This is a genomic window from Flavobacterium sp. F52, from assembly GCF_000278705.1.
GTDB classification, from domain to species: Bacteria; Bacteroidota; Bacteroidia; order Flavobacteriales; family Flavobacteriaceae; genus Flavobacterium; species Flavobacterium anhuiense.
Genome location: NZ_AKZQ01000002.1, coordinates 57,672 through 115,342, shown reverse-complemented (window position 1 = coordinate 115,342; position 57,671 = coordinate 57,672). Strand labels below are relative to the sequence as shown.

The 57,671-nt window shown below is 33.9% G+C and carries 62 protein-coding genes (2 of these 62 cut by a window edge); 46 read left to right on the top strand and 16 right to left on the bottom strand.

Annotation, left to right across the window (positions count from 1 at the left end; genetic code table 11):
• The 4 genes from FF52_RS00940 to FF52_RS00925 form a co-directional block, all read left to right on the top strand.
• Positions 1-124, top strand: partial view of a DUF6515 family protein gene (locus FF52_RS00940; protein ID WP_008462191.1) — the end only. It extends 860 nt beyond the left edge of the window; the window shows 124 of its 984 coding nt (coding positions 861-984); the start codon falls outside the window, past its left edge; its stop codon occupies positions 122-124.
• A 96-nt stretch (positions 125-220) separates the two neighbouring features.
• Positions 221-1,351 (top strand): formylglycine-generating enzyme family protein, encoded by a 1,131-nt coding sequence (locus FF52_RS00935; RefSeq protein ID WP_008462190.1) that lies wholly within the window; start codon positions 221-223, stop codon positions 1,349-1,351.
• Positions 1,352-1,470: 119 nt separating this feature from the next.
• Positions 1,471-2,748, top strand: coding sequence for a peptidase T (pepT, locus tag FF52_RS00930; RefSeq protein ID WP_008462189.1), 1,278 nt, complete (start codon positions 1,471-1,473; stop codon positions 2,746-2,748).
• Complete coding sequence (locus tag FF52_RS00925) at positions 2,748-3,335, top strand: YdeI/OmpD-associated family protein (protein WP_008462188.1); 588 nt, start codon at positions 2,748-2,750, stop codon at positions 3,333-3,335. Before pepT ends, FF52_RS00925 begins: the two co-directional genes overlap by 1 nt.
• Before the next feature lie 260 nt (positions 3,336-3,595).
• Here the strand turns inward: FF52_RS00925 and yajC are convergent, their stop codons facing one another.
• From yajC to FF52_RS00910, 3 genes are all read right to left on the bottom strand, one after another.
• Entirely contained in the window at positions 3,596-3,871 is a 276-nt protein-coding gene (yajC, locus tag FF52_RS00920) for a preprotein translocase subunit YajC (protein WP_008462186.1), read from the bottom strand.
• Positions 3,872-3,983: 112 nt separating this feature from the next.
• Entirely contained in the window at positions 3,984-4,895 is a 912-nt protein-coding gene (gene nusB / locus FF52_RS00915) for a transcription antitermination factor NusB (protein WP_008462184.1), read from the bottom strand.
• A gap of 272 nt (positions 4,896-5,167) precedes the next feature.
• Positions 5,168-6,274 carry a Glu/Leu/Phe/Val family dehydrogenase gene (locus FF52_RS00910; protein ID WP_008462182.1) on the bottom strand — a complete coding sequence of 369 codons (1,107 nt, stop codon included), beginning with the start codon at positions 6,272-6,274 and terminating at the stop codon, positions 5,168-5,170.
• 204 nt (positions 6,275-6,478) lie between these two features.
• Between FF52_RS00910 and FF52_RS00905 the strand changes: the two genes are divergently transcribed.
• The 4 genes from FF52_RS00905 (at position 6,479) to FF52_RS00890 (ending at position 10,242) form a co-directional block, all read left to right on the top strand.
• Positions 6,479-8,257 (top strand): ABC transporter ATP-binding protein, encoded by a 1,779-nt coding sequence (locus FF52_RS00905; protein ID WP_008462180.1) that lies wholly within the window; start codon positions 6,479-6,481, stop codon positions 8,255-8,257.
• Positions 8,258-8,325: 68 nt separating this feature from the next.
• Complete coding sequence (locus tag FF52_RS00900; protein ID WP_008462177.1) at positions 8,326-8,694, top strand: PUR family DNA/RNA-binding protein; 369 nt, start codon at positions 8,326-8,328, stop codon at positions 8,692-8,694.
• Positions 8,695-8,847: 153 nt separating this feature from the next.
• Positions 8,848-9,672 carry an alpha/beta hydrolase gene (locus tag FF52_RS00895; protein ID WP_008462176.1) on the top strand — a complete coding sequence of 275 codons (825 nt, stop codon included), beginning with the start codon at positions 8,848-8,850 and terminating at the stop codon, positions 9,670-9,672.
• 24 nt (positions 9,673-9,696) lie between these two features.
• The gene (locus FF52_RS00890; protein ID WP_008462175.1) at positions 9,697-10,242 is read left to right on the top strand and encodes an RBBP9/YdeN family alpha/beta hydrolase; all 546 of its coding nucleotides are present in this window, start codon (positions 9,697-9,699) and stop codon (positions 10,240-10,242) included.
• Between the two features lie 70 nt (positions 10,243-10,312).
• On the opposite strand, the gene FF52_RS00885 is transcribed toward FF52_RS00890, so the two are convergent.
• A complete protein-coding gene (locus tag FF52_RS00885) occupies positions 10,313-10,648 on the bottom strand; it encodes a tRNA-binding protein (protein ID WP_008462174.1) in 336 nt (111 codons plus the stop codon).
• Positions 10,649-10,777: 129 nt separating this feature from the next.
• On the opposite strand from FF52_RS00885, the gene FF52_RS00880 reads away from it, so the two are divergent.
• From FF52_RS00880 to FF52_RS00870, 3 genes are all read left to right on the top strand, one after another.
• Positions 10,778-11,671 carry an alpha/beta fold hydrolase gene (locus tag FF52_RS00880; protein WP_008462173.1) on the top strand — a complete coding sequence of 298 codons (894 nt, stop codon included), beginning with the start codon at positions 10,778-10,780 and terminating at the stop codon, positions 11,669-11,671.
• Positions 11,672-11,799: 128 nt separating this feature from the next.
• A complete protein-coding gene (locus FF52_RS00875) occupies positions 11,800-12,354 on the top strand; it encodes a thioredoxin family protein (RefSeq protein WP_008462172.1) in 555 nt (184 codons plus the stop codon).
• Positions 12,355-12,738: 384 nt separating this feature from the next.
• Positions 12,739-13,131: a GreA/GreB family elongation factor gene (locus FF52_RS00870; RefSeq protein WP_008462169.1), complete on the top strand. Its 393-nt coding sequence runs from the start codon at positions 12,739-12,741 to the stop codon at positions 13,129-13,131.
• A 105-nt stretch (positions 13,132-13,236) separates the two neighbouring features.
• Here the strand turns inward: FF52_RS00870 and FF52_RS00865 are convergent, their stop codons facing one another.
• From FF52_RS00865 to FF52_RS00835, 7 genes are all read right to left on the bottom strand, one after another.
• A complete protein-coding gene (locus FF52_RS00865) occupies positions 13,237-13,536 on the bottom strand; it encodes a cytochrome c (protein WP_008462167.1) in 300 nt (99 codons plus the stop codon).
• A gap of 93 nt (positions 13,537-13,629) precedes the next feature.
• A complete protein-coding gene (locus FF52_RS00860) occupies positions 13,630-14,562 on the bottom strand; it encodes a peptidylprolyl isomerase (protein ID WP_008462165.1) in 933 nt (310 codons plus the stop codon).
• 42 nt (positions 14,563-14,604) lie between these two features.
• The gene (locus tag FF52_RS00855; RefSeq protein ID WP_008462163.1) at positions 14,605-15,759 is read right to left on the bottom strand and encodes an MFS transporter; all 1,155 of its coding nucleotides are present in this window, start codon (positions 15,757-15,759) and stop codon (positions 14,605-14,607) included.
• Positions 15,760-15,924: 165 nt separating this feature from the next.
• A complete protein-coding gene (locus FF52_RS00850) occupies positions 15,925-16,266 on the bottom strand; it encodes a cupin domain-containing protein (RefSeq protein ID WP_008462162.1) in 342 nt (113 codons plus the stop codon).
• 2 nt (positions 16,267-16,268) lie between these two features.
• Positions 16,269-17,093 carry an archaemetzincin family Zn-dependent metalloprotease gene (locus FF52_RS00845; protein ID WP_237718509.1) on the bottom strand — a complete coding sequence of 275 codons (825 nt, stop codon included), beginning with the start codon at positions 17,091-17,093 and terminating at the stop codon, positions 16,269-16,271.
• Positions 17,094-17,189: 96 nt separating this feature from the next.
• Positions 17,190-18,062, bottom strand: coding sequence for a sugar phosphate isomerase/epimerase family protein (locus tag FF52_RS00840; protein ID WP_008462160.1), 873 nt, complete (start codon positions 18,060-18,062; stop codon positions 17,190-17,192).
• 204 nt (positions 18,063-18,266) lie between these two features.
• The gene (locus tag FF52_RS00835) at positions 18,267-18,617 is read right to left on the bottom strand and encodes a hypothetical protein (RefSeq protein WP_008462159.1); all 351 of its coding nucleotides are present in this window, start codon (positions 18,615-18,617) and stop codon (positions 18,267-18,269) included.
• Positions 18,618-18,798: 181 nt separating this feature from the next.
• On the opposite strand from FF52_RS00835, the gene trmD reads away from it, so the two are divergent.
• The 9 genes from trmD (at position 18,799) to FF52_RS00790 (ending at position 28,119) form a co-directional block, all read left to right on the top strand.
• Positions 18,799-19,479 (top strand): tRNA (guanosine(37)-N1)-methyltransferase TrmD, encoded by a 681-nt coding sequence (gene trmD, locus FF52_RS00830; RefSeq protein WP_008462158.1) that lies wholly within the window; start codon positions 18,799-18,801, stop codon positions 19,477-19,479.
• Between the two features lie 215 nt (positions 19,480-19,694).
• Positions 19,695-20,045 (top strand): 50S ribosomal protein L19, encoded by a 351-nt coding sequence (rplS, locus tag FF52_RS00825; RefSeq protein WP_008462155.1) that lies wholly within the window; start codon positions 19,695-19,697, stop codon positions 20,043-20,045.
• A gap of 283 nt (positions 20,046-20,328) precedes the next feature.
• The gene (locus FF52_RS00820; RefSeq protein ID WP_008462153.1) at positions 20,329-22,548 is read left to right on the top strand and encodes an NADP-dependent isocitrate dehydrogenase; all 2,220 of its coding nucleotides are present in this window, start codon (positions 20,329-20,331) and stop codon (positions 22,546-22,548) included.
• 141 nt (positions 22,549-22,689) lie between these two features.
• Entirely contained in the window at positions 22,690-25,074 is a 2,385-nt protein-coding gene (locus tag FF52_RS00815; RefSeq protein ID WP_008462151.1) for a TonB-dependent receptor, read from the top strand.
• A gap of 30 nt (positions 25,075-25,104) precedes the next feature.
• The gene (locus tag FF52_RS00810) at positions 25,105-25,926 is read left to right on the top strand and encodes a DUF4249 domain-containing protein (RefSeq protein WP_008462150.1); all 822 of its coding nucleotides are present in this window, start codon (positions 25,105-25,107) and stop codon (positions 25,924-25,926) included.
• A 2-nt stretch (positions 25,927-25,928) separates the two neighbouring features.
• On the top strand, positions 25,929-26,411 hold the full coding sequence (locus FF52_RS00805; RefSeq protein ID WP_008462149.1) for a GyrI-like domain-containing protein: 483 nt from the start codon (positions 25,929-25,931) through the stop codon (positions 26,409-26,411).
• 2 nt (positions 26,412-26,413) lie between these two features.
• Positions 26,414-26,857 (top strand): DinB family protein, encoded by a 444-nt coding sequence (locus FF52_RS00800; protein WP_008462148.1) that lies wholly within the window; start codon positions 26,414-26,416, stop codon positions 26,855-26,857.
• Between the two features lie 81 nt (positions 26,858-26,938).
• A complete protein-coding gene (locus FF52_RS00795) occupies positions 26,939-27,394 on the top strand; it encodes a RidA family protein (RefSeq protein ID WP_008462147.1) in 456 nt (151 codons plus the stop codon).
• Positions 27,395-27,459: 65 nt separating this feature from the next.
• Entirely contained in the window at positions 27,460-28,119 is a 660-nt protein-coding gene (locus tag FF52_RS00790; RefSeq protein WP_008462146.1) for a thiamine diphosphokinase, read from the top strand.
• A 2-nt stretch (positions 28,120-28,121) separates the two neighbouring features.
• On the opposite strand, the gene FF52_RS00785 is transcribed toward FF52_RS00790, so the two are convergent.
• Positions 28,122-28,862: a hypothetical protein gene (locus FF52_RS00785; RefSeq protein ID WP_008462145.1), complete on the bottom strand. Its 741-nt coding sequence runs from the start codon at positions 28,860-28,862 to the stop codon at positions 28,122-28,124.
• A gap of 208 nt (positions 28,863-29,070) precedes the next feature.
• Here FF52_RS00785 and rlmF point away from each other — a divergent pair, with 208 nt between their 5' ends.
• The 4 genes from rlmF (at position 29,071) to uvrB (ending at position 33,497) form a co-directional block, all read left to right on the top strand.
• Positions 29,071-30,021, top strand: a complete 951-nt coding sequence (rlmF, locus tag FF52_RS00780; protein WP_035690540.1) for a 23S rRNA (adenine(1618)-N(6))-methyltransferase RlmF — start codon at positions 29,071-29,073, stop codon at positions 30,019-30,021.
• Between the two features lie 81 nt (positions 30,022-30,102).
• Positions 30,103-30,339: a hypothetical protein gene (locus FF52_RS00775; RefSeq protein ID WP_008462143.1), complete on the top strand. Its 237-nt coding sequence runs from the start codon at positions 30,103-30,105 to the stop codon at positions 30,337-30,339.
• 85 nt (positions 30,340-30,424) lie between these two features.
• Complete coding sequence (locus tag FF52_RS00770) at positions 30,425-31,363, top strand: alpha/beta fold hydrolase (RefSeq protein WP_008462142.1); 939 nt, start codon at positions 30,425-30,427, stop codon at positions 31,361-31,363.
• A 142-nt stretch (positions 31,364-31,505) separates the two neighbouring features.
• Positions 31,506-33,497: an excinuclease ABC subunit UvrB gene (gene uvrB, locus FF52_RS00765; protein ID WP_008462141.1), complete on the top strand. Its 1,992-nt coding sequence runs from the start codon at positions 31,506-31,508 to the stop codon at positions 33,495-33,497.
• Here uvrB and FF52_RS00760 read toward each other — a convergent pair.
• Entirely contained in the window at positions 33,494-33,895 is a 402-nt protein-coding gene (locus tag FF52_RS00760; RefSeq protein ID WP_008462140.1) for a TerB family tellurite resistance protein, read from the bottom strand. The two genes, uvrB and FF52_RS00760, sit on opposite strands and share 4 nt — an antisense overlap.
• A 57-nt stretch (positions 33,896-33,952) precedes the next feature.
• On the opposite strand from FF52_RS00760, the gene FF52_RS00755 reads away from it, so the two are divergent.
• From FF52_RS00755 to FF52_RS00740, 4 genes are all read left to right on the top strand, one after another.
• On the top strand, positions 33,953-34,750 hold the full coding sequence (locus FF52_RS00755) for an alpha/beta hydrolase (RefSeq protein ID WP_008462138.1): 798 nt from the start codon (positions 33,953-33,955) through the stop codon (positions 34,748-34,750).
• Positions 34,751-34,780: 30 nt separating this feature from the next.
• Positions 34,781-35,791 carry a dipeptide epimerase gene (locus FF52_RS00750; RefSeq protein ID WP_008462136.1) on the top strand — a complete coding sequence of 337 codons (1,011 nt, stop codon included), beginning with the start codon at positions 34,781-34,783 and terminating at the stop codon, positions 35,789-35,791.
• A gap of 2 nt (positions 35,792-35,793) precedes the next feature.
• Positions 35,794-36,828, top strand: coding sequence for an aminotransferase class I/II-fold pyridoxal phosphate-dependent enzyme (locus FF52_RS00745; RefSeq protein ID WP_008462134.1), 1,035 nt, complete (start codon positions 35,794-35,796; stop codon positions 36,826-36,828).
• A 98-nt stretch (positions 36,829-36,926) separates the two neighbouring features.
• Positions 36,927-37,391, top strand: coding sequence for a DUF1456 family protein (locus FF52_RS00740; protein WP_008462132.1), 465 nt, complete (start codon positions 36,927-36,929; stop codon positions 37,389-37,391).
• A 91-nt stretch (positions 37,392-37,482) separates the two neighbouring features.
• On the opposite strand, the gene FF52_RS00735 is transcribed toward FF52_RS00740, so the two are convergent.
• Both FF52_RS00735 and FF52_RS00730 read right to left on the bottom strand, forming a co-directional pair.
• Entirely contained in the window at positions 37,483-38,190 is a 708-nt protein-coding gene (locus FF52_RS00735; protein WP_008462130.1) for a LytR/AlgR family response regulator transcription factor, read from the bottom strand.
• A gap of 3 nt (positions 38,191-38,193) precedes the next feature.
• Positions 38,194-39,234, bottom strand: a complete 1,041-nt coding sequence (locus tag FF52_RS00730) for a sensor histidine kinase (protein WP_008462128.1) — start codon at positions 39,232-39,234, stop codon at positions 38,194-38,196.
• Positions 39,235-39,265: 31 nt separating this feature from the next.
• On the opposite strand from FF52_RS00730, the gene FF52_RS23960 reads away from it, so the two are divergent.
• Both FF52_RS23960 and FF52_RS00725 read left to right on the top strand, forming a co-directional pair.
• Entirely contained in the window at positions 39,266-39,400 is a 135-nt protein-coding gene (locus FF52_RS23960; protein ID WP_262486370.1) for a hypothetical protein, read from the top strand.
• A 54-nt stretch (positions 39,401-39,454) separates the two neighbouring features.
• A complete protein-coding gene (locus FF52_RS00725; protein ID WP_008462125.1) occupies positions 39,455-40,252 on the top strand; it encodes a DUF5694 domain-containing protein in 798 nt (265 codons plus the stop codon).
• A gap of 208 nt (positions 40,253-40,460) precedes the next feature.
• Here FF52_RS00725 and sucC read toward each other — a convergent pair whose 3' ends face one another.
• Positions 40,461-41,654, bottom strand: a complete 1,194-nt coding sequence (gene sucC, locus FF52_RS00720; RefSeq protein ID WP_008462123.1) for an ADP-forming succinate--CoA ligase subunit beta — start codon at positions 41,652-41,654, stop codon at positions 40,461-40,463.
• 416 nt (positions 41,655-42,070) lie between these two features.
• Between sucC and gltB the strand changes: the two genes are divergently transcribed.
• From gltB to FF52_RS00640, 16 genes are all read left to right on the top strand, one after another.
• A complete protein-coding gene (gene gltB / locus FF52_RS00715; RefSeq protein ID WP_008462119.1) occupies positions 42,071-46,588 on the top strand; it encodes a glutamate synthase large subunit in 4,518 nt (1,505 codons plus the stop codon).
• 172 nt (positions 46,589-46,760) lie between these two features.
• Positions 46,761-48,215 (top strand): glutamate synthase subunit beta, encoded by a 1,455-nt coding sequence (locus FF52_RS00710; RefSeq protein ID WP_008462117.1) that lies wholly within the window; start codon positions 46,761-46,763, stop codon positions 48,213-48,215.
• A 480-nt stretch (positions 48,216-48,695) separates the two neighbouring features.
• Positions 48,696-49,988: a diaminopimelate decarboxylase gene (gene lysA / locus FF52_RS00705; RefSeq protein ID WP_255459917.1), complete on the top strand. Its 1,293-nt coding sequence runs from the start codon at positions 48,696-48,698 to the stop codon at positions 49,986-49,988.
• Between the two features lie 345 nt (positions 49,989-50,333).
• Complete coding sequence (locus tag FF52_RS00700; protein WP_008462115.1) at positions 50,334-50,648, top strand: GIY-YIG nuclease family protein; 315 nt, start codon at positions 50,334-50,336, stop codon at positions 50,646-50,648.
• A gap of 112 nt (positions 50,649-50,760) precedes the next feature.
• On the top strand, positions 50,761-51,294 hold the full coding sequence (locus tag FF52_RS00695; protein WP_008462114.1) for a hypothetical protein: 534 nt from the start codon (positions 50,761-50,763) through the stop codon (positions 51,292-51,294).
• Between the two features lie 87 nt (positions 51,295-51,381).
• Positions 51,382-51,786, top strand: coding sequence for a helix-turn-helix domain-containing protein (locus FF52_RS00690; RefSeq protein WP_008462113.1), 405 nt, complete (start codon positions 51,382-51,384; stop codon positions 51,784-51,786).
• A gap of 123 nt (positions 51,787-51,909) precedes the next feature.
• The gene (locus FF52_RS00685) at positions 51,910-52,389 is read left to right on the top strand and encodes a hypothetical protein (protein ID WP_008462112.1); all 480 of its coding nucleotides are present in this window, start codon (positions 51,910-51,912) and stop codon (positions 52,387-52,389) included.
• A 77-nt stretch (positions 52,390-52,466) separates the two neighbouring features.
• Positions 52,467-52,919, top strand: a complete 453-nt coding sequence (locus FF52_RS00680) for a hypothetical protein (protein WP_008462111.1) — start codon at positions 52,467-52,469, stop codon at positions 52,917-52,919.
• 60 nt (positions 52,920-52,979) lie between these two features.
• Entirely contained in the window at positions 52,980-53,345 is a 366-nt protein-coding gene (locus FF52_RS00675) for a hypothetical protein (RefSeq protein ID WP_008462110.1), read from the top strand.
• Positions 53,346-53,579: 234 nt separating this feature from the next.
• The gene (locus FF52_RS00670) at positions 53,580-54,137 is read left to right on the top strand and encodes a hypothetical protein (protein WP_008462108.1); all 558 of its coding nucleotides are present in this window, start codon (positions 53,580-53,582) and stop codon (positions 54,135-54,137) included.
• Positions 54,138-54,169: 32 nt separating this feature from the next.
• On the top strand, positions 54,170-54,634 hold the full coding sequence (locus FF52_RS00665; RefSeq protein WP_008462107.1) for a DUF1572 family protein: 465 nt from the start codon (positions 54,170-54,172) through the stop codon (positions 54,632-54,634).
• Between the two features lie 18 nt (positions 54,635-54,652).
• Entirely contained in the window at positions 54,653-55,363 is a 711-nt protein-coding gene (locus FF52_RS00660) for a M949_RS01915 family surface polysaccharide biosynthesis protein (RefSeq protein WP_008462104.1), read from the top strand.
• Between the two features lie 107 nt (positions 55,364-55,470).
• Entirely contained in the window at positions 55,471-56,658 is a 1,188-nt protein-coding gene (locus tag FF52_RS00655; RefSeq protein ID WP_008462103.1) for a hypothetical protein, read from the top strand.
• 152 nt (positions 56,659-56,810) lie between these two features.
• Complete coding sequence (locus FF52_RS00650) at positions 56,811-57,137, top strand: ArsR/SmtB family transcription factor (protein WP_008462100.1); 327 nt, start codon at positions 56,811-56,813, stop codon at positions 57,135-57,137.
• Positions 57,127-57,624 carry an SRPBCC family protein gene (locus FF52_RS00645; RefSeq protein WP_008462098.1) on the top strand — a complete coding sequence of 166 codons (498 nt, stop codon included), beginning with the start codon at positions 57,127-57,129 and terminating at the stop codon, positions 57,622-57,624. The genes FF52_RS00650 and FF52_RS00645 overlap by 11 nt, the downstream gene beginning before the upstream one ends.
• A 46-nt stretch (positions 57,625-57,670) precedes the next feature.
• On the top strand, position 57,671 holds a 1-nt sliver of the coding sequence (locus FF52_RS00640; RefSeq protein ID WP_008462096.1) for an SRPBCC family protein. The gene runs 503 nt beyond the window's last position; only 1 of the gene's 504 nt is visible here; only part of the start codon is in view: it crosses the right edge, with 1 base visible at position 57,671; the stop codon falls past the right edge of the window.

Sequence of the window (57,671 nt, the reverse complement as noted above, 5' to 3'; positions counted from 1 at the left end):
AGGCGGAGAAGAAGTGACAATAGGCGATGCTAAATATGTAAAATTTGGCGAAACGTATTACCAGCCTGTAAAAATTGACGGAAAAGATAAGTATGAAGTTGTGTCAGTTGAGAAAGATAATTAATTTTATTAATTCTATAAAATTAATATAACTTAAAAGTTATTTTGCCTAATTTTATACCCACTATTGATAACCATATAAGCTCAAAAATAATAAACCATGAAAAACAAAACCCTTTGGATTTTTGCATTACTCACATTATCCATTATTTCAATTGCTTACAGTTATACCAAATTTTCACATAAAGCAGAAAAGACAGCCGTGGAGTGTCACGAAACTCCCAGTACTGTAGAATCTGAATTCAAACCCACTATAGAAAACAAATTTAAACCAGCAGAAAAAGCACCAAAAGGCATGGTTTGGATTCCAGGCGGCGAATTCTCAATGGGAACTAATGTTGAAGACGAAAGTTTGTGCAGCATAAAAGGCGTTACCAAAGATGCTGCTCCTATCCATAGAGTGTATGTAGATGGTTATTATATGGATGAAACTGAAGTAACAAACGAAGAATTTGAAAAATTTGTAAAAGCTACAGGTTATGTAACTGTTGCGGAACAAAAACCGACAAAAGAAGAATTTCCAACAGCAAACGAGGAAGATTTAATTACAGGTTCTGTTGTCTTCACTCCCACGCCTTCTGCAGTTAATTTGAATAATTTCTTGCAATGGTGGCGTTATGAGCCGGGAGCTGATTGGAGACATCCAGAAGGCCCACAAAGCACCATTAAAGGAAAAGAAAAATATCCTGTTGTACATGTTGTCTACGAAGATGCTGCGGCTTATGCGAAATGGGCCGGCAAAAGACTTCCTACAGAAGCAGAATGGGAATTTGCAGCACGCGGGGGGAAAACTGGAAATTTATACGCTTGGGGAAATGATTTAAAACCAAAAGGAAAATTTCAAGCCAATATTTACCAAGGGCATTTCCCAATTAAAGATGGTGATACTGGAGAAGACGGATTTAAAGGAATTGCTCCAACAAAACAATACGCTCCAAATGGATATGGTTTGTATGATATGGCTGGAAATGTTTGGGAATGGGTAAACGATTGGTACAGCGTAGATTATTACAAATCATTAGCGGAAAGTGGTAAAGTAACAAAAAATCCGCAAGGGCCAAGTGCTTATTACGATCCTAATGATCCTTCTGAAATAAAACGTGTACATCGTGGCGGTTCATTTTTATGCACTGACCAATATTGCACTCGATACATGGTGGGAACCAGAGGAAAAGGCGAAATCAGATCTGCGGCCAATCACGTTGGTTTTAGATGCGTAAAAAGCAAATAACAAACTAAAAATACTAGAAAGGGATTCAATTTAGAATCCCTTTTTTTATAAATTCAGATATTGGGAAGCTAAATTTTGCAGCAGAAAAATTTTTCTATATTTGCTAAAAATCTAAAAAAATGCAACATATCATAGATCGTTTTATCAGTTATGTAACAATTGATACTGAATCGGATCCAAATTCTCAAACAACTCCAAGCACTCAAAAACAATGGAATCTTGCCAATAAATTAGTTGACGAACTAAAAGCAATTGGTCTTGAAGACGTAACAATTGACGACAAAGCCTACATCATGGCTACGCTTCCTAGCAATGTTGATCATGAAGTGCCAACAATAGGTTTTGTTTCTCATTTTGATACTTCTCCTGACTTTAGCGGAGCAAATGTAAAACCACAAATCGTTGAAAACTACGACGGAAAAGATATTGTTTTAAATGCTGAAAAAAACATTGTTTTATCTCCAGATTACTTTAAAGATTTATTATTATATAAAGGTCAAACTATTATCACCACTGACGGAACAACGCTATTAGGTGCCGATGATAAAGCTGGAATTACTGAAATTGTTTCGGCAATGGAGTACCTAGTTCAGCATCCAGAAATTAAACACGGGAAAATCAGAATTGGTTTTACTCCAGATGAAGAAATCGGTCGTGGAGCACATCATTTTGATGTAGAAAAATTTGGAGCGCAATGGGCTTATACTATGGATGGAAGCCAAATTGGCGAATTGGAATATGAAAATTTTAATGCCGCTGGAGCTAAAATAACTTTCAAAGGAAAAAGCGTTCACCCGGGCTATGCAAAAGGAAAAATGATCAATTCTATGCTTTTGGCAAATGATTTTATCAATGAACTTCCAAAAGGAGAAACTCCACAAGAAACTAGAGGTTATGAAGGTTTTTTCCATGTGCATCACATTAAAGGAAATATCGAAGAAACCGTTTTAGAATTAATTATCCGTGATCACAACAGAAAGAAATTCGAAAAAAGAAAAGAATTGATTCACAAATTGGCGAAACAATTCAACAAAAAATTTGCAAAGAAATTTGGAGAAGATATTGTAACTGCAGAAGTTAAAGACCAATATTACAATATGAAGGAAAAAGTTCTTCCAGTAAAATATATTGTAGATATTGCTGAAAAAGCGATGAGAGAATTAAACATTAAACCGATCATTAAACCAATTCGCGGCGGTACAGACGGTTCTCAATTATCATTTATGGGATTGCCTTGTCCGAACATTTTTGCGGGCGGACATAATTTCCATGGAAAATACGAATATGTTCCAGCAGAAAGCATTCAAAAAGCAACTGATGTTATTGTAAAAATTGCTGAATTGACAGCTATTCCTGGAATTTTTGACGCGCCAGAAAAATCTAAGAAAAGAAAATAATGGAATCAAATTCTGAAAATAAAGGCATGTGGAAATATGGCGCACAATGGGAAGAAGAATTAATTCTTCTTAAAGCCATTATTGACAAAACAGAATTGACTGAAACTACAAAATGGGGAGGTCCAGTTTTTGTTTACGAAAAGAAAAATGTTGTGGGAATTGGAGGATTTAAAGATTATTTTGCTTTGTGGTTTTTTAATGGAGTTTTCTTAAAAGATGAAAAAAAGAAACTTATAAATGCACAGGAAGAAGTAACCAAATCTTTGCGTCAATGGCGATTTTCTTCAAAAGAAGAAATAAACGAAACGGTTATTTTGGAATACATAAAAGAAGCGATTGAAAACGAAAAACAAGGAAAAGTAATTAAGCCTGCAAAAAAAGAAGCCATAATTTCAGAACTACTAAATGCAGAAATGGCTAAAAACCCAGATTTGAAATCAGCTTTCGAAAAATTTTCTCCGTATAAACAATACGAGTTTTTAGAATATATTGAAACAGCCAAACAGGAAAAAACTAAACTTTCTAGAATCGAAAAAGTTGTTCCAATGATTTTAGCCAATGTTGGATTGAATGATAAATACAGGTAATTTAATTTTCAATATTTAAATTCCAAATTCCAATCTATACGAGACCTTTGTCAAAGTTTTAAAACTTTGACAAAGGTTTTGTCTTTTTTTGTCATCCTGACGAAGGAAGGATCACAATAGTAACTCCGCAAAGTATGGCGAAAAATCTTTGTCGATTCACACGTGCGATCCTTCCTTCGTCAGGATGACAAGATTACCGTGAATAAAAAAATCCCAAACTCCTATTTGGAATTTGGGATTTAAATATTGTAATTTAAAATTTATGCTTTCTTATTCAAAGCAGCGCTCAATTCTAAAGAGATAGCAGAACGCTCTAATTTTAATTTTCCAGACATAGTTTCGATTACAACAGTAGTCTCTGCCAGTTCAGCGATTTTACCGTGGAAACCACTTTTTGTAACTATTTTATCACCTACTTTAAGGTTGCTTTCAAATTCTTTTTCGTTTTTAGCTCTTTTTTGCTGTGGTCTAATCATGAAGAAATAGATTACAACGAACATTAAAAGGAATGGCGCAAATTGAGATAATTGTCCCATAATTTAAATTTATTTTTGATTTATATTTAATATTTTCTTTTGACTCTTCGACTCCGCTCAGAGAGAAAAAGCAGTTGGAATTTGTCATTTAAAAATTGGTTTTTACCAACTTTTACATTAACCCTCTTCCCGTTTTTAGCATCTTCTTATTAGCCGTAAGCTCTTTAACAAGATTATCCAAAATTCCGTTGATAAAAATACTACTTTTTGGTGTAGAATACTCTTTTGCAATTTCTAAATATTCGTTAAGAGTTACTTTTACTGGAATTGAAGGAAATTTAACAAACTCGCAAATTGCCATTTTCAAGATAATGGTATCAATTTCAGCAATACGGTCACTGTCCCAGTTTGGTGTTTTGTCTTCGTACTCTTTTGCAAAAGCGCTTTCATTTAAAACTGTTCTTCTAAACAGATCTTTTGCAAAATCTTTATCTTCAACATCTTTATACAATTTTGGCACTCTAAAATCGTCTGGATTTTCAGTTTTAATAGCTTTCAACTGTTTAATGATGTGCGTGTTTACAACCGGAATATCATCAACCCAAGTCAATTTATCATCTTCTAAATACTCATATAATTTTTCATTCGGAACAATAACATTTTCAAATAAATCAATGATGAATTGTCTGTCCTCTTCAAACGTGTTAACGTTATTGCTCATGTATTTTTTGTAGATATCGCTTGCTTTAATGTCATTTAACAGCAAAATAATATAATCGTCGTTTAAAGACCAGTTATTGATTTTACGGTTTTCTAAAGCAATACTAAGAGAATTACTTTCTGCTAAAAGCTGGAAGATTTTGTTTTTGATGAACTTTTCGTTCGGATTACGTTCTGCTGGAGTAGCAAGGTGTTTTTTACTTGATAGATGCAAATAGACAGCTTCTTTTTTGCAAATTTCTATCAATGAAGAAAGCATTATAAGATATAAGTCCTGAATATTATCTATGCTATAAAAAAGGAATTTCTCTTCTTTTTCCATATTATCAGAACCGCTTTGGTGCATTGCATAAATGGATTGCATTACTTTAACGCGTATGTGTCTTCTATTTACCACCTTGTAAGAACATTTAAAAATTAGTCTGCAAAAGTATAACTTTTGATGCGTATTTTAAAATTAATTCGTAAAAAAGTCGCAGTTTTCAGTCGCAGTTTTCAGTTTTCTTTAAAATAGTAGTTGCTAGTATGCAGTATTCAGTCGCAGTTTTCAGTCGCAGTTTTCGGTATTAAGCGAAAACAAAAAGTCTCAGTTTCCAGTAGATCTGAAAACTGAGACTGAGACTGTAAACTCAAAAATTACTTAGAAGCGTTCTCTTTTCTTCTCTGATCAATTCTGTTTTGAGCAATTGTAAGAGCAGCTTTATGAGTTGTGATATTATTTTTAGCAGCAAAATCTATAATTTCTAAAGTTGTATTATAGATGTTTTCTGTTTTGCTCATGATTTCAGCTTTACCGTAGTTTGCCAATTCAGCATAAACATTGATAATTCCACCAGCATTGATTAAGAAATCTGGAGCGTATAAAATTCCTCTTTCTTGTAATCTTGCTCCGTGAACATTTTCGTCAGCTAATTGGTTGTTTGCTGCACCAGCAATAACTTTAGCTTTAATTTTATCTACTGTACTATCATTGATTGTTGCTCCCATTGCACATGGCGCGTAGATATCCACATCAGCAGTATACAAATCTTCACCAGTATAAATGGCTGCATTGTATTTTGAAGCAACTTGGTATAATTTTTCTTCGTTGATATCAGAAATAGTTACCTGCGCTCCTTCTTTAGTTAAATACTCAACCAAAGTTTCTCCCACGTGTCCAATTCCTTGTACCAAAACTTTTTTACCGTCTAAAACATCAGTACCAAACTGACTTTTAGCAGCAGCTTTCATACCTAAATAAACACCATAAGCAGTTACAGGAGAAGGGTTTCCAGAACCACCTCTTTCTTCAGAAATTCCCGTAACATAAGGGGTTACATCTCTTACAGTATCCATGTCTTTAGTTTCCATTCCGACATCTTCTGCAGTAATATATCTTCCGCTAAGTGAGTGAACAAATTCACCAAACTTACGCATTAATTCAGGTGTTTTTTGAGTTTTAGCATCACCGATAATAACGGCTTTACCTCCACCAATATTTAGTCCAGTAATGGCAGATTTAAACGTCATACCTCTAGAAAGGCGTAAAACATCGTTTAAAGCTTCCCATTCTGTGTTATAATTCCACATTCTGGTTCCTCCCAAAGCTGGCCCCATAACCGAATTATGAATACCAATAATTGCTTTTAAACCTGTATCTTTGTCATTGCAAAATACAATTTGTTCGTGATCGTCAAAAGATAATTGACCAAAAACAGGATCCATTTTTTGAAGTTCCTTTCCAGTTGCGAAAGTTGCATCCATAGCGCTAGTATTAATTAGGTTAAAATTATGAATTTGTCAAAAAGACATCTCAAACATAATTAAAAAATACATATGTGCTAATTTTTTATCTTTAAAATAACAATTTTACAATATAATTGTTTTGATTAAATCGCAAATTATTATAATTTTATTTAATAATAATTCTTAAATCCAAATCAATTCAATATCATATTTCTTAAAAAAATGAAAGAATTAAGCTATTTAAACAAATATTTCATCAAATATAAATACAGTTTCTCGCTAGGAATTTTAATCACCATAATCGCACAAATATTTTCACTATTTACTCCAAAGCTTATTAGCAAGTCTTTAAACGCTATTGAAAATTTTGACAAACTTTCTGCTGCAGAGCAAAAATCAGAAATAGTAATCGCAACTTTTCGTCAGGATCTTATTCATAATGTGCTACTTATCATTGGAACGACTATCGTTGCAGGTTTTTTGACCTTCTTAATGCGCCAGACTTTAATTGTAATGTCGCGCCATATTGAGTTTGACTTAAAAAATGAAGTTTTTAGACAATACGAGAATCTTTCACAAAATTTCTACAAACAAAATAGAACAGGAGATTTGATGAACCGCATCAGCGAAGACGTTTCAAAAGTCCGTATGTATGTTGGGCCAGCCGTAATGTATACTATAAATACAGCTATCCGTTTTGCCATCGTTATATTATATATGTATAATGTATCGCCGTTGCTTACCTTATATACTATATTGCCGTTGCCAATTCTTTCGTATTGTATTTTCAAGTTAAGCTCAGAAATCAACAAACGAAGCACCACGTTCCAGCAATATCTTTCTAAAGTTTCTAGTTTTACACAAGAAATATTTTCAGGCATTCGAGTTATAAAAGCGTATTCTTTAGAAAATCAGCATCAAAATAATATGGTTGATCTTGCAGAAGAAAGCAAACGCAAAAGTTTAAGTCTAGCAAGAGTTCAATCTTTATTTGGCCCATTGATGATTGCGCTTATTGGAATCAGTAATTTGGTTGTAATTTATTTTGGAGGTGTCATGTACATCAACGGAAGCATTCCAAATATCGGAACCATCGCAGAGTTTATACTATATGTAAATATGCTGACTTGGCCGGTTGCTTCTTTAGGATGGGTTTCTTCTATGGTTCAAGAGGCAGAAGCTTCTCAGAAACGTTTGAATGAATTCTTGAAAATTGAACCAGAGATCAAAAACAACAACGAAAATACTTCAGAAATCCAAGGAAATATCTCTTTTGAAAATGTTTCTTTCACCTATCAGGATACTAATATCGAAGCTTTGAAAAATGTTTCTTTTACAGTAAAAAAAGGAGAAACATTAGCTATTTTAGGGAAAACGGGGTCTGGAAAGTCGACTATTCTTTCTTTGATTTCAAGATTGTATGACGTAACCGAAGGAGAAGTTAAAATTGACGGAAATGAAATCAGCGCCTTAAATTTAAATGACCTTCGAAATAATATCGGAATCGTGCCACAAGATGCTTTCCTGTTTTCTGATACGATTAAAAACAATATCAAATTCGGAAATCAAAACGCTACTGATGAAGAAGTAATCGAAGCGGCTAAAAATGCAGTTGTTCACGACAATATTATTGCATTTAACAAACAGTACGACACCGTTTTAGGAGAAAGAGGAATCACGCTTTCTGGTGGACAAAAACAGCGTGTTTCTATTGCAAGAGCCATTATTAAAAATCCAGCCATTTTACTTTTTGACGACTGTTTGTCTGCTGTAGATACCGAAACCGAAGAAATGATTTTGAATAATTTGTTCGAAATTTCTAAAGACAAAACCACCATAATTGTGAGCCATCGAGTATCATCGGCCAAGAATGCAGATAAAATTATTATACTCGAAGATGGTAAGATAATTCAACAAGGTTCTCATAATCAATTAATAAATCAAGAAGGATATTACGCATCGTTATATTTAAAACAACTTTCGGAAAAAGAATTACTTTAATTGTTGCGTAATAGATAATTTTTTATGATTTTTGAGTACTATTAATTCCAAAAATGATAGAACGTATTATGAGAGAAAATGACATGTTAGAAAAAGAAGAGATTTTTTCTAAAGTATTACGCGCAGGAAGAAGAACTTATTTCTTTGATGTGAGAGCTACCAAAGCCGATGATTATTATATCACGATTACAGAAAGCAAAAAATTTACTGAAGAAGATGGTTCTTTTCACTTCAAAAAACACAAAATCTATTTATACAAAGAAGATTTCAGTGCTTTCTCCGAAATATTAGAAGAAATGACTTCTTATGTTTTAAACCACAAAGGCGAAGAAGTAATTTCTGAAAGACACCAAAAAGATTTTAAAAAAGAATACAGCTCTGAAAAGACTGAAAGCCAAAGATCTAGTTTTACAGATATTGATTTTGACGATATTTAATCCAAAATCATCTACATAAGTAGGAGTCCAATTTGTTCTGCATTTTGGACTTTTTTTATATATTTATGTTTTAAGATGTGAATTGTAAAATGTGAGACGTACGATTCATGCAGCTTTTACTTCTAAAATTTTACAAATTACACTTTACTTCTAATGAAAAAATTAATTATTCTCCTAAGCTTCTTCCTTTACGGAATTTCATTATCTGCCCAGAATATAGAATATGAAACGAAAAATAATATCCAATATTATAGTGCAGCTGTAAATAAGTCCGATAAATATATCAGCGAAAGATGTGTTTTGGATATTTATTACCCTAAAAACAAAACAGGATTTGCTACAATCGTATGGTTTCACGGCGGCGGATTGACTGGCGGAAACAAAGAAATCCCAGAAGCTTTAAAAAACAAAGGTTTTGCAATTATTGGAGTAAATTATAGATTGTCTCCAAAAGCAAAAGCCGAAAAAGCTATTGAAGATGCTGCCGCAGCTGTTGCTTGGGCTTTTAATACTATTTCGAATTATGGTGGCGATAAATCTCAGATTTTTGTTTCTGGACATTCTGCAGGAGGATATTTAGCAATGATGATTGGCTTGGATAAAAAATATCTTCAAAAAGAAAACATTGACGCCAATCAAATTGCTGGACTTATTCCGTTTAGCGGACAATGCATTACGCATTTCGAAATTAGAAGAGAAAACGGAATTCCTGAAAAACAACCAACAATTGACCAATTTGCTCCGTTGTATCATGTTCGTGCCGATGCTCCGCCAATGTTATTAATTACTGGAGATCGTGAACTGGAAATGCTTGGGCGTTATGAAGAAAACGCATACATGGCCAGAATGATGAAACTGATTGGACATACGCAAACCAAATTATATGAATTGGACGGTTACGGACACGGAATGACAGAACCTGGTTTTCCGCTTTTGGTCAATGAAGTAAACCGAATTTTAAAAGAACGTAAAAAATAATCACTAAATAAAAATTCCACGGCAATGGAGACACAACTATTAATTATACCAGGACTTGGAGATTCTGGAGAAAAACACTGGCAAACCTTTTGGCATAAAAAATTCGAAAACTCAATTCGTGTTGTACAAGATAATTGGGATGAACCAATTCGCGAAGAATGGCTCGACAGATTAAACGAAAATATTTCTAAACTTAACAAACCTACTATCTTAGTAGCACACAGCTTGGCTGTTTCATTGGTTTTACATTGGGCAGAAAAATACAGTAATCCGAATATTATCGGCGCTTTTTTAGTCGCTCCTGCTGATGTTGACTCACCTCAACACACACCAGAATCCATAAGAAATTTTTCACCAATACCTCTTTATAAATTACCATTTCCGTCTGTAGTCGTTGCAAGCGAAAATGATCCTTATGCTTCTTTTGAAAGAAAAAAACTCTTCGCTGAAAAATGGGGAAGCGATTTTGTAAATATCGGTCAGCAAGGACACATCAACTCCGATTCTGATTTGAAATATTGGGAAGAAGGACAATTGATTCTTAAACAGTTTATTGAAAAAATTGGTTAAGTGTTCAGTCGCAGTCTCAGTAAACAGTCCTAAACTGAACACTGCGACTGCGACTGAAAACTAAAAAAAACTATCCAATTCTTAATCCATTTGGTATTCTAAAATCCGGAGCTAATAAAATCACATCTCCTTCCTCGCCTACCGCTCCTAAAACAAGACATTCACTCATAAATTTCCCAATTTGTTTCTTTGGGAAATTCACAACTGCAACAATCTGACGATTTATCAAATCTTCTTTTTGATATCGTTTTGTGATTTGTGCCGATGATTTTCTAATTCCGATTTCTGAACCAAAATTAATTGTAAGTTGATAGGCTGGTTTTCTTGCTTCGGGAAAATCGTTTACTTCTATAATAGTTCCTACGCGCATATCGGTGCGCTCAAATTCGTTCCAGGTTAAATCCATTTTTAAATTGTATTATTTACAAACCTATAAATTTTGTAATTAATGCGCCTAATTCTATAACCTGTTTCTTTTCCTTAAATCTAACTTTACGTGAAGAAAAATGAAAATACTCACGTAAAAAGATATAACATGGAACATACTGAACCAAATGCATGCATGTCAATTAAAGATTTTGAATCTAATCTAAAACAGGTTCACACGGATAAATATATAGAAACCGCTCAAAACGTAAGGCTTTATGTGAAAGATTATGGTCAAGGGAAACCGGTAATTTTGATTCATGGCTGGCCTCTCTCTAACGAAATGTGGGAATATCAGATTGATCATTTGGTCCAAAACAATTATCGTGTAATTGCCTATGACCGACGCGGATTTGGAAAATCTTCTCAGCCTTGGGATGGTTACGATTATGATACTTTGGCAGATGATCTGAAAGAAATTATCGAACAATTGGAACTAGAAAACGTAACTCTTGTAGGTTTTTCTATGGGTGGCGGTGAAGTAGTTCGTTACTTTAGCCGTCATGGCGGAAAAAGCGTTGTTAAAGCAGCTTTAATTTCGTCCATTATTCCATTTCTTTTAAAAACTCACGATAATCCAGATGGGCATCCCAAAGAGAAAAGTGAAAATACAGCAGCAGCAATAAAAGAAGATAGAATTGGTTTTGTAGATAATTTCGGGAAAACCTTTTTTGGAGTTAATATTATAAACAAACCACTCAGCACTCCATTATTAGAATACTATAGAAACTTATGTTCTGCGGCTTCTCCAAGAGCTACTTTAAAATGTGCCGAATCATTTTCGTATACTGATTTTAGAGACGAGTTGGATTTTATAAAAGTTCCAACTCTAATTATTCACGGTGACGATGATAAAATTGTACCTATAGACCTCACTTCGAGAAAAGCAGCAAAATCTATTGCAAACAACACTTATATCGAATATGCAGGAGCTCCTCATGGTTTATTTTATACTGACAAAGAAAAGCTAAACGAAGATTTATTGGAATTCCTAAATTCATAAAAAAACAAAAAAAGTATCCAAAGAAGCAAGCTCTATAGGCTAACTGCTTTCTTTGGGTATTTTTTATTCTTGTGCTCTTTTATTTACAGTTTTTTAAAGCTATTTTTGGGAATCAAATTTCAGATAAAATGGCACGAACAGAATCAACAATGCTTCCTTTAGGAACAGTTGCACCTGACTTTTATTTAAAAGATACTAACTCGAATAATACTTTTTCTTTTGAAGATTTAAAAGGTTCAAAAGGCACTTTGGTTATGTTCATTTGCAACCATTGTCCGTTTGTGCATCATGTGATCAGCGAAATTGTTATGATTGCAAATGATTATCGTGTTCAGGGATTGGGAGTAATTGCTATTTCTAGCAATGATGTGGTCAAATATCCTCAAGATGCTCCAGAATTAATGACAGATTTTGCAATGGAAAATAAAATTGATTTTCCTTATCTATACGATGAAACTCAGGAAACTGCAAAAGCGTATCAAGCCGCTTGCACTCCAGATTTCTATTTATTTGACAATCAAGACAGATTATTTTATCGCGGGCAATTAGACGATTCAAGACCTGGCAATGGAATTCCACTTAGCGGAAACGATTTGAGAGGCGCAATCGATGCCTTAATTTACAACCGAAGTTTAAAAGAACCGCAGAAACCAAGTTTGGGTTGTGGCATTAAATGGAAGTAAAACCTCACTAAATTCAAAAAGATTACGTATCTTTGCAGTTCAAATTAACAAATCCTTGTGGGAAATATAATATCATATACAGCCGCTACGAAAGCGTTTTGCATAGCAAAACCGATTCCTGCTGTAATTATTTCGCATAATAAGGCCTTTATTAATTAGGCCTCCGTCTACTTCACTTTTTTTCTTCTTTTGACGGAGGATTTACATCAGCTTAAACATTTCCTTATTTGACAAAAATCATTTTTTGATCAGATATTTTTTTGTTTTTCCAGATTAAGCATTTTTGATTCTTTGCCATTTTCAGGACTTAGAAATCTTTTGTTTGTAAATATTCGAAAGAAGAATAAACCATTTAAATTTTATAACAATAAATTCAATATAGATATGAAACCAACACCCACATTCTGTAAATCAGATTATCAATTTTTAAGAGAGTTGATTTTAAAAAGTAAAAATTCAACAAATACTAAAGAAGCCAATCAGCTTTCGCAAGAATTAGACCGCGCTGTAATTAGTAAAGAAAGCGAACTAGACTCAGTTATAAGAATTAATTCTATTGTAACAATTGAAGATGTAAAAGCCAAAAAACAAATGAAAATTCAAATCGTTTTACCTTCTGCAGCAGACGTAAAACAATCTAAAATTTCAATTCTAGCACCTTTAAGTGTTGCTATTATTGGTTTTAAAGAAAATGATGAAGTAGATTGGGAATTGCCTGCCGGAATCAAAACTTTAAAGGTAATTGCTGTAGACAATTCGGCTGTACATCATTCTTAAGTTTCAAAACACCTCATTCTGTGACGGTGTTTTTTTTATATCTATCTGAAAAATAAAAAACTGTTCAATTGAACAGTTTTTTTATGCTTATTTCTCAAATCCAGATTACAATTGTGAATCAATATAATTCGTAATTGATGCCATTTGAGTTTCGTCTAATTTTGCTTTTTTACCCATTCTTACCAAAATCGGCGTCCATTCTTCTTTTGTGAATTTTTTAGGTTCATACAATTTGTGACATCTTGCACAACTATTATCATACAAATTTTTGCCTGTTTCTAATTCAGGCGTTAAAGCAACCGCTTTTGGAGCTTCAGCAGGAGTTGATGCAACTGCAGCTTTTTTTTGAGTTCCGCAAGAAACCATAAATAACGCAAGTCCTGCTAGGATTAAAAAGTTTTTCATTGTCTTAATTTTATATAGTAAATATAAAAAAATCCCATATGGCATAACATATGGGATTATTATTTAAAACAATACTAAATTGCTTATAAACTCTTATTTTACGTCCATTAATTCAACGTCGAAAATTAAAACTGCGTTTGGCGGGATAACTCCTCCAGCACCAGATGGACCGTAAGCTAAATCAGAAGGAATTACAAAACGAGCTTTGTCACCCACTTGCAATAAAGCAATACCTTCGTCCCATCCTTCAATAACTTGTCCAATTCCTAATTTGAATTCGATTGGTTTTTTACGTGGGTAAGAAGAATCAAATACTTTTCCGTTTTCTAAAGATCCTTCGTAGTGAACAGAAACTGTTTTTCCAGCTTCAGCCTTTTTACCTTCACCTTTTTGAATCATTTTATAACGTAAACCGCTTTCTGTTTTATCAAAACCAGCAGCCAATTGTTCCATTTTTGCTTCAGATTCTGCTTTTAAAGCTGCCTCACGTTTCATACGAGCACCTTTTAAACCAATGAAAGCTTCAATTGCATTCCATTTTTGAGCTTCTTCACCTACTCTGATAATTTCAACAGACTCTAAATTGTCACCTTGAGCAACTGCATCAACAACGTCTTGTCCTTCAACAACATGTCCGAAAACACTATGTTTGTTATCTAACCAAGGAGTCGGAACGTGAGTAATGAAAAATTGAGAACCATTGCTTCCAGGACCAGAATTTGCCATAGACAAAACTCCTGGACGATCGTGTTTTAAACTTGGGTGAAATTCGTCATCAAATTTGTAACCTGGATCTCCTGTTCCAGTTCCTTTTGGGCAACCTCCCTGAATCATGAAATCAGCAATTACTCTGTGAAAAGTTAATCCGTCATAGAATTTTTGCCCTTGAGGTTTCACTTTGTTTTCCATATTTCCTTCTGCAAGAGCAACAAAGTTACCTACAGTTCCCGGTGTCAAATCGTGAGTCAATTTTACTAAAATTGAACCTTTGCTAGTATTGAATTTAGCGTATATTCCGTTTTCCATGTTGTTATTTTTAATTTGAACGCAAATTTACAAATTAATTTCTTAATCAATTTGCGCTTTCGCTTTTTTAGATTTTGATTTATAAGTAAGTCCGTAAATCGTCAATGATAATAAAGATAAAGCCATACAGCCTATTGTTACAGCTGGCCATCCGCCAAATTTCCATAATAATAAGCCATATGCAGATCCTGCCGCTGTCCCTAAAAATGTCAGTGACATAAATACGGTATTCAATCTGTTTCTTGCTTCTGGCAATAAGGAATAAACTCTCGTTTGATTGGAGATGTGAACGCCTTGAATTCCGATATCGATAAATACAATTCCGATTGCAATCCCGATTACGCTTCCAATGGCAAAATAAAAGACAACGAAACTTAATAATACCAATAAACAGCCGTAGCCAACTGCAATTCTTGAGTTCCCTTTGTCTCCCAATTTCCCAACAAGAGGTGCTGCTAGAGCTCCAGATGCGCCAACAATTCCAAATAAACCGATTGTAGCACTATTAAAATCGAAAGGTTTTCCAGAAAGCAGAAGCACCATTGTAGTCCAAAACGCTCCAAATTGAGCAAAACTAAAAACATTGATTGCCGTTGCCTCACGCAAAACTGGTTGTGTTTTTATAAGCGTAAACAATGACTGAATTAACTGTGCGTAAGTCCCTTGAAATTGCGGTTTGTTCTGCGGAAATTTGCTCTGAATCACAAAAAAGATCAAAAGACAAATTCCTGCTGCGATATAAAACATCGATCTCCAGCCCAGAACCTGACCAATAAACCCACTCAATGTTCGCGAAAGCAAAATACCGACTAAAAGCCCGCTCATAATAGTCCCAACAACTTTTCCACGCTGATCAGGCGCGCTTAAAGAAGCTGCCAAAGGTAAAATAAGCTGCGGTACAATAGAAGTGATTCCAATTAACAATGAAGCGATTTGCAAAACAAGAAAACTTTTGGCAGTTGCTGCAATCAATAAAGCAATTACAGTAGCAAAAGTAGTCATCAAAATTTGCCTTTTTCGTTCTATTTTATCGCCAAGCGGCACCATAAAAAACAATCCTATAGCATAACCCGCCTGAGTCAGATAGGTTATTGTTCCGGCACTTTCTTCTGGAATTTTAAATTCGTTGGCTATTAAAACAATCAAAGGCTGGCAGTAATAAAGATTTGCAACTATAAGACCAGTGCAAACTGCCATAAACAGTACATTAGTTTTAGATAAATTCATGCTGCAAAAATACCACTCTAATCTTTAGCAAAACTTTAAAAAAAGTATAAATTTTAAGTTTTTTTTTAACCATATAAGCGATATAAGTTCATTTAAACTTAAATACTTAATAAGTTTATTTCTTCAAAAAACATATTAATAGTTTAAAAAATCTTCTCTAGCAGGGCTAAAAACATCTGTTAACATGCCCGTTTCCAAACAAACAACACCGTGTATAGCATGTGGCGGAATATAAAAACTATCTCCTTCTTTTAAAGTTTGTGTCACACCGCTGATTGTAACATCAAATTTTCCACTTGCAATGTATGTAACTTGCGAATGATAATGGTCGTGCAAAGTGCCGATTCCTCCTTTCTCAAAATGAACATTTACCAGCATCACTCTTTCATCAAAAGCTAAAATTTTACGTTTGATTCCCTCACCGACTACTTCCCATTCGATTTCGTCTCCTTTTATAAATTCTTTGCTAGTACTCATTTCTATTTATTTTTAATTTTCTCAAAATCTTTTTTCATCAATGCCAATCCTTCATCTAGATTATTCTTTTGAAAGAACGCTTCAAGCTCTTTTAATCTCTTTAAATTATCATAATTAAATCCCGAATTTAATTTTCTTTGACAAAGAGAACACAATCTAATAGAATGCGAATCTGTTTCTATCATACTATTGGTTCCATTCATAACACAACTGGCTTCAATACAATGATGCAGACCAAACATATGCCCTATTTCATGCGAACAAATTTTCAGCAAGCGTTCTAAACCCAAATTAAAATCGGCTTCTTTTTGCATTCTATACATCGAACTTACTGCAATTTTATCTCTGTAAGATGCCAATCCAAAAACGTAATTCCATTCGGGTTTTGGGTACAAATCTTTTTCAGTTATTGCCATTAAAGCAATTCTTTTGTTAGGATTTTCTTCTTTTAAAACATCAGTTAAAATGTATCCCGCCAAAAACTGTTCTTGTCCGACATCTCCAATTCGTCTAGCATGATTCGGAATAATATCATTTGAAACATTTTCTAAAACCTTAGTTTCCAATTGAAAAAATATTTGCAAATACTGACGAACTAATTCAATTTGTTTTATTTGCATTGAATTGAACTTTCCTATAGGCTGCAAATAAATAATATTTTCTTCTTTGGTTGGAACAACATGTTTAGTTCGAACAAATTGCTCAAAACTCTGTCCATTTTCTTTATGAGAAAACAACCAATCTCCATAAGCTGGTTTCCCAAGTTTAACATCATTCATTTTAATATCTACAAAATAAGGTGCGGGCGGTAAAATTTTCTGCGGCATTAATTGTATCTTTAAATTTGCCTTTTCTTTTTTATCAGATTGACATGAACAAAGAACCACAAATACTAGCAAAAGAAGCTTCCTCATATAGATGAATTAGATTAGATTTTTCGAAATAAAATCACAGCTCGTTTGTATAGAATTAAAAGAATTTGAAGCAAAATTATTTTCCTGTTCTACAAAAAAATGAACCATTCCAGATTGTTTTGCTTCCGAGAAGAAAGGTTTAAAATCAATTGTTCCAGAACCAACTTCAGTATTCAAATCGTTATTATTTTTATCCTTATCTTTCACATGCCACATTTTGAAACGCCCTGGATTTTCTTTAAATAGTTTTAAAGGATCATTGCCAGAATGAACTACCCAGTATAAATCTAGCTCAAAATACACCAAATCTTTATCGGTTTCCTTTAATAGAATTTCGTAACCTGTAACGCCATCATACTTCTTAAACTCAAAATCATGATTGTGATAAGCCAGTTTTAAACCTGCTTTTTTGCACATTTTTGCGGCTTCATTTACGCGAGCAGCGATCTTTTTATAATCTTCTATACTTCTTCTAAAAGGCTCATCTATCCATGGAGCAGTCAGAAATTCATTTTTAAGAACTTTTGCAGCCTCAATTGCTGCGATTAATTCTGCAGTATTTCCGTCGTACAAAAAACTTCCCAAATTATAATGTCCACTAACCGCTTTTAACCCATTATCATCTAGAATCTTTTTTAATTCTTGAGGCGTTAATCCCCAAAATTGATCTTTAATTGAAAAACCGTATGTCTCAACAGTCGTATAACCTGCTTTGGCAACTTTTTCTAAAGTTCCTTTTACATTTTTAGGAAGTTCATCACGAAGCGTATACAGCTGTAAACCTATTTCTTTTTTATTCATAGTAAGTGCAAATGATGGTGAAGCCAAAACTGCAGTTGCAGCAAGACCTGTGGTTACGATAAAGTTTCTTCTGCTAATCATTTTAATGATTTAATTTCAGAAAGTAAATATATTATAAAAATTGATTTTTAAAGTTTTCTCCAAAATTTTAAAGCTACTGGAGTTATTTTCTGATGCCGCCAGATATGGCGAGTATTTTTATTTTGGATGAAGTCATTAAATAAACAATTCGTATTTTTAAAATTAATTTTAAAAATACGAATTGTTTCATGATAATCGGAAAAATTATTTAGATGTCAGTTGGTACAAACCGGCCTGTTTTTGAGAATCAATTGCTTGCGGCGGATAATTCTGTTTTTCTTGTCGTGTCGATGTGACTTTCCCATCTTTATTTATATATACATAATTGTAACGCCAGTAATTTGATCCAGCCAATGACGTACCATCATCAGTAAAAACCTGATCTGCATAAACCAGAATTTCTCCATTTTGATTATTATCTAAAGTCCTTATAGGATTTCCTAAAGTTTTAAGCACTTTCGATTTGGCTTCTCCTACAGCTACTGTAGCAGAATTAGTGCTTGCACAGGAAAAAAATAGCGCAAGTACTACAGGCAGTAATATTGTTTTTTTCATAATAAGGGATTGAATTTATGTTTTGGATTTTGGCTATTAAACCTTGATAATTAGGATTGTAATAATACTTAAAGTTAATACAATAAATTTTACACAATTTATTAAGTATGTTATATAATTATTATCAAACCACTCAATAGCATTATTTGTATCTTTGCCAGCAAGAAATTATCGAATAGAAATGCGAATTGACATTATTACTCTTTTACCTGAATTATTAAGAAGTCCGTTTGAGGCCTCTATTATGAAACGCGCCATTGACAAAGGTTTGGTCGAAGTGCATTTTCACAATCTTCGTGACTATAGCACCAACAAACAGAAAAGTGTAGATGATTATCCTTTTGGTGGAGGTGCTGGAATGGTAATGACAATTCAGCCGATAGATGATTGCATCACACATTTGAAAAGCCAACGCGAATATGATGAAGTAATTTATATGTCTCCTGACGGTGAAACTTTAAATCAAAAAATGGCGAATAAAATGTCGATGTATGAAAACATTATTATTTTATGCGGACATTATAAAGGTGTTGACCAAAGAGTTAGAGATCATTTCATTACAAAAGAAATTTCTATTGGGGATTACGTTTTATCTGGAGGAGAATTGGGTGCCATAGTTTTATCTGATGCATTAATCCGATTAATTCCTGGCGTTTTAAGTGACGAAACCTCAGCATTGACTGATAGTTTTCAAGACAATTTGTTATCAGGCCCAATTTATACAAGACCTGCAGACTATAAAGGATGGAAAGTTCCAGAAGTACTAACCAGCGGACATGCAGCCAAAATAGATAAATGGCGTGAAGACATGGCCTACGAACATACTAAAAATAGACGTCCAGATTTATTGGAAGGACATTAAATTTAGTTTCAAGTTTAAAGCTGTTTTTGTTTTAAGTTAAAACTCTAGACAGCAACAACTTGAAATCTTAAACTTGAAACAAAAGAAACTAAAAATAATTTACAATTTATAATTCATAATTTATAATTATTTTTTACATTTGCACCCGAATTTGACCAACCTCTGGCGAGATCCGTGAATGTTGCTCTAATATAAAAACCATAATTTAAATTATCATGGCAGATTTATTAAAATTCGTTCAAGACGAATTCGTTGCTAAAAAAGATTTCCCAGATTTCGGAGCTGGAGACACAATCACTGTTTTCTACGAAATTAAAGAGGGTGAAAAAACAAGAACTCAGTTTTTTAAAGGAGTTGTTATTCAAAGAAGAGGTTCTGGTGTTACAGAAACTTTTACTATCCGTAAAATGTCTGGATCTGTTGGTGTTGAGCGTATCTTCCCAGTAAACTTACCAGCTTTACAAAAAATCGAAGTGAACAAGAAAGGTGCTGTACGTAGAGCTAGAATTTTCTACTTCAGACAACTTACTGGTAAAAAAGCTAAGATTAAAGATAAAAGAAGATAATCATTTATCAAAATGTTATAAAAAACTCGTTTCATACTCTTTGAAACGAGTTTTTTTTATGTTCCATTTTCAACACTAACAAAACCGTAATTTTTTAATACCAAAATCATCGATTTAGCAATTTAACGAGCTCGAAATAACAATCTGTTAATTTCGTCTTTTCTCGGGAAAACTCAACCGTTTTCGTTGTGATTTTATTATATTTGCTCCGCTCATTTTGAGCCGAATATATCTTTTACATCGTTAACTCCTGACGATACGATTATAAAAAAAAAAAAAGAAAATGACAAAATCAAAAATTTTTTACACCTTAACTGATGAGGCGCCTTTATTGGCAACTTACTCTCTTTTACCAATTGTTCAAGCTTTTACAGCAACAGCTGGAATTGAAATCGAAACCAGAGATATTTCGCTGGCAGGAAGAATTTTATCAAACTTCCCAGATTCTTTGACAGATGCTCAAAAAACTGGAGATGCATTGGCAGAACTTGGCCAATTAGCAACTCAGCCAGAAGCTAACATTATTAAATTACCAAACATCTCAGCATCTGTACCGCAATTAAAAGCGGCAATTGCTGAATTACAATCGCACGGATACAACGTACCAAATTTCCCAGAAGATCCGCAAAACGATGCTGAAAAGGAAATTAAAGCAAAATATGCAAAAGTTCTAGGTTCTGCTGTAAACCCAGTTTTACGTGAAGGAAACTCTGACCGTAGAGCTCCAAGAGCCGTTAAAAACTTTGCAAAAGCAAATCCACACTCAATGGGTGCTTGGTCTGCTGACTCAAAAACTAAGGTAGCTTCTATGTCAGGCGGTGATTTCTACGGAAGTGAAAAATCATTGACTGTAAACGAAGCTAATGATGTAAAAATCGAATTTGTTGCTAAAGACGGAACTACAACTGTTCTTAAAGCAAGTACTCCATTAAAATCTGGAGAAATCATTGACAGCTCTGTTTTAAGTGTAAACAAATTAAAAGCTTTTGCTGCTGACGTAATTGCTGAAGCTAAAGCTGCAGGAGTATTACTTTCTGTTCACTTAAAAGCTACCATGATGAAAGTTTCTGATCCAATCATCTTTGGCGCTATCGTTGGAGTATATTTTGCAGATGTTTTCAAAAAATACGCTTCTTTATTCGCTGAATTAAACATTGACACTAGAAATGGTTTAGGTGATATCTACGCTAAAATTGCTGGAAGACCAGAACAAGCAGAAGTTGAAGCCGCTATCGATCAAGCAATCGCAAACGGGCCAGCTTTGGCAATGGTTAATTCTGAAAAAGGAATTACAAACTTACACGTTCCTTCAGATGTAATCGTTGATGCTTCTATGCCAGCAATGATCCGTACTTCTGGACAAATGTGGAACAAAGAAGGAAAACAGCAAGATACATTTGCAGTTATTCCAGACAGATCTTATGCTGGTGTTTATACTGCAACTATCGATTTCTGTAAAAAACATGGTGCTTTTGATCCAAAAACTATGGGAAGTGTTCCTAACGTTGGATTAATGGCTCAAAAAGCTGAAGAATATGGTTCTCACGACAAAACTTTCCAAATTAAAGGTGATGGTGTTGTGCGTGTAGTTGACCAAAACGGAAATGTTTTAATGGAACAAAACGTTGAAGCAAATGATATTTTCAGAATGTGTCAGGCAAAAGATGCTCCTATTCAGGACTGGGTTAAATTGGCTGTAAACAGAGCTCGTTTATCTAGTACTCCTGCTGTTTTCTGGTTAGACGAAAACAGAGCGCACGATAGAGAATTGATCGTAAAAGTTCAAAAATACCTTAAAGACTACGATACTACAAACTTAGATATCCGTATTTTAAACCCAGTTGCTGCTACTGAATTTACTTTAGATAGAATCATCAAAGGTTTAGATACTATCTCTGTAACTGGAAACGTATTACGTGATTACTTAACAGATTTATTTCCAATCTTAGAATTAGGAACTTCTGCAAAAATGCTTTCTATCGTTCCGTTAATGAACGGTGGTGGATTGTTCGAAACTGGCGCTGGAGGTTCTGCTCCTAAACACGTTGAGCAATTTACAGAAGAAGGATACCTACGTTGGGATTCTCTAGGAGAGTTCTTAGCTCTTGGTGCTTCATTAGAGCATTTAGGGCAAACTTTAGACAATTCTAAAGCAATTGTTTTATCTGAGACTTTAGACCAAGCTAATGATAAATTCTTAGCAAACGATAAATCTCCAGCACGTAAAGTGGGTCAGATTGACAATAGAGGTTCTCACTTCTATTTAGCATTCTACTGGGCTCAGGCTTTGGCTGCTCAAACTAAAGATGCTGAATTGAAAGCCATCTTTACTCCAATTGCTGCTGAATTTGAAGCTAACGAAGCTAAAATCGATGCTGAATTAATCGGTGCACAAGGTAAACCTCAAAACATTGGAGGTTACTACCAGCCAACTCCAGAATTGGTAAGCAAAGCAATGCGTCCTAGCGAAACTTTCAACGCTATTGTTGCTAAAATCAAATAATTCAGAATACATCTGTATTTGTAAATAAACAAAAAGGACAACTCGCAAGGTTGTCCTTTTTTTATCTTAACTTATGTTTAACAAAAGTTCCGCGAGATTATTTAGTAAGAATTGTTAACTATGTAAATCAAAATCAATATAATGATTACAAAAAATACCTGCACATTTTTTCTTTTTATTTTAACGATTTTCACCTCATTTGCGCAGGAAAAATTCACTCTAAGCGGAACCATCAGCGACAGCAAAAACAATGAAACTTTAATTGGAGTAAACATTTTTATTCCATCTTTAAAAATAGGAACCACAACAAACGAATACGGTTTTTATTCGCTTTCAGCTCCAAAAGGAGAATACGAAATCGAAATCAGTTATGTTGGCTATCAGACTATTCAAAAGCACATTTTTTTAAATCAAAATACAAAAACCAATTTTTCTATCAGCGAGGGAAATGGCGAAGAACTTCAAGAAGTTATCATTACAGAAAACAAAGGCAAAATAAACGTCAAATCGCCAGAAATGAGTGTGAATAAACTCTCCATTTCTACCATAAAAAAAATGCCGGTAGTTTTAGGCGAAGTAGATGTTTTAAAATCTATTTTATTACTTCCTGGAGTAACCAATGCAGGTGAAGGTGCTTCTGGATTTAATGTTCGCGGAGGCGGTGCCGATCAAAACTTGATTCTTTTAGATGAAGCAACTATTTTTAATTCTTCTCACGTTTTCGGATTCTTTTCTGTTTTTAATCCTGATGCTATTAAAGATTTAAAATTATATAAAGGCGGAATTCCGGCACGCTATGGCGGACGAGCTTCTTCTGTTTTAGAAATTTATCAAAAAGATGGAAGCAGTAAAGATTTCCATATGAATGGCGGAATTGGGTTAATTTCAAGTCGCTTATTAGCTGAAGGCCCAATTGTAAAAGACAAAGGTTCTTTCTTGATTGGCGGACGAGCTTCTTATGCACATCTTTTTCTCAAATTTTCTGAAGATGACAAAGATAATGCCGCCTATTTTTATGATTTAAACACCAAATTAAGCTATAAACTCAATGACAACAACAGTCTTTATTTATCTGGATATTTTGGACGAGACGTTTTCAGGCTGAACAAAAGTTTTACTAATACCTACGGAAATTCAACTTTAAACCTGAGATGGAATCATCTGTATTCAAATAAATTATTCTCCAATCTCTCTTTAATTTACAGCGATTATTACTATGGTTTAGATCTTGATTTTGTGGGATTCAACTGGGACTCTGGAATCAAAAATTATAATATTAAATACGATTTCAAACATTATCTTTCAGATAAACTAAAACTAAATTATGGTGTAAACGGAATTTACTATGATTTCAATCCCGGAACCATAAAGCCAACTGGCGAAGATTCAGGAATCAATCCAGATCAATTAGACAAAAAATACGCTTTTGAACCTTCTGTTTATTTAGATGCTGAAAGTCAGCTTTCTAAAAAAATCACCGTTGCATACGGATTGCGTTACAGCTTATTTTACAGATTAGGCGCATCCACTATTAATTATTACGACAACAACCAGCCAGTGGTTTTTAATAATGATATGCAGATTTATGAAAAAGGTACGCCAACTTCAACAAAATATTTTGGCAAGAACAAAGTCATTCAGAGTTATAATAATCTTGAACCGCGTTTTTCTCTTTCTTATCAATTAAATGAAGACCAATCGATCAAAGCGAGCTATAACCGAATGGCGCAATATCTTCAATTGATTTCCAACACCTCTTCTCCAACTCCTCTTGATGTCTGGATGCCGAGTGACAATTACATCAAACCTCAGCTTGCAGATCAAGTAGCTCTGGGTTATTTTAGAAATATCTATGATGACGCCTATTCTTTGGAAGTAGAAACCTATTACAAGAAAATACAAAACCGATTAGATTATATAGACGGAGCCGATTTAATTGCCAACAATGCCATCGAGCAGGTTATTTTAAACGGTCATATGCGATCATATGGTTTAGAATTGATGGTAAAGAAAAACAAAGGCCGATTTAATGGCTGGATTTCCTATACCATATCAAGATCAGAACAGCAGACTCCAGGAAGAACACCTGAGGAAACAGGCATCAATAATGGCAAATGGTATGCTTCGGCTTATGACAAAACACATAATTTAGCCATTACATCAGCTTATAATTTAAACGAAAAATGGTCTTTTGGCGCTAACTTTGTATTGCAGTCAGGACAGCCTGTAACATATCCGAACGGACAGTATGAATATTTAGGAATTGTGGTTCCGAGTTATGGCTTACGAAATGAAAACCGACTTCCTTCTTACAATCATTTGGATATTTCTGCCACTTTAACGCCAAGAAAGAACAAAGACAGAAACTGGAAAGGCGAATGGGTTTTCAGCATTTACAATCTTTATAATAGAATGAATGCTGCGTCAATCAACTTTAGGCAAAATGTTGACACAGGTGTAAATGAAGCCGTGAAATTATCTATTTTCGGAATTGTTCCAGCGGTAAGTTATAATTTCAAATTCTAGAAAATCAGTTCAAAAACTAAAAATATACTTATGAGAAAATTAGTTTTTTTAATCGCATTTTTTACATCCCTATTCTTCACTAGCTGTGAAGAAGTAGTTGATGTCGACTTAGACACCGCGCCTCCGAAATTGGTAATTGAAGCTGCTATCAATTGGGAAAAAGGCACTTCTGGAAAACAGCAGGTTATAAAACTTTCTACGACAACAGGCTATTTTGAGAGTCAGATTCCTGTCGTATCCAATGCTATAATTTCCATAAAAAATAGCAAAAATCAGACGTTTAATTTCGTTGAATTCAATAAATCTGGACGCTACATCTGCAATGACTTCATACCTCAGCTTAATGAACAATATACTTTAACCGTTATCAGCAAAGGAAATACATACACAGCGACAGAAACTCTAAAATCGGTCGCGCCAATTACAAGAATCGAACAGAAAAATGATGGCGGTTTTACAGGCAAGGACACCGAAATAAAAGCTTACTTTACAGATCCTGGAGACGAGGATAATTTTTATTTATTTAAATATGTTTATTCGAATAAAATAACTTCCAATTATTATGTTTCTGAAGATAAATTCTATCAAGGCAATGAAATTTTCAGCAGTACCGTTGATGAAGATTTAAAAACTGGAGATGAAGTCGAAATAACGCATTACGGAATTTCAAAACAATATTATAATTACATGAATATTTTAGTCAGCATTGCGGGCAGCAATGTTGGAGGTCCCTTTCAGTCGCCGCCCGCAACGGTAAAAGGAAACATTATCAATACAACAGATAAAAACAATTATCCGTTGGGTTATTTCTCCCTAAGCGAAACCAGTACAAAAAAGTACAAAATAGAGTAATTATGCAACCTATAATCAAAAACTTAACCGAGAAAAAACTCATTGGACATTTTTTAGAAATGTCTTTTATAGAGAATAAAACTTTTCAATTATGGAATGGTTTTATGCCAAATCGAAAAAAAATTAGCAATACAATTAATGCTAATTTATATTCTTTAGAAGTCTACGCAGAAAATCATTTTGATAATTTTGATCCTAATGACAGTTTCCAAAAGTGGGCTGCTGTAGAAGTCTCAGATTATTCAGCTATTCCCGAAGGAATGGAGACGCTAATTGTTCCTGACGGTTTGTATGCTGTTTTTCTTCATATAGGCCCCGCCTCGGAAGGACATAAAACGTATCATTACATTTTTACGGAATGGCTTCCAAATTCTGAATATACGGTAGACGACAGACCGCATTTTGCCGTTATGAATGAAAAATATAAGAAAGACGATCCAGCTTCTGAAGAAGAAATCTGGATTCCGATAAAAAACAGAAATTAAGTATGATACTAGAAACGCTAAAAACACTTTTCAATCGAGATTTAAACAAACTAAAAAGCGAAATTGAATCGTATCACACTGAAAGTTCGATCTGGACAATTGATAAAAACATCTCCAATTCAGCAGGAAATCTTTGTCTTCATTTAATTGGAAATTTAAACACATATATTGGCGCAGAAATCGGCAAAACGGGGTATATTCGAAATCGTCCTTTAGAGTTTTCGTTGAAAAACATTCCGAAATCAGAATTAGTTCAAAAAATTGAAGACACCATTTCAGTTGTAAACAGCGCCCTTGACAACTTAACAGAGGCCGATTTAGAAGCGATATACCCGCAGATTGTTTTCGAAAAAGAAATGAAAACTGGATTTTTCTTAATTCATCTTTCAACTCATTTAGCCTATCATTTAGGCCAAATTAATTATCACCGAAGACTTTTAGATTAAAAAACAGCTTCTCAACATATGTAAATGTTTTAAAAATTAGAATTACGAAATCTTTGTAATCTTAATTTTAATTTTTAAAACATGAAATATTTAATTTCTCTTTTATTATGCGCCTTTACATTCCAAACAAAAGCGCAAACTTTTAAAAATCCTGATTCATTATTTAATCCAGCTCCATATGGTTTCAGCCATGTATCTTCTGTAAAAACACCTGGCGAATTTATTTATATTTCAGGGCAAAGCGGCGGTTTGGGCAAAGAACATTTTTTAAACCCTGACTTTAGAATACAAGTTAAAACTGCTCTTGAAAACCTAAAAGTAATTTTAAATAATTACCAGCTAAAACCAGAAAATATAATGAAAATTACAATCCTGATTGTTGATCACTCTCCTGAAAAATTAAAAATATGGGAAGAAGAAATTAGCAAGGTATGGAACGGCAAACCATTTCCTACCAGCACATTAATTCCTGTTCCTAAATTAGCGCTCGATGGAATGCTCATCGAAGTGGATGCAATTGCTTTTAAAGCCAATTAACTTAAGACATTTTCTGCCAAAGACTATATCTTTTGTACATTTGTAATTCATTCAAAAAAACTTACATGTCATCACATCATATAGTCCGAGACGATCAGGAACCTGCTTTAATCATTGCCAATGGCGCTGCTTGCGATCCTGAATTATTAGGACAATTGCTAGAATGGTCTCCTTTGGTTGTTGTTTTAGATTCGGCTATCGAAAGAGTGATTGAATTGGGCATAAAAGTCGATGTTCTTTTGGGCGATTTTGATCGCGGATTTGATCCAGAAATTTACAAATCACAATTCCCAATCGAAATCGTTCATACGCCAGATCAGGATAAAACCGATTTAGAAAAGGCTTTTGATTATCTTATCGAAAGAAAAATTCCAGCCGTAAATGTCGTCTGGGCAACCGGAAAGCGTGCCGATCATACAATTACAAACCTTACACAAATTGTTCGTTACCGAGATTTACTAAAAATTGTAATTCTTGATGACCATTCTAAAATATTCCTACTGCCTACAAAATTCGAAAAATGGTATACGGCAGACACCCCAATTTCGCTTATTCCAATTGGAATTGTAAATGGAATTTATTCAACGAACTTGAAATATGAACTAAAAAACGATACGCTCAAAATGGGCTACAGAACCGGAAGCAGTAATTCTGTCGAAAAAGACGGAATTGTAACCATTACACATCGCGACGGAGATTTGCTTTTAATGGAATGTTTTGATTAGTTTTATATAATTTCTTTGTTTATAACTTTATAAATAAAAATACTCTCAGGGCCATTACTTCCTTGTAAAGAATAAATTACTGCAAATTCATCGTTTTCGCTTATTTGAAATTGCGCTATGCTGTGAGGCTCGCAAAAAGCATAAAAAATACTGTTTTCTTCTTTTATTTTAAGATTGTATTTTTTAGCTATTATTTCAAGTTCTTCTTTTTTATAAAATCTAAAGGTAGATAAGACTTTTACGTTTTCCTGAATGATGTAAATTCTTTTATCATAAATCTGAACAAACGAATTATACCAAACCGAATTATCAGAAGGAAGCCAGTTAAAATAACCATCTTTTACTGGATAAAGATCTTCACCATCAAAAAAACAGCCTATAACTTGGTCAGAATTAAAAGTGCTTTTTTCTACTTTTTTAGAAATAACAGAATTACTTTTAAGCAATTCTTTTATATCTAGCATTAACTTATAAACATCAGAAGTTTCAATTTCTCCAATTTCTTTCCATCCATCAAAAGTATCAATAACTTTAGAAACTTCTTTTGTGCATTCCACAGAATATATTTCGAAACCAAAATCATAATCTTTAATCTCGTCTTTTAATACTTTTATCAAATTATCTAAAATTTCTTCTACATAATCTATACTACAAGACCCTAACTCATTTAAACCTTCCCATTTACCTTTAATGCTAAGATAGGTTGTACCGATTTCATTCTTGAAAAATTCGTATTCTAACATATTGTGACAGCAATAATTTTATCTCGATTTAATTTTATAAATATAGAATTAAATCGAGATAAAATTATGCATCATTTCTACAAAACTTATGCGAATATCATTACTCTAATATCAACAAATCAAAATCCGTTGCTACAAAATAGATCATTCCTACTGACTTCTAATTCCAAAAAAGGAATACCTATCTTTGCAATCGAAATCAATGAAAATGAAAGCAGAAAACAATTCGCAAAAAGACAATTTACACCCAAGAAATCTTCATAGAAACCGATATGATTTCGAAAAACTGATTTCAAATTGTCCCGAATTAAAAGCATTTATTTTCATCAATAAACACGGAATCGAAACGATTGATTTCAGTAATCCACTTGCTGTAAAAACTTTAAATAAGGCTTTACTTCAAACCTATTACAATATTCAAAACTGGGATATTCCTAAAAATTACCTTTGCCCGCCAATTCCAGGACGTGCCGATTATATTCACTACATCGCCGATTTATTGGCAGAAAGCAATAACAATCAAATTCCTGAAACTAGTACAGTTTTAGGATTAGATATCGGAACGGGTTCAAATTTAATCTATCCGATATTAGGGAATTCTATTTACAACTGGAGCTTTGTCGGAACCGATATTGACAAAAAATCAATTGAAAATTGTACCAAAATTATTGAAGCTAATCCAAAATTAATCGATTCTATCAGTTTACAACAACAAAAAGAACCCCGATTTATCTTTAAAAATATTATCACGCCCGAAGATCGTTTTACATTCACAATGTGCAATCCGCCTTTTCATGCATCAGCAGAAGAAGCCAATAAAAGCGCTTCGAGGAAAACTTCTAATTTAAATCCGAAAGAAAAAAAGAGTGCAAATCCTGTTTTAAACTTTGGAGGACAAAATGCAGAATTATGGTGCAATGGTGGTGAAATCGGATTTATAACCCAAATGATTTACGAAAGTTCCAAATATCCTTCGCAGGTTTTATGGTTTACCACTTTGGTTTCTAAAAAAGAAAATCTTGCTTCGATTTATAAAATCCTGAAAAAAGTAAATGCCACTTCGGTAAAAACAATCGAGATGTCTCAAGGACAAAAAAACAGCAGAATTGTGGCTTGGAGTTTTTTTGAAAACCAAAATTCGCAGAAACATTTCTTTTAACACATTCATTTCCAATGCCAAAATCTTGATTTTGCAGTTTACTTTTGCTACATTTATTGTAAAATACTTAAAATCAAGACCATGGCAGAATATGTTGGTTACCTCGCATCTGTATTTATTGTTGGCGGTTTTTTGCTCAAAAATCTTCGAACAATCCGATTCATTAATATGTTTGGCTGTATCTGCTTTGTCATTTACGGTATCTTTTTAAACGATTACAGAGATTTCAACCAATGGCTTTGGCCTGTAATTATTCCGAATGCGATTTTAGCGTTTGTTCAGATTTATTATCTGACTTCCAAAAACGATAAATCTTAAAATTATGATATTTTAAAATAAAATTCTGATACACTTTTCGCCCACTCTACCCGTAACTTTAAGCTGAAAATTGAATTTTATTACCATGTCAAAACTATATTCCCGAGTAGTCATTGTACTTTTTTTAGTGACAAGTTGCGCTTCAAAAAGAACGAAATACGAAGACTATGTTTTTAAAACCAAAAGCGAAGAAGTAAATTATCAAACCTCTTACGATAAAGCTTTAAAACTTTGGAACATTCCGTACACCGAAGAAGATGTAAAAACAAGTTTCGGAACAGCGCATGTTGTAATGGCTGGCCCAAAAAATGGAAAAAATCTGGTTTTGCTTCACGGAATGGATGCCAGTTCTACCATGTGGTATCCCAATATTAAAGCTTTTTCTAAAAATCATCGCATTTACGCGATTGATTTCATCATGGAACCCAATAAATCCAATTTGACAGCAAAACCGCTTTCGTCAGATGATATTGTTACTTTTTACAACGAAGTTTTTACTCACTATAAATTAAAGGATTTTGATATTATTGGCGCTTCACGAGGTGGCTGGATTGCGACCTTATTAGCCGTTCAAAAACCAAATTCAATTGATAAAATTGTTTTACTGAGTCCTGCCCAAACTTTCAAATTTCTTGACAAACCTAGAAAAACGACTTCGGCGTTAATGCTGAAACTTTTTCCTAGCGAAAAGAAATTCAGTAAAACATTAAACACTTTTTCAACTCATCCAGAAAATATAAGCCGCATTTACAAAAGGCAGTTTTATTTGGCCAATAAATATGCAAAATCCAATTCCAGCATGCTCAAAATGATGCCCTTTTCAGATAAAGAATTAGAATCTATTCAAAATTCAGTTTTAGTTTTAATTGGCGACAAAGACGTTATTAATTCGGAAGAAAGTTTAGAAAGAGCACATAAACATCTAAAAAACAGTAAAACCAAAGTTGTACAAGATGCTGGGCATTTTCTAACTATCGATCAGCCCAAAACGGTGAATGATGCTGTAATTAATTTTTTAGATTAAGATTTTGCTGGATCTAATTTTATGAACTTTGACAAATTAGCTTTGAATAATTGTGCAAATTAGTACAATTCGGGACAGACTTTAAATTACTTACTTACACAAACTTCGTATCTTTACAAAACCAAATTTTCAGTATACGCAAATGAAATTTCAAGTTTCCTCAGAATATAGTCCAAAAGGAGATCAGCCTCAAGCCATACAAAAACTTGCGCAAGGTGTAATCGACGGAGATAAATACCAAACTTTATTGGGAGTTACAGGTTCCGGAAAAACTTTTACCGTAGCCAATGTAATTCAGGAAGTGCAAAGGCCAACTTTGGTTTTGGCGCACAATAAAACATTGGCGGCACAGTTATATTCAGAATTCAAGCAGTTTTTTCCAAATAATGCTGTTGAATATTTTGTTTCGTACTACGACTACTATCAGCCTGAAGCTTTTATGCCCGTAACCGGAGTTTTCATTGAAAAAGATTTATCTATCAATGAAGAATTGGAGAAAATGCGTTTAAGCACCACTTCTTCTCTACTTTCAGGGCGTCGCGACGTTTTGGTCGTGGCATCAGTTTCCTGTCTGTATGGTATTGGAAACCCAGTTGAATTTAAAAAGAACGTAATTGAAATCAAACGCGATCAGGTCATTTCAAGAACTAAATTATTGCATAGTTTAGTACAGAGTTTATACGCCAGAACAGAAGCCGATTTTAACCCTGGAACTTTCAGGATTAAAGGAGATACGGTTGAAGTTTATCCGAGTTATGCAGATGATGCGTATCGAATTCATTTCTTTGGAGATGAAATCGAAGAAATCGAATCATTTGATGCCAAGACTTCTCAAGTTATAGAGAAATTTCAGAGATTAACCATTTATCCAGCCAATATGTTTGTGACTTCGCCAGAAGTTTTACAAGGTGCGATTTGGCAAATTCAGCAGGATTTGGTGAAACAGGTTGATTATTTTAAAGAAATCGGAAAACATCTCGAAGCCAAACGTTTGGAAGAAAGAACCAATTTTGATTTAGAAATGATTCGCGAATTGGGCTATTGTTCTGGAATTGAAAATTACTCGCGTTACCTTGACGGACGTGAAGCTGGAACAAGACCTTTCTGCCTTCTAGATTATTTCCCAAGCGATTATTTGATGGTTGTAGATGAAAGTCACGTAACCGTTTCGCAAGTTCATGCCATGTACGGAGGCGACCGCAGCCGTAAAGAAAATTTGGTTGAATATGGTTTCAGACTTCCAGCTGCAATGGACAACCGTCCGTTGAAATTCGAAGAATTCGAAGCATTGCAAAATCAGGTGATTTACGTTTCGGCAACTCCTGCCGATTACGAACTACAGAAATCTGATGGAATTTATGTAGAACAAATTATTCGTCCAACCGGGTTATTAGATCCAGAAATCGAAGTTCGTCCAAGTTTAAATCAGATCGATGATTTAATTGAGGAAATTCAGGTTCGTTGCGAATTGGACGAAAGGGTTTTAGTGACCACTTTAACCAAAAGAATGGCTGAAGAATTGACTAAATATTTAACAAAAGTAAGCATCAGATGCCGTTATATCCATTCTGAAGTTGATACTTTAGAGCGTATTGAAATCATGCAGGATTTACGAAAAGGCCTTTTTGATGTTTTAATTGGAGTAAACCTGCTTCGTGAAGGTTTGGATTTACCAGAAGTTTCGCTTGTTGCCATTTTAGATGCCGATAAAGAAGGTTTCTTGAGAAATCACAGATCTTTGACGCAGACTATTGGCCGTGCGGCGAGAAACTTAAATGGTAAAGCCATTATGTATGCTGATAAAATCACAGCGAGCATGCAGCGAACAATCGACCAAACCAATTACAGAAGAACCAAACAGATTAATTTCAACGTAGAAAACAATATCGTTCCGCAAGCGCTAAACAAAAAAATCGAAAGCGCATTTACCAAAAATCCGTTGGTTGAATATGAATTAGGACATCCGATTCCTGTTGCAGCTGAACCGGAAACAGCTTATTTGTCTAAAACAGAGCTAGAGAAAATGATTCGCGAAAAACGTAAAACGATGGAAAAAGCGGCTAAAGAATTAGACTTCTTGCAAGCTGCCAAACTTCGTGACGAAATTAAAAAACTACAGGAACAGCTGGCTTAGTTATGCTGTTCCTTAAAAATCTCTAGCAAAACTATTGGATTGATTACGGTATTGGGAGATTTTTTCATCATTTCTAAAACACGTTTCACCGCAGCAAGATTCAATCCCATTTGTAAAGCAATCTGCTGGATAGTTTGAAATTCTCTTTCATGTAAAACACCGTCGCAATGCATTAGCAAAGCCAACCTGTAAAACTGATTAATGCGTTGCATCTCAGATGGAATGGGCAACGATTTGGTTTCCTGATGAAATAAATCCTGAAATTCTTCTTCGCTAATATTCAATTCTACAGCTACAAGTCTTAAAAATTCAAGCTCACGTTTGTGCAAATGTCCGTCTACAGTGGCCAATGTAATCATTTCTAAAAGTAAACTTCTTTTTTCTGCTTCTGTATTCATCAATTTCTTATTTTTAGCTAAAATATTGCTTTTAAATAAAAATACAAAACACGAATAATGAAGAAGATTTTCTTGATAATTTTACTTCTATTTACTCTTATCAGCAAAGCACAAAGCACCGCTTCTAAAAATGTATCGACTTTTACGATTGAAGCACCTCAGCTCAATACTTCAAAAAAAATCTGGATTTATCTTCCCAAAAATTATTCTGAAAATATACAGAAAAAATACAGCGTTATTTACATGCACGATGCTCAAAACCTATTTGATGCTAAAACTTCGTATTCTGGGGAATGGAATGTTGACGAAAAATTGGACAGTTTAAAAGCAAAAGTAATTGTAGTAGGAATCGAACATGGAAATGAAAAACGGATTGACGAATTAACGCCTTTCAAAAATGAAAAATATGGAGGAGGAAATGCCGATAATTATTTAGAATTCATTGTAAAAACATTAAAGCCACATATCGATAAAAATTACAGAACCAAAACAAAAGCAAAAAACACTATTCTTTTTGGAAGCTCACTTGGCGGATTGGTTTCGTATTACGGTGCTTTAAAATATCCAGAAGTTTTTGGAAAAGCAGGCGTTTTTTCACCTTCATTCTGGTTTTCTCCTGAGATTTATACTTTTACAGAAAAACAACCTAAAATCAAAACGAAAATTTATTTTCTGTGCGGCGATAAAGAAAGTGATGACATGGTAAACGATTTGACTAAGATGAAACGTTTACTAGATACAAAACGCTGTTATTGCCTTCATCTAGACAAAACTAAAATTGTAAAAGGCGGAGAACACAATGAAAAACTTTGGCGAGATCATTTCGCAGAAGCAATTCTTTGGCTGGGCTATTAATTGAAAAAAAAACAAAAACATCGCATACCAATGAAACTAATTTTAAGAGAATACAATCTCAAGCTAAAACACACTTTTACCATTTCGAGAGAGTCTATTGATTTTCAGCCTTCGTTAATTGTCGAATTGCAAAGCGATGGTTTTTCTGGTTTTGGAGAAGCCACTTCAAATCCGTATTACAATATCACGGTTCCAATGATGATGCAGGATTTAGAAAAAATCAGATCTATTATTGAAAATACTGAGAATGAAACTCCAGAAGTTTTTTGGGCAAAAATCCATCCGTATTTAAAAGAGGATATGTTTGCCTTGTGCGCGTTGGATTTGGCTTATAATGACTTGTATGCTCGCAAAAAAGGTAAAAAACTTTACGAATTGTGGAATTACACCACCGAAAGAAACCCAATGACGGATTATACAATCGGAATTGCTTCTATCGATAAAATGGTTTCTAAAATGCAGGAACTTCCTTGGCCGATTTATAAAATTAAATTAGGAACCAAAGAAGATATCGAAATTGTAAAAGCACTGCGTAAACACACCAATGCTGTTTTCAGAATTGATGCCAACTGCGGATGGACAGTCGAAGAAACCATCAACAACGCTGTTGAATTGAAAAAACTGGGCGTAGAATTCTTAGAACAGCCCATGAAAGCCGATAATTGGGAAGGACATAAAGAAGTTTTTAAACATTCTGTTCTTCCTGTAATTGCTGATGAAAGCTGTATTATCGAAGAAGATGTAGCAAAATGCCACAATCATTTTCATGGCGTGAATGTAAAACTGGTAAAATGTGGTGGTCTGACTCCTGGAAAACGCATGATTGAGGAAGCTAAAAAATTAGGTTTAAGAACCATGGTGGGTTGTATGACGGAATCTACTGTCGGAATTTCTGCAATTGCGCATTTGCTTCCGCAATTGGATTATGTAGATATGGACGGCGCACTTCTTTTAGCAGAAGATATTGCGACGGGAGTAACCATAAAAGATGGCATTGTAAGTTATTCAGATCTTAACGGAACTGGTGTTACACTTTTATAAAAATGACAGTCGATAAATTTCCAGATCGAGTTATTGAAATTGACCAAGAACAGTATTTGTATTTTGGCGGAACTGCGTATTTGGGACTTCCAACAAACAAAGAGTTTCAAGAATTAGTAATTCAAAACATTTTGAATTGGGGAACTACATACGGAAGCTCCAGAATGGCAAATATTCAGCTGTCAGCTTATGATGCAGGCGAAAGCTTTTTGGCTTCTCATATTGGTTCTGAAAAGACTGTTACGGTTTCTTCAGGAATGCTGGCTGGAAAATTGGTTATTGATTTAATGAAAAAGCACACTGATTGCTTTTTTCATTTGAATGATACGCATAATGCGATCCAAACTGAAAATAGTTTTCCGATATTCTTAGACGGAAATTTAAATAACCGTTTATTAGATTCAAAATCTGAGAAAATAACGATTCTAACTGACGGAATTCCATCTTTTGAAACAAAACCTGCCGATTTATCTTTTTTAGAAAAAATTTCAAAAAGCAAAGAAATTACTTTAGTAATTGATGAATCGCATTCGCTAGGAATTACTGGCAAAAATGGTAGTGGAATTTATTCTTCAATTGAATTTCCCGTTAAAAGAAAAATCATGGTTTCTTCATTAGGAAAAGCTTTTGGATTAACTGGCGGTGTAATTGCTTCCGATTCTGAATTTATAAATCAAATCAAAGAATTGGAAACTTTTACAAGTGCCGCAGGAATGAATCCTGCTTTTGTGCAGACACTTCCTGATGCCAGAGAAATATATAAAGTACAGCATCAAAAACTGCTGGATAATCTAAATTATATTGATTCGATTTTAATCAAAAACAGCACTATCTTATTTGATAAAAACTATCCTTTAATTTATCTTTTATCGAATGAATTAGTTGAAAAACTAAAACACGAAAACATTATTATTGCCAGTTTCAGATATAAAAAAGAAGCTGAACCTTTAAACCGAATTGTGATTACTGCCAATCATCTTAAACAGGATTTAGATAAACTTGTAAACGTTTTAAATGATTTTAATTCTCGTTTTTAATCATTTAAAAAAACTACCTTTGCAAAAAGCAAATAATGGGTTTTTAAGTTCAAGTAACGATTGGAAAAACTTGAAACTTTAAACATGAAACAATAATTATGACAAATAACGATATACTTAAAAAACTTCGCGTGGCTTTGATGCTCCGTGATGACCAAATAGTTGAAATTTTAGAATTAGTAGATTTCAGAATTTCTAGATCAGAATTGGGCGCTTTTTTTAGAGCAGAGGATCATCCGAATTACATGGAATGTGGCGATCAGGTTTTACGCAATTTCTTAAACGGATTGGTGATTCATTTAAGAGGAACGAAAGAAAACCCTAAAAATCCAAACGAGGTTTTAGCAAAGCATAAAGCTGAAATTCCGAAAAGAGAAACCTCTAAAGAAAGACCAGAATTTAAAGCTGCTCCAAAAGATTCTGAAAAATACAGAGGCGATAAAAGTCCATCAAAATCAGGTTCTGCTGCTGGAAAGCCTAAGAAGAAATCATTCCCAAAAGGAAATGGAAAACCGGTTGTTGTAGAAAAAGTGGTTTACAAAAACGGGAAGAATAAGAAATAATTTAACCTTAAAGTTTTTATAGCCACGAATTCACGAATTATTTTTGATAATCTTTGAAAATAAAAATTCGTGAATTCGTGGCTATCTTTTTTTAAATTTTATTCTCCTCTATTTTATCAAAAAAAGCATCTTTAAAAGTCGCACCTATCGGCAGTTCTTTTCCATTGATAAATACCGAAAAATTATCTGTCGATTCAACGTGTTTTAAAGAAACAACATATGATTTATAAATCTGTATAAACTCATTTTCCGGTAACGATTCAATTACATTTTTCAAAGACGAATGCGTTATAATCTGTTGTTTTTCTGTATGAATGCAAACATAATTCTGGAGACTTTCTATATATAAAATGTCTCTCAAAAACACTTTCTGAAATTTATTCTTCCCATCTGTTTTAACAAAAAGAAAATCAGGCAGATTGCTCTGATTTGAGATTTCTATTTTAGGTTCTGAATTCACCTTTGAAACCGCTTGATAAAAACGTTCAAACGAAATCGGTTTCAATAAATAATCGACTGCATTCAATTCAAAACCTTCTAAAGCAAAATCTGGATAAGCGGTTGTGAAAATGACTTTTATATTTTTCGAAATGATTCTAGAAAGCTGCAATCCCGTTAACTGCGGCATTTGAATATCCAAGAAAATCACATCAACAGATTGTGTGTTTAAAAATTCCAATGCTTTTAAGGAATCATTAAAAACTCCAACTTTTTCAAGAAAATTTACTTTTCCTATATAGTTTTCCAATATTCTCGTTGCAGGTGGTTCATCGTCTACAATAATGCATTTAAAAGCCATAGATTATTTTTTTAGCGGTATTTTTAAGTACGTTTTAAAGGTATTGTTTTCTTCTGTTTTTTCAAGAATAAATTGATCTTTGTACATATACTCAAGTCTTTTGGTAAGGTTTTCAAAACCAATTCCGGTAGAGGAATAATTTTCTCCGCTTACATTATAATTGAAAGTCAAAATCTCTAAAAAACCGTTTGTTATTTTGATAGAAATAAGAGCTTTTTCCTTTTCATCATTTAATTTCCCGTGTTTAAAAACATTCTCCACAAAATGTACCAAAGCCGAAGAAATGAGTTTTTCGTTTGAATAATTCCCTTCAATTGTAAAATCTAAAAACAGCTGATCTTCAAAACGTTTTTTCTGCAAATGAATATAGTTTTGAATAAACTGAATTTCTTTTGAAAGTATGGCTTCATCTTTATCTGTTTCGGTAATAACGTATCGAAGCAAATCGGAAAGCACCAAAATATCATCAGCCATTTCGTCTTCTTTCAAAACCAACTGACTATAAAAAGAATTCAACGTATTAAACAAAAAATGTGGGCTAACCTGTGCTTTAAGCATTTGAAACTCTGCTTTTTTATTCTCCAAAAGCAATTCCTGGTTTTGATGCTGTGCGGTTTGGAACTGCCAAAACAAAAAAGTTAATGCACTTAAAATTACAGCTGGCAATCCGAAGAAAAAATTGTCTTTTATGTAATAGGTAATTTCCCTTGCTTCTTCATAATAGTTGTGCATTCCTGTGATACTATACAAAACAACTTCTTCCAAAAAATAACGAACAGCAGTAAATAGCAATAACGAAGCTGGAATTGTTAGAATATAAAAGAGTAATTTCTTTTTGTTTAAAAACCAATTACAAAAAAGATAAAAATTAAGAATGTAGATAATAAAGACAGCCAATAAATAAGCTGGAGTAATTCCTAAATAAATAGATTGCAATACAAATTTTACTTCTCTATTATTTAGTCCAATATCCCAGAAAATATAGGTTAGAAGCAACAAAAAAAAGAGAACAATATGATAGTAAAAAGGAATTTTTGATTTCATAGTTTTTGATAATTAACTCAAAAATACGATTATGACTTTAAAAGAAAATGGTATTTATATGAAACCCTTATTTTTGGATGACAAACAGCTAAAAACTTTACACGAACATTTTGAAAGTGAAATCTGGATAGTTGGTCAAATGGAATTTGCGTTTCATCAAAAATGAAAATAAAGCTCTAAATCTGCTGATACATTTGCGATGAATTTAAAAACAAACGTCATGCAAAAAATCATTTTATTACTCGCTATTATCACATTAAATTTAACTTCTGCTCAAATCAAGAAAAAACAGATATTATTGGTTGGGACTTTTCATTACGCCAATCCTGGTCTGGATGTTGCTAAACTGAATAGTTTCAATATCATGTCTGAAAAGAGCCAAAAGGAACTCGAAATAATGAGTGACAAAATCAAAAAATTTGGTCCTGATAAAATATTCGTTGAATGGGAGTTTACCAAACAAGCAGAATTAGATAAGCTTTATAATAAAAACACGGATAGTCTTTTTAAAAACAATAAAAACGAAATAATACAACTGGCAATTCGCACGGCTAAAAAACTGAATCATAAAAAATTATATGGAATGAATCTTTATACTCCTTTTCGATATGATAGTTTAATGATAGCCATGGAAAAAGCAAACCAAAAGGAGTTAATGGAGAAAAACAAAGTTACAACAGGAAATTTTGAAAAAGAACATAATGAAAAAATAGCAAAAAGCTCATTACAAGAAATGATGTTGTATTACAATACAAAACAAACCGAAAATGAAAATCTTCAATGGTATTTGGAAATAGCAAATAGAGCTGGAAATCCAGATGATTTTTCAGGACCTTCTTTAGTTGCAAATTGGTACAAAAGAAACTTGTACATGTATTCTCTAATTCAGAAACTAACCGAAAGCACAGATAACAAAATAATGGTATTAGTTGGTGCAGGTCATGCTTCAATCATTCGAGGCTTTATAGAAAATGATCCAACATTTGAAATTGTGGACTTATCAACTGTTTTGAAATAATATTTTTTTAACCGCAAAGGACGCAAGAATTTTACCAAGTAATATATAGAAACGCAAAGTTCGCAAAGCTATATGGATAAAGCTTTGCGAACTTTGCGTTTATGTATATTCTTATACGTAGAAAATCCTTGCGCCCTTTGCGGTTAAAACAAAAAAAAATCCACTCCTTTTGGAATGGATTTTCTATATAAATTGATTTCTTATTTAATTAAGAAAGAGCAGCTTTTACTTGGTCAGCAGCTTCTTGGAATTGAACTGCAGATAAGATTGGCATACCAGAGTTGTCAATTAATTCTTTTGCAATTTCTGCATTTGTTCCTTGCAAACGAACGATAATTGGCACATTGATAGCATCTCCCATGTTTTTGTAAGCATCAACAACACCTTGAGCAACACGGTCACAACGAACGATACCTCCAAAGATGTTAATTAAGATAGCTTTTACGTTTGGATCTTTCAAGATAATTCTGAAAGCTGTCTCAACACGTTTTGCGTCAGCAGTTCCTCCTACGTCAAGGAAGTTAGCAGGCTCAAAACCAGCATATTTAATTAAGTCCATAGTTGCCATTGCAAGACCAGCTCCGTTTACCATACATCCTACAGTACCGTCAAGGTCAACATAGTTAAGACCAACTTCTTTAGCTTCAACTTCGATTGGATTCTCCTCACGGATATCTCTCATTTCAGCATATTTAGGTTGTCTGTATAAAGCGTTATCATCGATGTTAACTTTAGCGTCAACAGCTAAGATTTTGTTATCAGAAGTTTTAAGAACTGGATTGATTTCAAACATTGAAGCATCAGAACCAATGTAAGCATTGTAAAGTGCATCGATGAATTTCACCATTTCTTTGAAAGCGTTTCCAGAAAGACCTAAATTGAAAGCAATTCTTCTAGCTTGGAAACCTTGTAATCCTACAGAAGGATCAATTTCTTCAGTAAAGATTAAGTGTGGAGTGTGCTCAGCAACTTCTTCGATATCCATTCCACCTTCAGTAGAATACATGATCATGTTGCGTCCTGTACCTCTATTCAATAAAACAGAAACATAAAATTCAGAAGTTTCGCTTTCTCCAGGATAGTAAACATCTTCAGCTACTAATACTTTGTTAACTTTTTTACCTTCAGGCGGAGTCTGAGGAGTAACTAATTGCATTCCGATGATTTGTTCTGCTAACTCTTCAACTTGTTGTAAGTTTTTTGCCAGCTTAACTCCACCACCTTTTCCACGACCACCTGCGTGAATTTGTGCTTTAATTACATGCCATCCTGTTCCAGTTTCGGCAGTTAATTGTTTTGCAGCAGCCACAGCTTCAACTGCATTATTAGCCACGATTCCGCGTTGCACACGTACTCCGTAACTCGCTAAAATTTCTTTTCCTTGATATTCGTGTATGTTCATAATATAGAATTTGTCTGGTTCTGAATTTATTTCAGAATAAAAGTGCGACAAAAGTAACAAAATACAACTGAATAGTAAAATCTTTTTCAATTAAATAAATGTTATATGTAGGTATTGAGCGTTGATAATTTTTCAAAGCAAACAAATCGTTAACGGAACAATTTGTTAATGTTAACACAATTCTCAGAAAACGTTTGATATTTAACAAAAAATTCATTGGTTTTATTGGCCTCCCGACGATTTTTCCTAATATATTTTAAGAGTAATTATATTTTTAGCAATTCGGGATGCCTTCTATAATAATATTAATAATTAAGAACCCTTTTTCTAATATTACAGCAAAAATGAAAGCAAAAGCACTATTTCAATACATTATGTTTAACGAAATCTGTATTTTTGTAAAAAAAATATCAAGAATGAGAGTTAAAGAACAAGGGCTTTATCTGCCTGAATTTGAACACGACAATTGTGGTGCAGGATTTATTTGTAATTTGAATGGTATTAAGTCAAATGATATTATTCACAAAGCATTAGACATCTTAATTAAATTGGAACATCGTGGTGCCGTAAGTTCTGATGGAAGAACTGGTGACGGAGCCGGAATTTTATTCGACATTCCTCATGATTTTTTTAAGAAAGTTTGTGACTTTGAAATCCCAGAAGCGCGTGAGTATGCAGTAGGAATGGTTTTTTTACCAAAAAGCAAAAACCAGGTTTCTTTTTGTATTAATGCATTTGAAGCTACTATCAAAGATCAAAACTTAAAAGTTTTAGGCTGGAGAGATGTACCTGTTGACGTTGAAAATTTAGGTGAAATCGCCGCAGAAAAAGAACCAACAATTAAACAAGTTTTCGTTTCTAAAAACGGACAAGATTTAACTGAACAAGAATTTAATGCAAAACTTTTTGCAGCTAGAAAAATTGCTGAACATGCCGTAAGAGGATCTAAGACCTCAGAAAGCCACATGTTTTATTTTACTAGTTTATCGACAACTACTATAATATATAAAGGTCTATTGATGCCAGAAGACATCAGCCGTTATTATATAGATTTGAAAGATCCAGACTTGGTGACACGTTTAGCGCTTGTACACCAACGTTTCTCTACAAATACATTCCCATCTTGGGATCTAGCTCAACCATTTAGATACATGTGTCACAATGGTGAGATCAATACACTTCGTGGAAACGTAAGCCGTATGCGTGCTCGTGAAGAGCTTATGCAAAGCGCTGTCTTTGGCGATGATATCAAAAAATTATTCCCAATTATCCTAGAAGGAAAATCAGATTCTGCTTCTATGGATATGGTAATTGAACTTTTATTGATGACTGGACGTTCTCTTCCAGAGGCAATGATGATGGTAGTTCCTGAAGCTTGGGAAAAACACCAGACAATGTCTCCTGAGAAAAGAGCTTTCTATGAATACAATGCTTGTATCATGGAACCTTGGGATGGTCCTGCTTCTATTCCGTTTACAGATGGTAACGTAATTGGTGCTTTACTAGACAGAAATGGATTGCGTCCTTCTCGTTATACATTAACAAAAAGCGGCTTCGTAATTATGTCATCTGAAATTGGTGTATTAGACATCGATCCAGAAGATGTAATTCAGCACGGTCGTCTTGAGCCAGGAAAAATGTTCTTGGTTGATATGAACGAAGGGCGTATCATCGAAGACGAAGAAGTAAAGAAGGCGATCGTTACAAAACGTCCATACAAACAATGGGTTGACGAAAACTTATTGCCTTTGGCTAGCGTTCCTTATACCAACAACCCTACTCCTGTTGAAAAATTAGATTTCTTAACAAGACAGCGTTTGTTTGGTTATACTATTGAAGATTTAAAAACAATCATCAATCCAATGGGTAGCGACGGAGCTGAAGCCATCAGTTCTATGGGTAATGATACACCTTTGGCAGTTCTTTCAGATCAGCCTCAGTTGTTGTACAATTACTTCAAACAATTGTTTGCTCAGGTTACAAACCCGCCATTGGATGGTATTCGTGAAGAAATCATTACGGATATCAGTTTAGCGATTGGTGGAGATTTCAATATTTTCGAAATCGAATCTAAACAATGTAAAAAATTAAAAATCCAAAATCCGGTTATTTCTAATGAGGATTTGGATAAAATCAGAAACATTGACCACGCAGATTTCAAATCGGCTACTATTTCTACTTTATACAAAATAGAAAAAGGAGTTAACGGTTTAGAAAGAGCTCTTGAAAAATGCGTTCAGGCGACTTTTAAAGCGGTTAATGAAGGATGCAACATCATCATCTTATCAGATAGAGGTGTAAGCGAAGAATTAGCTCCAATTCCTATGTTATTGGCTTGTTCTTACATTCACCATTCATTAAACATTTTACAAGTTCGTTCTAAATTCGGAATCATCATCGAATCTGCTGAACCACGTGAACCGCATCATTTTGCTTTATTGTTCGGATACGGCGCAAGTGCTATCAATCCTTACATGGTAAACGAAATCATTCACGATCAGGTTGAAAAAGGTTTCATTACAAAAGTAAAAGCAGATTACGCAGTTGTTAATTACAACAAAGCGATTGCAAAAGGAATCGTGAAAATCATGAACAAAATTGGTATCTCTACTTTACATTCGTACAGAGCTGCTCAAATTTTCGAGATTTTAGGTTTAAACAAAACATTTACATCTAAATACTTCCCTTACACGCCATCAAGAATTGAAGGAATTGGTTTAATGGAAGTGGAGAAAGAGGTTAAAAAACGTTTCCAAAAAGCTTTCCCAAATTCAAAAATTGCAAACTTGCTTTCGCTTGAAATTGGAGGTATTTACAGATGGAGACGTGGTGGCGAAAAACACATGTTTAACCCAACCACTATTTCTAAATTACAGCAAGCAGTTCGTTTAAATAGCCCTGAAAGCTATAAAGAATATGCTAATGCTGTAAACGAGCAAAGTTCAAATTTAATGACCATTAGAGGCCTATTTGAATTCAACAATTTAGATCCAATTTCTATTGATGAAGTAGAACCTTGGACAGAAATTGTGAAGAAATTCAAAACCGGAGCAATGTCTTACGGTTCTATCAGCCAGGAAGCGCATGAGAACTTAGCGATTGCAATGAACAGAATTGGAGGAAAAAGTAACTCTGGAGAAGGTGGAGAAGATCCTAGACGTTTCCAGAAAGAAATTAACGGAGATTCTAGAAATAGTGCTATCAAACAAGTTGCTTCGGGGCGTTTTGGTGTTTCGATCAACTATTTGACAAACGCTAAAGAGATTCAAATTAAAATGGCTCAGGGAGCGAAACCTGGTGAAGGTGGACAGTTACCTGGAGAAAAAGTAGTGCCTTGGATTGCTGAAACGAGAAACTCTACGCCTTATGTAGGTTTGATTTCGCCTCCACCTCACCACGATATTTACTCTATTGAGGATTTATCTCAGTTGATTTACGATTTGAAAAATGCAAACCGTGAAGCTCGTATCAACGTGAAATTAGTTTCTGAAGTTGGAGTTGGAACCATCGCTGCCGGTGTTGCCAAAGCAAAAGCTGACGTTATCTTGATTTCAGGTTATGACGGAGGAACGGGAGCTGCACCATTAACATCTTTACAGCACACAGGTATTCCATGGGAACTTGGTTTAGCTGAAGCACAACAAACTTTGATCTTAAACGATTTAAGAAGCCGTGTAGTTTTAGAATGTGACGGACAGCTGAAAACAGGTCGTGACGTGGCGATAGCTGCTTTATTAGGAGCTGAGGAATTCGGTTTTGCAACGGCTCCGCTTGTAGCTTCTGGATGTATCATGATGAGAGCTTGTCACTTAAATACCTGCCCAGTTGGTATTGCAACTCAGGATCCTGAATTGAGAAAAAATTTCAAAGGAACTCCAGAGCACGTAATCAACTTCATGTATTTTATTGCTGAGGAGTTAAGAGAAATCATGGCACAATTAGGTTTCAGAACTTTAAAAGAAATGGTAGGTCAGTCTCAAAAATTAAACGTAGACAAAGCTATCAAGCATTATAAAGCAAATGGTTTAGATTTATCGACTATTCTATACAAACCAGAAAAAGCAAAAACAGTTCCAAATCACAACACAACAACTCAAGACCACGCTCTTGAAAACGTATTGGATTTTGACATCATCAAGGAAGCTATTCCATCTATCTATAGAAAGGAGAAAACGAGAGTTACATTCAAAATTAAAAATACAGACCGTTCTGTAGGTGCGATTTTGAGTAACGAAATCTCGAAAATTTATGGCGCACAAGGATTACCAGATGACACTATTTTAGTTGATTTTGAAGGTTCTGCGGGACAAAGTTTTGGTGCATTTGCCACAAACGGATTGTCATTTAAAATTCACGGAAACTGTAATGACTATTTAGGAAAAGGTCTTTCTGGAGGAAAACTAATTGTAAAAGTACCTCCTACTGCGACTTTCAATCCTGAAGACAACATCATTATCGGGAACGTTGCCCTTTACGGAGCTATTACGGGAGAGGCTTATATTAATGGTATCGCAGGAGAACGTTTCTGTGTGAGAAATTCTGGAGCAACAGCAGTTGTAGAAGGAATTGGAGATCACGGATGCGAGTACATGACTGGTGGTACAGTAGTAGTTTTAGGAAAAACAGGAAGAAACTTCGCAGCTGGTATGAGCGGTGGTGTGGCTTATGTTTACGATCCAAATAAGAAATTCGATTCTACAGTTTGCAACATGGAAATGGTTGCATTCGATCCAATGGAAGAAGAAGATCTTACGAAACTAAGAAAACTGATCAAAAACCATTCGTTGTACACTAGCAGTCCATTAGCAAAAAGAATTTTAGCAGACTGGGAAAACCAACAACAGCACTTCGTAAAAGTAATGCCAACTGATTACAAAAAAGCATTAAAACGAATTGCAGAAGAAAAACAAATAGAAGAATTAATAGCGGGATAAATGATTTTAGAATTCAGATTTTAGATTTTAGATTGAAGTTAACCTCAAAGCTTTGCGAACTTAAAACACTCCAAAAAGCAAAACAAAGAACCTTGCGTACTTTGCGGTTAAAAAAAATGGAATTTGGAATTTAAGAATTGGAATTTAATCATTTAGATTTAATAAAAAAGTCATGGGTAAAATAGGCGGATTTAAAGAATATAACAGAGCCGACGAAAGTAATTTAGCAGTTGCAGAACGCGTTTCGAACTACAACGAATTTACTATTCCGGTACCAAAAGATAAATTAAGAGAACAAGGATCAAGATGTATGGACTGTGGTATTCCTTTTTGCCACAGTGGTTGTCCGTTAGGAAATTTAATTCCTGACTTCAACGACATGGTACATCAGGAAGAATGGCAGAGCGCGTTGGAGATTTTACAATCTACCAACAACTTCCCTGAATTTACAGGACGCTTATGCCCTGCTCCATGTGAGAAATCATGTGTATTAGGAATCATCAAAGATCCGGTTTCTATCGAAAACATCGAAAAAAGCATTGTTGAAAGAGGCTTCGCTGAAGGATGGATTAAACCTCAGCCACCAAAATCAAGAACTGGAAAAACAGTGGCCGTTATTGGTTCAGGACCTGCAGGTCTTGCAGCAGCTCAGCAATTAAACAGAGCAGGTCACACTGTTACTGTTTTTGAAAGAGACAATGCAATTGGAGGTTTATTACGTTACGGAATTCCAAATTTCAAATTAGAAAAAGGAATCATCGACCGTCGTGTAGCTATTCTAGAAGCAGAGGGAATCACTTTCAAAACAAATGTAAATGTTGGAGTTAATTTCAGCGTAGAAGAATTAAACGCATTCGATTCTATCGTTTTATGCGGAGGAGCAACTGAAAGAAGAAGCTTGCCAACTAAAGGAATCGAAAGCAAAGGCGTTGTTCAGGCAATGGATTTCTTAACACAGCAGACTAAAGTTTTATACGGAGAATCAATTCCAGACCAAGTTAAAGCTACTGGAAAAGATGTAATCGTTATTGGTGGTGGAGATACTGGTTCTGACTGTATCGGAACTTCTAACAGACATGGAGCTAAATCGGTAACTAACTTTGAGATTTTGCCAAAACCTCCAGTTGGAAGAAGCGAGTCAACTCCATGGCCTTTCTGGCCGTTGCAGTTAAAAACATCTTCTTCTCACGAAGAAGGTTGCGACAGAAACTGGTTGATCAACACTAAAGAATTCATTTCTAACGAAAAAGGTGAATTAACTGGATTAAAAACAGTTGAAGTGCAATGGAAAATGACTCCAGGTCAGCGTCCAGAATTAATCGAAAAAGAAGGTTCTGAAAAAATCTGGCCTTGCGATTTAGCTTTATTGGCTCTTGGGTTTACGGGTCCAGAGAAAACGTTAAGCGAGCAGTTAGGAATCGAAATTGACGCGAGAAACAACTATAAAGCACATAACTATCAGACAAACGTTCCTCACATTTTCACTGCTGGTGATATGAGAAGAGGACAATCATTAATCGTGTGGGCTATTTCAGAAGGTCGCGAAGCAGCAAGAGAGGTAGATTTGTTCCTTATGGGATCTACAAACTTGCCTACTAAAGGAAAAGGAGATCTTCCTAGCCTGTAAAAAACCGAATAAAAATACAACACATACTATCACAAACCCTTGATTTTATATTCAGGGGTTTTGTTTTTTTACCACTCCCGATAGTTATAGGGATAAAATGATTAGCACAGATTATTTTTGTCTGCCAAGAATTGCACAAATTTTCACGAATTTTTATTTTCTGGTCGATTTCTATTTCAAACATAGCTCGTGGTTTCAACCACCGGGACGCAATATATGATTACGTCCAATCCGTACTCTTCCCATGGTTGAAACCACGGTCTATATTTTAGCATTTTGCGAAATTCTAAAATTAAAAATTTGCGAAAATTGTGTAATTTGCGGTTAAAACATTTCAATAGTATTTATAAATTAGAGAAATTCGTGAATTCGTGGCAAAAGAACTTAGTCCCGATTAGCTATCAGGATAGTATCTTAACAAAGGTTATAAAATTCCAAAAACAGCAACTTTTTGTTTGAAATAAAACAATTTGTTATATTTTGTTATTTTTCTGCAAATTATTTGCTGGTAATCAAAAGTGTAATAACTTTGCCCAAAATGATTTAAAAATGCAAGCAAAAGATTTACTGCAGTTAGCAGACCAATTTGGAAGTCCATTGTATGTTTACGATGCTGAAAAAATCCAATCTCAGTACAACCGATTAACTAAAGCTTTCTCTAAGGTGGAGAACTTAAGAGTTAATTATGCCATGAAGGCATTGTCTAACATTGCGATTCTACAGTTATTAAAGAACATGGGGTCTGGCTTAGACACTGTATCGATTCAGGAAGTTCAGTTAGGGCTTCACGCTGGCTATGAACCCGAAAGAATTTTCTTTACACCAAACGGCGTTTCTCTGGAAGAGATTGAAGAAGTTGCCGCAATGGGCGTACAAATCAATATCGACAATTTATCTATTTTAGAGCAATTCGGAACAAAACACCCACATATTCCGGTATGTATTCGCATCAATCCACACGTAATGGCGGGCGGAAACGCTAACATTTCTGTTGGACATATCGATAGTAAATTCGGAATTTCTGTGCATCAGATTCCGCATATTTTGCGAATTGTAGAGAACACAAAAATGAGCATTATTGGAATTCACATGCACACAGGATCAGATATTTTAGATATCGAAGTATTCTTGTATGCTGCTGAAATCTTGTTTGATACCGCTAAACATTTCAAAGATTTACAATTCTTAGATTTCGGAAGCGGATTCAAAGTTCCTTACAAAAAAGACGATATCGAAACAGACATCGAAGAATTAGGTAAAAAATTATCTAAAAGATTCAATGCTTTCTGTGCAGAATACGGAAGAGATTTAACATTGATTTTCGAACCAGGAAAATTCTTGGTGAGTGAAGCTGGTCATTTCTTAGTAAAAGTAAACGTAGTAAAACAGACAACTTCTACAGTTTTCGCAGGGATTGATAGTGGTTTCAACCACTTAATCCGTCCGATGTTTTACGGATCTTCACACCATATCGAAAACATTTCCAATCCAAAAGGAAAAGAGCGTTTTTACTCTGTTGTAGGATACATTTGCGAAACGGATACTTTTGCAAACAACCGCAGAATTGCAGAAATCACTGAAGGTGACATTTTAGAATTCAGAAACGCTGGAGCATACTGTTTCTCAATGTCATCTAACTACAACTCAAGATACAAACCAGCAGAAGTGCTTTGGATGAACGGACAAGGAATCTTAATTCGCCAAGCAGAAACATTTGAAGATTTACTTAAAAATCAAATTCCGTTGCCACAAGAAATTGCTGCTACGGTTTAACAATAGAAAAAAAGAGAATATCATTTTAATCCCGTTTCTTAATTGAGGCGGGATTTTTTTATTTTAGATTTCTGACTTTAGATTTTAGATTGCTGTACTTTGTCAGGCTGAGCGAAGTCGAAGCACGCAAAGTAACTAACCGTCCAGTTTTGTCATTTCGACGGAGGAGAAATCTTCACAAGAAACTCCGCAAAGTATTTCGCTCAAACCATACACAAAGTAGCCACTAAGTTTGTCATTTCGACGAAGGAGAAATCTTCGCAAGTAGCTCTACAAAGATTAGAAACAAAATTATAAAAAAGAAAGAAAAATCTTAAATAATTATCTATCTTTAGCATTAAAAAAATGCTACATCAAGAAGGCTATCACACATACTACATATACATCCTAACAAACAAATACAAAACCGTTTTCTACACAGGAGTCACAAATAATTTAAGAATCCGCTTAAGTCAGCACAAAGCAAACAATACAACAGAAAACAAAACCTTTACTGTAAAATACAATGCTACTTATTTGTTGTACTACGAAAAATTCACATGGGTTCAAGAAGCAATCGCTCGTGAAAAAGAAATAAAAGACTGGCGCAGAGAAAAGAAAATCGAATTGATAAAAATTATTAATCCTGATTTGGATTTTCTTAATTATTTATTTGAATAACATTTCCAATCTTTGTAGAGCTACTTACGAAGATTTCTCCTTCGTCGAAATGACAAGATTGTGGATAAACTTTACTTAATCAAAACTAAAAAAGTATTTAATACCTAAACAAATGGACTTTGAAGTACTTAACATACGTAAAATAGACTCTTCAACAGGAAATTTCAAATTACATGAAGACTACATTCTTTCTTATGATCATTTTGATGGTTGGTCAGAAAGATTATTGAGTTTAGGGATTTATATAGATATCATTTTTGAATGTAAAGTTAGATTACATTTTCTTGATAAAAATATGGCACAAATTGAGAAACAATTTGAATGTGAAATACCATCAGAAATTAAAACCTTAATTTTAGGATTCATAAATCTCGACCAAGTAGTATTAAAACATTACTATGCAGATATGTTTTTAGAAGATGAAACTAGACAAAATTATGTTATTAATCATTCTGGAAAATCACATAACATTACCATAGGGACTTTACTCAAAAAACCGCAGCCAGAAAATATACCCGAAGAATTGTTTTTTAATCTAATAGATCTTTTCAAAAAATGGCGAGAAGATATTTATCAAGAATGTTTAAAAGAATTAGCTCTATCCAATCAAATTACCATTCACGAAAAGCGTAAGCGAAGAAAATAAAAGCTTTTAAAATCATTAAATATTACCTCAGAAATATCATATATTTAATCTTCAATAAAATCAAAAAAAATAAATACCTTTGAAATTATGAGCACAACATCAAAACCAAAACATATCGGCAGAAACATAAGCCGAATCAGAGAGCTTAAAGGTATGAAGCAGGAAGCACTTGCGATTGCAATTGGTTTAAGCCAGCAAACTGTTTCTAACATTGAAGCAAGTGAAACTGTTGATGAAGATAAACTTGTTGAAATTGCAAAAGCTTTAGGCGTAACTAAAGAAGTGATTGAAAATTTTTCTGAAGAATCAGTTTTTAATTTCTTTAATAACTTTTATGACAATAGTGCAAATAACGGAGCACAAGGAAGTGGAAACACTAACAATTCTTGCACTTTCAATCCACTTGATAAAGTTGTAGAACTTTACGAACGTTTGGTTCAAGCTGAAAAAGACAAAGTTGAATATTTAGAAAAATTATTAAAAGGAAAATAGTCCTTCAACAATATAAATTTACGAAAGCACAAATATCATTTGATTTTGTGCTTTTTTTATAAACCAAATTAAAAATAAAAAAACTACCACAATAAGCGCGTAAGCTTTTGAACAGAAAAAACTATGAGAACATTTTGCTTGATATTGATATTTCTAGGATTAGCAATAACCGGAATTGAAGTTATAAATGATTTTGAAAAAACCAAGACGTTTTACGCCTCTCTAAATCCTCATAAATATTATTATAAAGATGTTTTGCATATAAATAAGGAAATTCCACCATCGTCTATTGGCAGTAACAAAACTTCCTGGATATTTTATGGTTTTTGCGAATCAGATAAATTACAAACAGGAATTTCTATATCAAAAAGCATTGTAGAAGAAAGAGCCTTTTTTGGTCAAAATAAAATTCCTATCTGGAGAATCAAAATTGCTAAAAACGTAATTCTGTACAGAAGACAAAACGATATACTTAATAATGCTTTCTCCTACGAAATGAGAGATTATTGGATTAGCACTTTATTCATATTTATGCTTACGCCTGCTTTGATTTGCTATATTATAATAAAGCATAAAACAAATAAAAACACATCAAAAGTATAGTCTTCCAAAACACCCTTTTCTATCGTAAAATCAAATTAAAATACTATTTTAGCTTTACCAAATCAATCCCCAAATCAATGAAAATTACAATTACCCTATCAACTCTACTTCTACTATTCACAACCAATTCATTCAGCCAAACCCTAGCCGATTTAAAACTAAAACCGAAAGAAATTCCGAAAGGCGGTTATATGGTAAGCGACGGGAATGTTTGCATTACGCCACAAGCATGTAGTTTTTATAATGATATTGAAACCTATAGCAATATTGTTGGAACTGTAAAAAGTAAAGCCATTCAGAGTTTTAAAAGCAAAGCAGATCGCGGTTCTATTATGTATTTTGAATTTGATCATGTTTTTAAGGGCGATCGATTTCTGCAAGGTTTACTTTGGGGAAAAGCAGGCGAACCAACAGATGAGCATCCGGAAGAATATGTTGTAAAAGGAAAATTTCTAATCATTTGGAGTTTGAAGGCCGATAGCCCGCTAAAGGAAAAATCGGAAACCAAAATAGAAACGCTTTTGCCGTAAAAACCTAATCAGAGCTTCATTTTAAATGCTTAATTTTGCTCGATAAAAAATCAATACAAAATGAAACCGCAAGTACGAATCCTCATTTATTCAATTCTTTTCTTTTTATATCTTACTTCTACACAGCTCTTGCTTGAATTAAACGAAAAGTTTAAAGGAGATGCATTTGTCACTTTAGGAGCTGGTTTTGGTATTTTGAATCTTATTTATGCTTTTACAGCCTTAAAATGGAAACCTTTGCTTAACGTACTTTGCGCTGTCGGAATTGCAGCTTTGGCTATGTTTCTAGCTTTACAGTTTACCAACTTGCATCTGCTTGTCAATTACGATCCTTATCAGGTTAAAACTGCCATTTTTGCCAATGCAGTTTTTTCAATTATTTTTTGGGAGATTGTGTATCAGGTGAAGATTAGAAAATCTAAATAAATACATTTTCAATTGCCTCCAGCTTTAGATGGAGATAAATAAAAAGTCATAAAAGGGCTTTAGCCAAATCGTTTTTTTGGCTAAAGCCTTTTTTATATCAATATTCTACTTCCAGCTAAAGCTGGAGGCAATTCATACAATAATTTAAAAGGATAATATTCAACAATTCATAAAGCTATATATTTTCGTACGTAATTTTTTATATTAGCATTTTAAAATTTATCTAAGCCTAATATGAAAATTAGAACTCTACTCCTTTTATCATTGTTAACTATTTCTTGTAAAAAAGAAACTAAAACTGAATCAGAAACTTCTAAAATTGCTTCAAAAGATTCTTTGGAAGTGAATGAAAAGAAAGAGCCAGAAACAAAAAAAGCAGATACAATTGTTTTATCTATAAAACATAAAACCAACAAAGTTTTATGTGATCTTGACGGAGATAATCTAGACGAAACAGTAGAAATTTTTAGAAGCACAAACAACCAAAAAAGCGGTTTTAAAATCACTTACGGAAACGGAAAAAGAACTGATTATTTAGGTTTTGGAAATGATATTTTAAGACAAGGTTTTGACGAAATTGATTGGGCAGGAATATTTGAAAAAGCGCCTAAAAATGAGGTTTACTTTAACAATGTAAATGAAGATGGCGATATTATTGGCGAAGAACAAGTTGCAGAAGAGGACAAAATAAAACTGCCAAATGACGGAATCTTTATTCATGCCGAAGAAAGCTGCGGAGGCGGTATTATTTATCTAAAAAACGGAAAATACGAGTGGATTCAGCAGGAATAAATTCTTAATAGTAACTCCTAAATTTATGGAACATGAAAAGTACAACAGAAATTGCCAATCGTTTCAGAGAAGTTATTTTAAACGGAACTTGGATTGCAAACACCAATTTTAAAGATCAGCTAGAAAATCTGGATTGGAAAATTGCTGTTAGTCCGATTCAGGATTTAAATACGATTGCAGCTCTGGCTCAGCATATTCATTATTATATTAACGGAATCAATCAGGTTTTTAAAGGCGGAACGCTTGATATCAAAGATCAATTTAGTTTTGACTTTCCTCCTATTCGTTCGCAAGAACAATGGAACAATTTTCTAACTAAATTTTGGAATGATGCTGAAACATTTGCCTCTTTTGTAGAACAAATGCCTGACGAAAACCTAGATGCTGTTTTTGTAGATGCAAAATACGGAACTTACAAAAGAAACATCGAAGCTATGATTGAACATAGTTACTATCATTTAGGACAAATTGTGCTGATCAAAAAACAACTCACTTAAATTACATACACGCTTTTTATGAAAAAAATTACAATTTTATTATTGTTTATTGTTTTGTTTTGGAATTGTAAACCAGAGAAAAAAGATGACGTAAAAACTGCCGTTTCAAATGGAAAACCTTCAACTGAAGAACCTTTTGTCTTAACGGTTGAAAAAATCGATTCAACTCAATTTCCTGCTTCGATAAAATATGAAGGTTTTATAAAAAATGCTGTTCGATGGAAAGATAAATTGGGCGATAATATTGTAATTACTACTGAAACCGGTTATCACATCAATAAAAAATTTACGCACGAAACAGAAGGTTCTGATGCTGAATTATTTGGATATCATTTTATAGTTTCAGGCAATGAAGTAAAGCAAACCTGGAAAGTTTACGATTACATTTCAGATTGTCCAGTTGACATTGTAGCTTCCTTTGTAAAAAACACTTTTCAAGTTACAGATTTAGACAAAAATGGAATTGCCGAAACTTGGCTCATGTATAAAACAGTTTGTCATGGCGATGTTAGTCCTTCTGACATGAAGATTATTATGTATGAAGGGAATACAAAATATGCCATGCGTGGCGAAAATAAAGTCGCAGTTGGCATTGACGATAACGGCAAAAAACAATTTGAAGGAGGCGAATATAAACTGGATGAAAACTTTAAGAAAGGAGCGAAAGTTTTTAGAGAATTCGCTGAAAAATTATGGAACGATAATGTAATTGAAAACTGGGAAGACTAATTTTTTCCTTCTTATAAAATAGCTTATTCTGCTCCTCAAATAAATTAGAAAAAGGCATAGTTGTTGAAAGTTAAAAAAGATATATTTACACCTTCAAAAAACAAACTATGCAAAAAATTACTTTTCTCATTTCTATATTGTTTTTAGCTCTTTCTTCTTGTGGGGTAAAGACAACACAATCAATGCTTAGCGATGGAAATTATGATGGCGCAATTGATCGCGCTGTTGAAGCACTTCGCACCAAAAAAGATTCTAAAGGAAAACAAGATTATGTTTATTTATTGGAAGAAGCTTTTGCAAAAGCCAAAGATCGTGACCTTCGAAATTTGGAAATGCTGAACAAAGAAAACAATCCTGCCAATACAGAACGCATTTATAATACTTATTTACAGCTAAATAATCGTCAGGAAAAAATTCGTCCATTATTGCCTCTGCCTTTATTGAAGCAGGGAAAAAACGCTTATTTCCCATTTGATAATTATTCGAATGAAATTGTAAACAGTAAAAATGCACTTTCGAAATATTTATATGAAAACGCTTCAATGCTCTTGAAATCAAATAACAAATTAGATTTTAGAAAAGCTTATGATGATTTTGCGTATTTGGAAAGCATTAATCCAAATTACAAAAACACCAAAAAACTGATGGATGATGCGCAGTTTAAAGGAACTGATTTTGTTGATGTTTATGCTAAAAACGAAACCAATATGGTCATTCCGAAAATGCTTCAGGATGATTTGTTGGATTTTAAAACTTACGGATTAAACGATAAATGGACCGTTTATCATAGTGCTAGACAAAAAAATGTGAATTATGACTATAGTTTAATTTTGAGTTTTAGACAAATTGCAATTTCGCCAGAACAAATTAAAGAGAAAGAATTTGTGAAGGAAAGACAAGTTAAAGATGGCGTAAAAACACTTTTGGATAGTCGCGGAAGACCTGTAAAAGACAGTTTAGGCAAAGAAATAAAAGTAGATAATTATAAAACGCTTCGTGCCACGGTTTACGAATTTAGACAGTTTAAGTCTTGTCTCGTAACAGCAAAAGTGGATTATGTAGATTTAAAAAGTAATCAGCTGGTGCAGACTTTCCCGATAAGCAGCGAATATGTTTTTGAAAATATTTATTCTACTTACAAAGGAAATAGAAATGCCTGCGATGATAATTATCTGGCGTATTTTGACAAACGTGCCGTTGCATTTCCGAACAACGAACAAATGGTTTATGATACTGGCGAAGACTTGAAAGCCAAACTAAAAGATATCATTGTAAAAAATAAGTTCAGGAAATAATTATAAAACTCCCACATAAAGAAAAGACGCATTTTTGATGCGTCTTTTTTTGTTTAGAATATTCTAATTAAAAAAAATCGCGTTTTTTTATTGTGCAACCAAAAAGTTGCGTATATTTGCAACTGATTAGTTGCGAATCTATATTTAGAAAAATGAAAAGAGATATTTTTCAAGCTATTGCCGATCCGACGAGAAGAGCAATATTAGTTTTGATTTCTTCGAGTGCATTGACCCCAAATGCTATTGCAGAGCAGTTTCAAACTACAAGACAAGCAGTTTCAAAACACATTAAAATATTAAACGAATGTGATTTATTGGAAGAAAAGAAATTGGGCAGAGAAATTTATTATCAGCTCAAAATTGAAAAAATGAAAGAAGTTGACCAATGGCTGGAACAATTTAAAGCAATTTGGGAACAGCGTTTTAGCCAATTGGATCAAGTATTACTAAACTTAAAATCTAAAGAAAATGAAGACTGATTTATTAATGATTTTTTCTGTAGACAAGGAAAATAAAAGAGTGAATGTAAAACGCGAATTCAACGCTCCGTTATCAAGTGTTTGGTCTGCATGGACAGAACCTGAAATTCTGGATTTGTGGTGGGCTCCAGCTCCGCTAAAATCTGAGACAAAAAGCATGGAGTTTAAAGAAGGCGGACGAAGATTGTACGCAATGGTTGGTGCTGAAGGTGTGCAAGGCTGGAGTACTTTTGATTATACTTCGATTTCTCCTAAAACAAATTTTAAATACACTTCTACTTTTTGCGATGCTGACGGAAATCCAAATTCTGCTTTTGGAAGTTCTTTTTGGGATGTTTCATTCTCTGAGCAGGGAGATTCTACCATTGTTGATATTGTAATTACAAGAGACAGTTTTGAAGAACTTGAAAAAATAATCGAAATGGGATTCAAACAAGGATTTACATCAGCGATGGAAGGTTTGGATAAAATCTTAGCAGAAAAATAAAATTATTTCAACCGAATTATTATTAACGAATTAAAATCTAAAAAAAA

Coding starts and splice junctions, on each gene's coding strand:
- FF52_RS00935 (WP_008462190.1), top strand. CDS start 221: ATGAAAAACAAAACCCTTTGGATTTTTGCATTACTCACATTATCCATT.
- pepT (WP_008462189.1), top strand. CDS start 1,471: ATGCAACATATCATAGATCGTTTTATCAGTTATGTAACAATTGATACT.
- FF52_RS00925 (WP_008462188.1), top strand. CDS start 2,748: ATGGAATCAAATTCTGAAAATAAAGGCATGTGGAAATATGGCGCACAA.
- yajC (WP_008462186.1), bottom strand. CDS start 3,871: ATGGGACAATTATCTCAATTTGCGCCATTCCTTTTAATGTTCGTTGTA.
- nusB (WP_008462184.1), bottom strand. CDS start 4,895: ATGCAATCCATTTATGCAATGCACCAAAGCGGTTCTGATAATATGGAA.
- FF52_RS00910 (WP_008462182.1), bottom strand. CDS start 6,274: ATGGATGCAACTTTCGCAACTGGAAAGGAACTTCAAAAAATGGATCCT.
- FF52_RS00905 (WP_008462180.1), top strand. CDS start 6,479: ATGAAAGAATTAAGCTATTTAAACAAATATTTCATCAAATATAAATAC.
- FF52_RS00900 (WP_008462177.1), top strand. CDS start 8,326: ATGAGAGAAAATGACATGTTAGAAAAAGAAGAGATTTTTTCTAAAGTA.
- FF52_RS00895 (WP_008462176.1), top strand. CDS start 8,848: ATGAAAAAATTAATTATTCTCCTAAGCTTCTTCCTTTACGGAATTTCA.
- FF52_RS00890 (WP_008462175.1), top strand. CDS start 9,697: ATGGAGACACAACTATTAATTATACCAGGACTTGGAGATTCTGGAGAA.
- FF52_RS00885 (WP_008462174.1), bottom strand. CDS start 10,648: ATGGATTTAACCTGGAACGAATTTGAGCGCACCGATATGCGCGTAGGA.
- FF52_RS00880 (WP_008462173.1), top strand. CDS start 10,778: ATGGAACATACTGAACCAAATGCATGCATGTCAATTAAAGATTTTGAA.
- FF52_RS00875 (WP_008462172.1), top strand. CDS start 11,800: ATGGCACGAACAGAATCAACAATGCTTCCTTTAGGAACAGTTGCACCT.
- FF52_RS00870 (WP_008462169.1), top strand. CDS start 12,739: ATGAAACCAACACCCACATTCTGTAAATCAGATTATCAATTTTTAAGA.
- FF52_RS00865 (WP_008462167.1), bottom strand. CDS start 13,536: ATGAAAAACTTTTTAATCCTAGCAGGACTTGCGTTATTTATGGTTTCT.
- FF52_RS00860 (WP_008462165.1), bottom strand. CDS start 14,562: ATGGAAAACGGAATATACGCTAAATTCAATACTAGCAAAGGTTCAATT.
- FF52_RS00855 (WP_008462163.1), bottom strand. CDS start 15,759: ATGGCAGTTTGCACTGGTCTTATAGTTGCAAATCTTTATTACTGCCAG.
- FF52_RS00850 (WP_008462162.1), bottom strand. CDS start 16,266: ATGAGTACTAGCAAAGAATTTATAAAAGGAGACGAAATCGAATGGGAA.
- FF52_RS00845 (WP_237718509.1), bottom strand. CDS start 17,093: ATGCCGCAGAAAATTTTACCGCCCGCACCTTATTTTGTAGATATTAAA.
- FF52_RS00840 (WP_008462160.1), bottom strand. CDS start 18,062: ATGATTAGCAGAAGAAACTTTATCGTAACCACAGGTCTTGCTGCAACT.
- FF52_RS00835 (WP_008462159.1), bottom strand. CDS start 18,617: ATGAAAAAAACAATATTACTGCCTGTAGTACTTGCGCTATTTTTTTCC.
- trmD (WP_008462158.1), top strand. CDS start 18,799: ATGCGAATTGACATTATTACTCTTTTACCTGAATTATTAAGAAGTCCG.
- rplS (WP_008462155.1), top strand. CDS start 19,695: ATGGCAGATTTATTAAAATTCGTTCAAGACGAATTCGTTGCTAAAAAA.
- FF52_RS00820 (WP_008462153.1), top strand. CDS start 20,329: ATGACAAAATCAAAAATTTTTTACACCTTAACTGATGAGGCGCCTTTA.
- FF52_RS00815 (WP_008462151.1), top strand. CDS start 22,690: ATGATTACAAAAAATACCTGCACATTTTTTCTTTTTATTTTAACGATT.
- FF52_RS00810 (WP_008462150.1), top strand. CDS start 25,105: ATGAGAAAATTAGTTTTTTTAATCGCATTTTTTACATCCCTATTCTTC.
- FF52_RS00805 (WP_008462149.1), top strand. CDS start 25,929: ATGCAACCTATAATCAAAAACTTAACCGAGAAAAAACTCATTGGACAT.
- FF52_RS00800 (WP_008462148.1), top strand. CDS start 26,414: ATGATACTAGAAACGCTAAAAACACTTTTCAATCGAGATTTAAACAAA.
- FF52_RS00795 (WP_008462147.1), top strand. CDS start 26,939: ATGAAATATTTAATTTCTCTTTTATTATGCGCCTTTACATTCCAAACA.
- FF52_RS00790 (WP_008462146.1), top strand. CDS start 27,460: ATGTCATCACATCATATAGTCCGAGACGATCAGGAACCTGCTTTAATC.
- FF52_RS00785 (WP_008462145.1), bottom strand. CDS start 28,862: ATGTTAGAATACGAATTTTTCAAGAATGAAATCGGTACAACCTATCTT.
- rlmF (WP_035690540.1), top strand. CDS start 29,071: ATGAAAGCAGAAAACAATTCGCAAAAAGACAATTTACACCCAAGAAAT.
- FF52_RS00775 (WP_008462143.1), top strand. CDS start 30,103: ATGGCAGAATATGTTGGTTACCTCGCATCTGTATTTATTGTTGGCGGT.
- FF52_RS00770 (WP_008462142.1), top strand. CDS start 30,425: ATGTCAAAACTATATTCCCGAGTAGTCATTGTACTTTTTTTAGTGACA.
- uvrB (WP_008462141.1), top strand. CDS start 31,506: ATGAAATTTCAAGTTTCCTCAGAATATAGTCCAAAAGGAGATCAGCCT.
- FF52_RS00760 (WP_008462140.1), bottom strand. CDS start 33,895: ATGAATACAGAAGCAGAAAAAAGAAGTTTACTTTTAGAAATGATTACA.
- FF52_RS00755 (WP_008462138.1), top strand. CDS start 33,953: ATGAAGAAGATTTTCTTGATAATTTTACTTCTATTTACTCTTATCAGC.
- FF52_RS00750 (WP_008462136.1), top strand. CDS start 34,781: ATGAAACTAATTTTAAGAGAATACAATCTCAAGCTAAAACACACTTTT.
- FF52_RS00745 (WP_008462134.1), top strand. CDS start 35,794: ATGACAGTCGATAAATTTCCAGATCGAGTTATTGAAATTGACCAAGAA.
- FF52_RS00740 (WP_008462132.1), top strand. CDS start 36,927: ATGACAAATAACGATATACTTAAAAAACTTCGCGTGGCTTTGATGCTC.
- FF52_RS00735 (WP_008462130.1), bottom strand. CDS start 38,190: ATGGCTTTTAAATGCATTATTGTAGACGATGAACCACCTGCAACGAGA.
- FF52_RS00730 (WP_008462128.1), bottom strand. CDS start 39,234: ATGAAATCAAAAATTCCTTTTTACTATCATATTGTTCTCTTTTTTTTG.
- FF52_RS23960 (WP_262486370.1), top strand. CDS start 39,266: ATGACTTTAAAAGAAAATGGTATTTATATGAAACCCTTATTTTTGGAT.
- FF52_RS00725 (WP_008462125.1), top strand. CDS start 39,455: ATGCAAAAAATCATTTTATTACTCGCTATTATCACATTAAATTTAACT.
- sucC (WP_008462123.1), bottom strand. CDS start 41,654: ATGAACATACACGAATATCAAGGAAAAGAAATTTTAGCGAGTTACGGA.
- gltB (WP_008462119.1), top strand. CDS start 42,071: ATGAGAGTTAAAGAACAAGGGCTTTATCTGCCTGAATTTGAACACGAC.
- FF52_RS00710 (WP_008462117.1), top strand. CDS start 46,761: ATGGGTAAAATAGGCGGATTTAAAGAATATAACAGAGCCGACGAAAGT.
- FF52_RS00700 (WP_008462115.1), top strand. CDS start 50,334: ATGCTACATCAAGAAGGCTATCACACATACTACATATACATCCTAACA.
- FF52_RS00695 (WP_008462114.1), top strand. CDS start 50,761: ATGGACTTTGAAGTACTTAACATACGTAAAATAGACTCTTCAACAGGA.
- FF52_RS00690 (WP_008462113.1), top strand. CDS start 51,382: ATGAGCACAACATCAAAACCAAAACATATCGGCAGAAACATAAGCCGA.
- FF52_RS00685 (WP_008462112.1), top strand. CDS start 51,910: ATGAGAACATTTTGCTTGATATTGATATTTCTAGGATTAGCAATAACC.
- FF52_RS00680 (WP_008462111.1), top strand. CDS start 52,467: ATGAAAATTACAATTACCCTATCAACTCTACTTCTACTATTCACAACC.
- FF52_RS00675 (WP_008462110.1), top strand. CDS start 52,980: ATGAAACCGCAAGTACGAATCCTCATTTATTCAATTCTTTTCTTTTTA.
- FF52_RS00670 (WP_008462108.1), top strand. CDS start 53,580: ATGAAAATTAGAACTCTACTCCTTTTATCATTGTTAACTATTTCTTGT.
- FF52_RS00665 (WP_008462107.1), top strand. CDS start 54,170: ATGAAAAGTACAACAGAAATTGCCAATCGTTTCAGAGAAGTTATTTTA.
- FF52_RS00660 (WP_008462104.1), top strand. CDS start 54,653: ATGAAAAAAATTACAATTTTATTATTGTTTATTGTTTTGTTTTGGAAT.
- FF52_RS00655 (WP_008462103.1), top strand. CDS start 55,471: ATGCAAAAAATTACTTTTCTCATTTCTATATTGTTTTTAGCTCTTTCT.
- FF52_RS00650 (WP_008462100.1), top strand. CDS start 56,811: ATGAAAAGAGATATTTTTCAAGCTATTGCCGATCCGACGAGAAGAGCA.
- FF52_RS00645 (WP_008462098.1), top strand. CDS start 57,127: ATGAAGACTGATTTATTAATGATTTTTTCTGTAGACAAGGAAAATAAA.